Annotated in this window: 56 protein-coding genes and 3 pseudogenes (2 of these 59 cut by a window edge); 31 read left to right on the top strand and 28 right to left on the bottom strand. The window is 66.3% G+C overall.

All coding sequences use genetic code 11. The annotated features are described in order from the left end of the window. The 4 genes in view from HMUK_RS08915 to HMUK_RS08930 are tightly spaced (at most 51 nt apart) and all read left to right on the top strand, a layout consistent with a single transcriptional unit that may run on beyond the window. On the top strand, positions 1-1,694 hold the 3' portion of the coding sequence (locus HMUK_RS08915) for an ATP-binding protein (protein WP_015762816.1). It extends 466 nt beyond the left edge of the window; the window shows 1,694 of its 2,160 coding nt (coding positions 467-2,160); its start codon lies off the left edge, out of view; its stop codon occupies positions 1,692-1,694. Between the two features lie 51 nt (positions 1,695-1,745). Then, positions 1,746-1,934: a CbtB domain-containing protein gene (locus tag HMUK_RS08920; protein WP_015762817.1), complete on the top strand. Its 189-nt coding sequence runs from the start codon at positions 1,746-1,748 to the stop codon at positions 1,932-1,934. Between the two features lie 2 nt (positions 1,935-1,936). Then, positions 1,937-2,728 (top strand): CbtA family protein, encoded by a 792-nt coding sequence (locus tag HMUK_RS08925; RefSeq protein ID WP_015762818.1) that lies wholly within the window; start codon positions 1,937-1,939, stop codon positions 2,726-2,728. Continuing rightward, entirely contained in the window at positions 2,728-3,066 is a 339-nt protein-coding gene (locus tag HMUK_RS08930; protein WP_015762819.1) for a (2Fe-2S) ferredoxin domain-containing protein, read from the top strand. Before HMUK_RS08925 ends, HMUK_RS08930 begins: the two co-directional genes overlap by 1 nt. A gap of 177 nt (positions 3,067-3,243) precedes the next feature. Here HMUK_RS08930 and HMUK_RS08935 read toward each other — a convergent pair whose 3' ends face one another. The 12 genes from HMUK_RS08935 to HMUK_RS08990 form a co-directional block, all read right to left on the bottom strand. Continuing rightward, positions 3,244-4,506, bottom strand: a complete 1,263-nt coding sequence (locus tag HMUK_RS08935; RefSeq protein ID WP_015762820.1) for an outer membrane protein assembly factor BamB family protein — start codon at positions 4,504-4,506, stop codon at positions 3,244-3,246. Continuing rightward, on the bottom strand, positions 4,499-4,870 hold the full coding sequence (locus HMUK_RS08940; protein ID WP_015762821.1) for a DUF3209 family protein: 372 nt from the start codon (positions 4,868-4,870) through the stop codon (positions 4,499-4,501). Before HMUK_RS08940 ends, HMUK_RS08935 begins: the two co-directional genes overlap by 8 nt. Further along, positions 4,867-6,099, bottom strand: coding sequence for a CbiX/SirB N-terminal domain-containing protein (locus tag HMUK_RS08945; RefSeq protein ID WP_015762822.1), 1,233 nt, complete (start codon positions 6,097-6,099; stop codon positions 4,867-4,869). The genes HMUK_RS08940 and HMUK_RS08945 overlap by 4 nt, the downstream gene beginning before the upstream one ends. Beyond that, positions 6,096-6,809, bottom strand: coding sequence for a hypothetical protein (locus HMUK_RS08950; RefSeq protein WP_015762823.1), 714 nt, complete (start codon positions 6,807-6,809; stop codon positions 6,096-6,098). The genes HMUK_RS08945 and HMUK_RS08950 overlap by 4 nt, the downstream gene beginning before the upstream one ends. Further along, the gene (locus HMUK_RS08955; protein ID WP_015762824.1) at positions 6,802-7,044 is read right to left on the bottom strand and encodes a ferredoxin; all 243 of its coding nucleotides are present in this window, start codon (positions 7,042-7,044) and stop codon (positions 6,802-6,804) included. The genes HMUK_RS08950 and HMUK_RS08955 overlap by 8 nt, the downstream gene beginning before the upstream one ends. Next, positions 7,034-7,996, bottom strand: coding sequence for a precorrin-3B C(17)-methyltransferase (gene cobJ / locus HMUK_RS08960; RefSeq protein WP_015762825.1), 963 nt, complete (start codon positions 7,994-7,996; stop codon positions 7,034-7,036). Before cobJ ends, HMUK_RS08955 begins: the two co-directional genes overlap by 11 nt. A gap of 2 nt (positions 7,997-7,998) precedes the next feature. Next, the gene (locus HMUK_RS08965) at positions 7,999-8,931 is read right to left on the bottom strand and encodes a precorrin-3B C(17)-methyltransferase (protein ID WP_015762826.1); all 933 of its coding nucleotides are present in this window, start codon (positions 8,929-8,931) and stop codon (positions 7,999-8,001) included. Between the two features lies 1 nt (position 8,932). Beyond that, entirely contained in the window at positions 8,933-9,919 is a 987-nt protein-coding gene (gene cbiG, locus HMUK_RS08970) for a cobalt-precorrin 5A hydrolase (RefSeq protein WP_015762827.1), read from the bottom strand. A 3-nt stretch (positions 9,920-9,922) separates the two neighbouring features. After that, positions 9,923-10,786 carry a cobalt-precorrin-4/precorrin-4 C(11)-methyltransferase gene (locus HMUK_RS08975; RefSeq protein ID WP_015762828.1) on the bottom strand — a complete coding sequence of 288 codons (864 nt, stop codon included), beginning with the start codon at positions 10,784-10,786 and terminating at the stop codon, positions 9,923-9,925. Next, positions 10,783-11,553, bottom strand: coding sequence for a cobalt-factor II C(20)-methyltransferase (locus HMUK_RS08980; RefSeq protein WP_015762829.1), 771 nt, complete (start codon positions 11,551-11,553; stop codon positions 10,783-10,785). The genes HMUK_RS08975 and HMUK_RS08980 overlap by 4 nt, the downstream gene beginning before the upstream one ends. Continuing rightward, a complete protein-coding gene (gene cbiT, locus HMUK_RS08985; protein WP_015762830.1) occupies positions 11,550-12,110 on the bottom strand; it encodes a precorrin-6Y C5,15-methyltransferase (decarboxylating) subunit CbiT in 561 nt (186 codons plus the stop codon). Before cbiT ends, HMUK_RS08980 begins: the two co-directional genes overlap by 4 nt. Before the next feature lie 87 nt (positions 12,111-12,197). Continuing rightward, the gene (locus HMUK_RS08990; RefSeq protein WP_015762831.1) at positions 12,198-12,767 is read right to left on the bottom strand and encodes a response regulator; all 570 of its coding nucleotides are present in this window, start codon (positions 12,765-12,767) and stop codon (positions 12,198-12,200) included. 183 nt (positions 12,768-12,950) lie between these two features. Between HMUK_RS08990 and HMUK_RS08995 the strand changes: the two genes are divergently transcribed. Further along, positions 12,951-14,513, top strand: coding sequence for a TrkH family potassium uptake protein (locus HMUK_RS08995; protein WP_015762832.1), 1,563 nt, complete (start codon positions 12,951-12,953; stop codon positions 14,511-14,513). Between the two features lie 64 nt (positions 14,514-14,577). After that, a complete protein-coding gene (gene trkA, locus HMUK_RS09000) occupies positions 14,578-15,915 on the top strand; it encodes a Trk system potassium transporter TrkA (RefSeq protein WP_015762833.1) in 1,338 nt (445 codons plus the stop codon). An 80-nt stretch (positions 15,916-15,995) separates the two neighbouring features. On the opposite strand, the gene HMUK_RS09005 is transcribed toward trkA, so the two are convergent. Both HMUK_RS09005 and HMUK_RS09010 read right to left on the bottom strand, forming a co-directional pair. Continuing rightward, positions 15,996-16,841, bottom strand: a complete 846-nt coding sequence (locus HMUK_RS09005) for a TatD family hydrolase (RefSeq protein WP_015762834.1) — start codon at positions 16,839-16,841, stop codon at positions 15,996-15,998. A gap of 34 nt (positions 16,842-16,875) precedes the next feature. Next, positions 16,876-17,334: an NYN domain-containing protein gene (locus HMUK_RS09010; protein ID WP_015762835.1), complete on the bottom strand. Its 459-nt coding sequence runs from the start codon at positions 17,332-17,334 to the stop codon at positions 16,876-16,878. Positions 17,335-17,418: 84 nt separating this feature from the next. Between HMUK_RS09010 and HMUK_RS09015 the strand changes: the two genes are divergently transcribed. Next, the gene (locus HMUK_RS09015) at positions 17,419-17,706 is read left to right on the top strand and encodes a hypothetical protein (RefSeq protein WP_015762836.1); all 288 of its coding nucleotides are present in this window, start codon (positions 17,419-17,421) and stop codon (positions 17,704-17,706) included. Between the two features lie 21 nt (positions 17,707-17,727). Here HMUK_RS09015 and HMUK_RS09020 read toward each other — a convergent pair whose 3' ends face one another. Together HMUK_RS09020 and HMUK_RS09025 are read right to left on the bottom strand one after the other, a co-directional pair. Next, entirely contained in the window at positions 17,728-18,012 is a 285-nt protein-coding gene (locus HMUK_RS09020) for an amphi-Trp domain-containing protein (RefSeq protein ID WP_015762837.1), read from the bottom strand. Positions 18,013-18,135: 123 nt separating this feature from the next. Next, complete coding sequence (locus HMUK_RS09025) at positions 18,136-19,317, bottom strand: MFS transporter (protein WP_015762838.1); 1,182 nt, start codon at positions 19,315-19,317, stop codon at positions 18,136-18,138. A 120-nt stretch (positions 19,318-19,437) separates the two neighbouring features. Between HMUK_RS09025 and HMUK_RS09030 the strand changes: the two genes are divergently transcribed. Further along, on the top strand, positions 19,438-20,466 hold the full coding sequence (locus HMUK_RS09030; protein WP_015762839.1) for an LLM class flavin-dependent oxidoreductase: 1,029 nt from the start codon (positions 19,438-19,440) through the stop codon (positions 20,464-20,466). A 5-nt stretch (positions 20,467-20,471) separates the two neighbouring features. On the opposite strand, the gene HMUK_RS09035 is transcribed toward HMUK_RS09030, so the two are convergent. Next, positions 20,472-21,857, bottom strand: a complete 1,386-nt coding sequence (locus HMUK_RS09035; RefSeq protein ID WP_015762840.1) for an MFS transporter — start codon at positions 21,855-21,857, stop codon at positions 20,472-20,474. 55 nt (positions 21,858-21,912) lie between these two features. Here HMUK_RS09035 and HMUK_RS17600 point away from each other — a divergent pair, with 55 nt between their 5' ends. Further along, positions 21,913-22,050, top strand: coding sequence for a hypothetical protein (locus tag HMUK_RS17600; RefSeq protein ID WP_164731979.1), 138 nt, complete (start codon positions 21,913-21,915; stop codon positions 22,048-22,050). 9 nt (positions 22,051-22,059) lie between these two features. Here HMUK_RS17600 and HMUK_RS09040 read toward each other — a convergent pair whose 3' ends face one another. Continuing rightward, on the bottom strand, positions 22,060-22,467 hold the full coding sequence (locus tag HMUK_RS09040; RefSeq protein ID WP_015762841.1) for a disulfide bond formation protein B: 408 nt from the start codon (positions 22,465-22,467) through the stop codon (positions 22,060-22,062). A 224-nt stretch (positions 22,468-22,691) separates the two neighbouring features. Between HMUK_RS09040 and HMUK_RS09045 the strand changes: the two genes are divergently transcribed. Next, positions 22,692-24,146: a cytochrome ubiquinol oxidase subunit I gene (locus HMUK_RS09045; RefSeq protein WP_015762842.1), complete on the top strand. Its 1,455-nt coding sequence runs from the start codon at positions 22,692-22,694 to the stop codon at positions 24,144-24,146. Next, entirely contained in the window at positions 24,139-25,128 is a 990-nt protein-coding gene (locus tag HMUK_RS09050) for a cytochrome d ubiquinol oxidase subunit II (RefSeq protein ID WP_015762843.1), read from the top strand. Before HMUK_RS09045 ends, HMUK_RS09050 begins: the two co-directional genes overlap by 8 nt. 9 nt (positions 25,129-25,137) lie before the next feature. Here HMUK_RS09050 and HMUK_RS16765 read toward each other — a convergent pair. After that, positions 25,138-25,527 (bottom strand): annotated as a pseudogene (locus tag HMUK_RS16765) (IS6 family transposase); the annotation flags it as partial. A 94-nt stretch (positions 25,528-25,621) separates the two neighbouring features. On the opposite strand from HMUK_RS16765, the gene HMUK_RS17190 reads away from it, so the two are divergent. Next, positions 25,622-26,191, top strand: coding sequence for a hypothetical protein (locus HMUK_RS17190; protein WP_126967133.1), 570 nt, complete (start codon positions 25,622-25,624; stop codon positions 26,189-26,191). A gap of 231 nt (positions 26,192-26,422) precedes the next feature. Here HMUK_RS17190 and HMUK_RS09060 read toward each other — a convergent pair whose 3' ends face one another. Next, positions 26,423-27,265, bottom strand: coding sequence for a hypothetical protein (locus HMUK_RS09060; protein WP_049940795.1), 843 nt, complete (start codon positions 27,263-27,265; stop codon positions 26,423-26,425). A gap of 681 nt (positions 27,266-27,946) precedes the next feature. On the opposite strand from HMUK_RS09060, the pseudogene HMUK_RS09065 reads away from it, so the two are divergent. The 3 genes and pseudogenes from HMUK_RS09065 to gcvH all read left to right on the top strand — a co-directional run. Beyond that, a pseudogene (locus tag HMUK_RS09065) lies at positions 27,947-28,522 on the top strand (transposase); the annotation flags it as partial. 302 nt (positions 28,523-28,824) lie between these two features. Next, positions 28,825-29,916, top strand: coding sequence for a glycine cleavage system aminomethyltransferase GcvT (gene gcvT, locus HMUK_RS09070; RefSeq protein WP_015762847.1), 1,092 nt, complete (start codon positions 28,825-28,827; stop codon positions 29,914-29,916). Further along, positions 29,913-30,296, top strand: a complete 384-nt coding sequence (gene gcvH, locus HMUK_RS09075; protein WP_015762848.1) for a glycine cleavage system protein GcvH — start codon at positions 29,913-29,915, stop codon at positions 30,294-30,296. The genes gcvT and gcvH overlap by 4 nt, the downstream gene beginning before the upstream one ends. A 24-nt stretch (positions 30,297-30,320) precedes the next feature. Here gcvH and HMUK_RS09080 read toward each other — a convergent pair whose 3' ends face one another. Further along, positions 30,321-30,869, bottom strand: coding sequence for a hypothetical protein (locus tag HMUK_RS09080; RefSeq protein ID WP_015762849.1), 549 nt, complete (start codon positions 30,867-30,869; stop codon positions 30,321-30,323). Positions 30,870-30,994: 125 nt separating this feature from the next. Between HMUK_RS09080 and gcvPA the strand changes: the two genes are divergently transcribed. The 4 genes from gcvPA to HMUK_RS09100 all read left to right on the top strand — a co-directional run bounded on the left by gcvPA (position 30,995) and on the right by HMUK_RS09100 (position 37,432). Continuing rightward, positions 30,995-32,332 (top strand): aminomethyl-transferring glycine dehydrogenase subunit GcvPA, encoded by a 1,338-nt coding sequence (gene gcvPA / locus HMUK_RS09085; protein ID WP_015762850.1) that lies wholly within the window; start codon positions 30,995-30,997, stop codon positions 32,330-32,332. Next, on the top strand, positions 32,329-33,744 hold the full coding sequence (gene gcvPB, locus HMUK_RS09090) for an aminomethyl-transferring glycine dehydrogenase subunit GcvPB (protein ID WP_015762851.1): 1,416 nt from the start codon (positions 32,329-32,331) through the stop codon (positions 33,742-33,744). Before gcvPA ends, gcvPB begins: the two co-directional genes overlap by 4 nt. A gap of 50 nt (positions 33,745-33,794) precedes the next feature. Continuing rightward, entirely contained in the window at positions 33,795-34,223 is a 429-nt protein-coding gene (locus HMUK_RS09095) for a CopG family ribbon-helix-helix protein (RefSeq protein WP_015762852.1), read from the top strand. An 80-nt stretch (positions 34,224-34,303) separates the two neighbouring features. Further along, positions 34,304-37,432 (top strand): PAS domain S-box protein, encoded by a 3,129-nt coding sequence (locus HMUK_RS09100; protein ID WP_015762853.1) that lies wholly within the window; start codon positions 34,304-34,306, stop codon positions 37,430-37,432. 1 nt (position 37,433) lies between these two features. On the opposite strand, the gene HMUK_RS09105 is transcribed toward HMUK_RS09100, so the two are convergent. The 4 genes and pseudogenes from HMUK_RS09105 to HMUK_RS16770 all read right to left on the bottom strand — a co-directional run. Then, complete coding sequence (locus HMUK_RS09105; RefSeq protein WP_015762854.1) at positions 37,434-37,799, bottom strand: response regulator; 366 nt, start codon at positions 37,797-37,799, stop codon at positions 37,434-37,436. Between the two features lie 113 nt (positions 37,800-37,912). Further along, on the bottom strand, positions 37,913-38,104 hold the full coding sequence (locus tag HMUK_RS09110; RefSeq protein WP_015762855.1) for a DUF7511 domain-containing protein: 192 nt from the start codon (positions 38,102-38,104) through the stop codon (positions 37,913-37,915). 116 nt (positions 38,105-38,220) lie between these two features. Then, entirely contained in the window at positions 38,221-38,391 is a 171-nt protein-coding gene (locus HMUK_RS17605; protein WP_015762856.1) for a DUF7838 family putative zinc beta-ribbon protein, read from the bottom strand. Between the two features lie 1,121 nt (positions 38,392-39,512). Next, a pseudogene (locus tag HMUK_RS16770) lies at positions 39,513-39,781 on the bottom strand (IS6 family transposase); the annotation flags it as partial. A gap of 186 nt (positions 39,782-39,967) precedes the next feature. Between HMUK_RS16770 and HMUK_RS09120 the strand changes: the two are divergent. The 3 genes from HMUK_RS09120 (at position 39,968) to HMUK_RS09130 (ending at position 43,492) form a co-directional block, all read left to right on the top strand. Then, complete coding sequence (locus HMUK_RS09120) at positions 39,968-40,501, top strand: cob(I)yrinic acid a,c-diamide adenosyltransferase (RefSeq protein WP_015762859.1); 534 nt, start codon at positions 39,968-39,970, stop codon at positions 40,499-40,501. An 86-nt stretch (positions 40,502-40,587) separates the two neighbouring features. Further along, on the top strand, positions 40,588-41,835 hold the full coding sequence (locus tag HMUK_RS09125) for a HEAT repeat domain-containing protein (protein WP_015762860.1): 1,248 nt from the start codon (positions 40,588-40,590) through the stop codon (positions 41,833-41,835). A 46-nt stretch (positions 41,836-41,881) separates the two neighbouring features. Beyond that, positions 41,882-43,492, top strand: a complete 1,611-nt coding sequence (locus tag HMUK_RS09130; RefSeq protein ID WP_015762861.1) for a phospholipase D-like domain-containing protein — start codon at positions 41,882-41,884, stop codon at positions 43,490-43,492. Position 43,493: 1 nt separating this feature from the next. On the opposite strand, the gene HMUK_RS09135 is transcribed toward HMUK_RS09130, so the two are convergent. After that, positions 43,494-45,404: a DHH family phosphoesterase gene (locus HMUK_RS09135; protein ID WP_015762862.1), complete on the bottom strand. Its 1,911-nt coding sequence runs from the start codon at positions 45,402-45,404 to the stop codon at positions 43,494-43,496. 210 nt (positions 45,405-45,614) lie between these two features. On the opposite strand from HMUK_RS09135, the gene HMUK_RS09140 reads away from it, so the two are divergent. The 3 genes from HMUK_RS09140 (at position 45,615) to HMUK_RS16775 (ending at position 47,292) form a co-directional block, all read left to right on the top strand. After that, positions 45,615-46,106: a Mov34/MPN/PAD-1 family protein gene (locus HMUK_RS09140; protein ID WP_015762863.1), complete on the top strand. Its 492-nt coding sequence runs from the start codon at positions 45,615-45,617 to the stop codon at positions 46,104-46,106. Beyond that, the gene (locus HMUK_RS09145; protein WP_015762864.1) at positions 46,100-46,531 is read left to right on the top strand and encodes an adenylyltransferase/cytidyltransferase family protein; all 432 of its coding nucleotides are present in this window, start codon (positions 46,100-46,102) and stop codon (positions 46,529-46,531) included. The genes HMUK_RS09140 and HMUK_RS09145 overlap by 7 nt, the downstream gene beginning before the upstream one ends. Before the next feature lie 230 nt (positions 46,532-46,761). After that, entirely contained in the window at positions 46,762-47,292 is a 531-nt protein-coding gene (locus HMUK_RS16775) for a hypothetical protein (protein WP_015762865.1), read from the top strand. 285 nt (positions 47,293-47,577) lie between these two features. Here the strand turns inward: HMUK_RS16775 and HMUK_RS09150 are convergent, their stop codons facing one another. Both HMUK_RS09150 and ribH read right to left on the bottom strand, forming a co-directional pair. Further along, a complete protein-coding gene (locus tag HMUK_RS09150; RefSeq protein WP_015762866.1) occupies positions 47,578-48,738 on the bottom strand; it encodes a pyridoxal phosphate-dependent aminotransferase in 1,161 nt (386 codons plus the stop codon). Positions 48,739-48,772: 34 nt separating this feature from the next. Then, complete coding sequence (gene ribH, locus HMUK_RS09155; protein WP_015762867.1) at positions 48,773-49,186, bottom strand: 6,7-dimethyl-8-ribityllumazine synthase; 414 nt, start codon at positions 49,184-49,186, stop codon at positions 48,773-48,775. Between the two features lie 123 nt (positions 49,187-49,309). Between ribH and HMUK_RS09160 the strand changes: the two genes are divergently transcribed. The 6 genes from HMUK_RS09160 to HMUK_RS09185 all read left to right on the top strand — a co-directional run. Further along, entirely contained in the window at positions 49,310-51,271 is a 1,962-nt protein-coding gene (locus HMUK_RS09160; RefSeq protein ID WP_015762868.1) for a flippase activity-associated protein Agl23, read from the top strand. A 37-nt stretch (positions 51,272-51,308) separates the two neighbouring features. Continuing rightward, complete coding sequence (locus HMUK_RS09165) at positions 51,309-52,472, top strand: 5-(carboxyamino)imidazole ribonucleotide synthase (protein WP_015762869.1); 1,164 nt, start codon at positions 51,309-51,311, stop codon at positions 52,470-52,472. Positions 52,473-52,669: 197 nt separating this feature from the next. After that, positions 52,670-53,098 carry a hypothetical protein gene (locus HMUK_RS09170; protein WP_015762870.1) on the top strand — a complete coding sequence of 143 codons (429 nt, stop codon included), beginning with the start codon at positions 52,670-52,672 and terminating at the stop codon, positions 53,096-53,098. 50 nt (positions 53,099-53,148) lie between these two features. Next, positions 53,149-53,805 (top strand): 5-(carboxyamino)imidazole ribonucleotide mutase, encoded by a 657-nt coding sequence (purE, locus tag HMUK_RS09175; protein ID WP_015762871.1) that lies wholly within the window; start codon positions 53,149-53,151, stop codon positions 53,803-53,805. A 141-nt stretch (positions 53,806-53,946) separates the two neighbouring features. Continuing rightward, positions 53,947-54,363: an NADH-quinone oxidoreductase subunit A gene (locus tag HMUK_RS09180; protein ID WP_015762872.1), complete on the top strand. Its 417-nt coding sequence runs from the start codon at positions 53,947-53,949 to the stop codon at positions 54,361-54,363. After that, positions 54,356-54,472: the beginning of an NADH-quinone oxidoreductase subunit B gene (locus tag HMUK_RS09185; protein WP_015762873.1), read on the top strand. The gene runs 573 nt beyond the window's last position; only the first 117 of its 690 coding nucleotides appear in the window; its start codon is at positions 54,356-54,358; the stop codon falls past the right edge of the window. The genes HMUK_RS09180 and HMUK_RS09185 overlap by 8 nt, the downstream gene beginning before the upstream one ends.

Genomic DNA, 54,472 nt, shown 5'->3' on the forward strand with positions numbered 1-54,472 from the left:
ACGACCACCTCGTCGACGTGTTGCTCGACGCCGCAGCCAGCGGTACCAACCGCGTCGAGCGCGACGGCGTGAGCGTCGCCCACCCCGCCGACTTCACGCTCGTCGGGACGATGAACCCCGAAGAGGGCGAACTACGCCCGCAGCTACGGGACCGCTTCGCGCTCCAGGCGACCGTCACGGGTGCCGACGACCTCGACGACCGGGTCGCGATCATCGAGCAGGCGCTTGCAGACGGCGACGACGGCGACCGGCGGGCCGACGTTCCAGACGACGAGCGCCGGGCACAGCTCTGCGAGGCCCGAGCGGGGCTGTCGGCGGTGACCCTGTCTCCCGAGTTCACCACCGAGATCGCCGAGCTGTGCCGCGACGCGGGCGTCGACGGCCACCGCGCGGACATCGCGACGGCCCGCGCGGCCCGCACGCTCGCGGCACTCGACGGCCGCGTGAAGGTCCTCGAATCCGACGTACGGCGGGCGGCCGCCATGGCCCTGCCCCACCGACTCCGCTCGCGTCCCTTCGAAGACGAGCCAGACGCCTCGGAGCTACTGGACGACCACTTCGACGACGAGAGCGGCGGCGACGGCGAGTCCGAGCGAGACGAGACCGAAGCCGACGCGGACGGCGACGGAGACCAGAGTGAGGCCGACGGGGAGGGCGGTGACGACGCCGACGGCGACACCGCGGACGAAGAGAGCGGGGGCGACACGCCGGACGGCGACGACGGGGGACAGACACGGCAGCCGGCGGCCGACGACGGCGGAGACGACGCCCCGTCACCGCCGCCCGGCTCCGAAGCCGGCGACGCCGGGGAGGACTCCGGCGAGGCCGAGCGCGGCGAGGACGAGTCCGGCGGCGGCGAGAGCGACGAACGGACCGGGGGGACGCCGCTGGTGCCCGGCCAGTCCCCCACACCCGTCGGCGAGAGCGACGCGCCCGACCTCAGTGCGCCCGAGGCCGTCGCCGAGGGTCGGGCCGCCAGCGGACGCGGGTCGGTCGCTCCCGCCGTCGACGGGGAGGGTGCGCGGGTCAGAACCCAGCGCGCGAACTCGGACCGCCAGATCGACGCCGCGGCCTCGGTCCGGGCCGCGACCGCACGAGGCGGCTCCGGCGTCGAGTCTCGCGACCTCCGCCAGTCGGTCCGGGAACGGGACAGCGCCGTGCTCGTGGTCTTCGCCGTCGACGCGAGCGCGTCGATGCGGCCGGCGATGCGGGCCGCGAAGGGGACGGTGCTGGAACTCCTGAAAGACGCCTACCAGGAACGCGACGAGGTCGCGTTCGTGACCTTCGCCGGTGAGGGGGCCGACGTGCTCTTGCCGCCGACCGACAGCGTCACGCTCGCGGCCAGACACCTCAAAGACCTCCCGACGGGCGATCGAACGCCGCTGCCGGCGGGACTATGCGCTGCCGGCGACGTGATCCGGCGAGCCGATCCGGCCGCCAGCGTCGTCGTCCTCGTGACCGACGGGCGCGCCAACGTCGCCGACGGGAGTCCGACCGAGGAGACGCGCGACGCGGCCCGCGAGATCGCCGCGCGCGGAAGTTCCGTCGTCGTCGTCGACGCCGGAGACGACGGCGACACGGGTCTCACGGGGCTGATCGCCGACGAGACCGACGGCCGGCGTGTGCCCCTGGACGCGCTCTCGGCCGAACGGATCGACGCCGCCGCCGGAGCCGCCAGAACAAACGAGATTTAACAGAGACGAAAGCTTTACAATCTAGTTTGTACTTAGTCACTCGTGGTTTCAATGACGACTGCTACCGACACCGTCTCGGGTCGCGTCGCACAGGCACAGACGGAACTGACTCCGACACAGTTACTCGCCGGCATCGCGCTCGTGGCCGCGCTGGGCTTCGCGCTGGTCTTCCTCCAGGCACCGATGGCCCACGACTCGATGCACAACTTCCGACACGCCGCCGGGGTCGTCTGTCACTGATCATGCTCGCCGACTACATTCTTCGCGGCGCGAAAGCGGGACTGGTCGCCGGCCTGCTGTTCGGGCTACTCGTGGCTCTGGTCGCCAATCCGCTCGTCGCTGCGGCCGACACGCACGGCCACGCCGAGGAGGGCCACGCTGAGGAAGGCCACGCCGAGGAGGGCCACGCTGACGAAGACCACGCCGAGGCCGGTGGTCACCACGAGAGCGCCGTCTCGGCGACGGTGACGAACGTCGTGAGCGTCGGTGCCAGCGTGCTGTGGGGCCTGCTGCTCGGGACGGTCGTCTTCGGCGTCGCCGGCTACGTCCTCGAACCGATCGTCCCCGGCGAGGGTGCCGTCCAGAGCGCGCTGCTCGCGGTCGGTGGCTTCGTCACCGTCTCCGGCGCGCCGTGGCTCCTCCTCCCGCCGTCGCTTCCGGGCGTCGAACGCGCCATCCCGACGGACACCGGCATGGTGCTCTACGCCGGCATGATGGTCGCTGGCGCGGTCGTCTGCCTGCTGTCTGCGGTGTGCTACGATCGACTCCGCGACCGGTACGGTCGCCCCGCGGCGGCGGTCGCCGCGCTGGTTCCCTTCGGGCTGCTCGTGGCCCCGGCCACGCTTACCCCTCTCGGACCGGCGACCGGCTCCCTGTCGCCAGCGCTGGCCGACGGGCTGCTCGGAACGGTCGTCTTCGGCCAGCTCCTCCTGTGGACGGCTCTCGCAGCGACACACGCGCGACTGGGCCGTGACGATGGGTCTCGACCGGCGACGCCGTCCGCACGGACAGACGCCGCCCTCAGTGCGGACTGATGGAGGAACGCACGGTCGAGGTCCACGAGCGGGGCTTCTCCGATCACGTCCTCGTCTGTACGAACGGCCGAGAGAGCGAGCACGCCTGCTGTAGCGAGGCCGGCGGCGAGGCGGTCTTCGACGCCGTCGTCGAGTGGCTCCGCGAGCGCGACCTGCTGTGGTCGCGCGTCTACGTCGCCGAGACGGGCTGTCTCGGACTCTGTAGCGCCGACGGCGCGGCGATCGCGGTCCACCCCCGGAGCAGCTGGTACTCGGACGTGCGACCCGACGACGTGGCCCCGCTGCTGGCCGAGGAGTTCGGTCCCGACGGGTCCCGACTCGGTGTCACTGCCGACTGACAGTCCGTGACGATTTTGCCATCGCGAATAGCTTCACCCGACCGGTGTGACGAGACTTCTCATACTACCGGCTGTAAATCTGTACATCATTTCGCGACCCCAGGCTGGCGAATATCTGCACGAAGTTACAGCCGGCAGTATCACCGACCGCGTGTCGCGGAGACACTGCCGAGCGGGCTACCGGCCCTGTGAACTTCTCGCCGACTGGCTTCTCGGCGCACGATCGACGAGAAGACGATACGCACCGCGCTCGGTGCCGTCGTCGTGGTAGACGACCGGCTCCTCGACGGCGACGACGCGGTCTCCGTCGACCGCGACTGCCGTGACGATGCCGTCGGTCTCGCGGCTCGCTACCGGGCCGTCCCGGGCCGACAGCACCCGCAGGCCGTGACAGTCGGCATCGCGCGTCCGGAAGTGCTGTGCGCCCGGCACGACTACGTGGTGGTCCGCGACGGCGATCTCGCCGGCAAACCCGCCCACGTCGGCCGACCACCGACGTTGGCCGTCCGGTCCGTAGCCGAAGGCGGTGTGTTCCGCGGGGTGGAGGGCGTCGGTCTCGCGACGGTCGACGGCGTAGGTGTTGCCGGTGACGAAGACGGACGCTCCGTTGCCGGCGGCGACGTGGTTCGGGTACGCGTACAGCGTCTCGTCGCCGACCGTCGTCCGTGTCGCCAGCTCGGCGCGCCACCGGACGGTGCCGCCGTCGTCGAGGCGGTAGCCACAGTAGTCGCCGTGACTCGCGACGAGGGCACCGTCCTCGACGAGCGCGACGTCACCGACCCGGCGCTGTCCGTCGCTGTCGGGATCCCACTGCCAGTGGCTCGTCCCATGTTCGGCGTCGAGCACGACGAGGCCCCGCTGGTGGCTGCCGGGACAGCGGTTGTACGCGACCGCGAGGCGGTCGTCTCGCCGATCGAGGCTGATCGGCGACGCGTCGGCCTCGAACTGCCAGCGTCGCGTCCCGTCGTCGGCGAACGCGGAGACGACGCTTCGAAACGAGCGGCGGTCGCCGTCGCGCTCGTAGCGGCGGGCGGCGACGTACGCGCGGTCCTCGTCGGTCACGATGTCTGCGACGAACGGCAGGAAGAACCGCGTCTCTCTCTGTGGCTCGCCGATCTCTGCCGCCGTCGCGTGCTGCCAGCGCCGTCGACCCGTCGCCGCCTCGTAGCACCGCACCCGCCCGTCCGGGCCTCGCTCACCGGCGAGGACCGCGTCGCCGAACGCCGCGAGCGCGACCACGGCGGCGTCCGCTCCCTCGCGGTCCGCGCGCCACTGCTCTGTCAGGGTGGCGTGATCGAACGCGATCACGTCGCCCGTCGCCGTCCCGACGACGACCAGTTCACCCGTCAGCGCGACTGCCGAGCGCCGGCCCGCGTGGCGCGACCGCGCCGGAGACGGTTCGCCGAGGCCGACCGACCGTGGCTTCGGCCGCTCACTCATCGACCGGGAAGGCTTCGTGGAGCACGTCGTGGGCCTCGCCCAGCCCGTCGAGGACGCTCTCGCCCTGGCTCGTCAGCCGGTGGACCGCTCGCTCGGCGTCCCGGACCGCGACGAGTCGCCCCCGCATGTAGTCGTACTCCTGACTGTCCGAATCGGCCTCGGCGATCTCGGCTTCGAGATCCACCAGCGCCGCGTCGAGGTGGCGTTCGATGGCCGAGAGGGACTCGGCCTCTGCCAGGGCCTCGATCGGGCCGTCGAGTTCGCCTTCGAGTTCTTTTTCCGCGTGCTCGCGCGCGTGTTCGTCTTCGCTTCCCAGTACGTTCATCAGTCCGAGTCGGAGTGCTTCGATTTCGTAGCAGCTCATTGTGAGAGTGTTTGATCGACGAGTTCTGAGACGATGCGGTCACGGTCGAGGTGCGAGGAGACGATCCGCTCGGCGTCGTCCTCGCCGACGCCGCCGTACCAGACGCCGTCGGGGTAGACGGCGACCATCGGCCCCTCGCCACAGCGACCGAGACACGAGGAGCGGGTCACGCGGGCGTCACAGGCCTCCGAGTCGCGTTCGGCCTGCCGGAGCCGCTCCAGGACGGCGGCCGAGCCGTCGGCCGCGCAGGTCTGGTTCGTACAGACGGCGACGTGTTTCTCCGGGGCGTCGTGTGCGTGGGGTTCGTCGTCGACGTTCTCGCGGTCGGCGTGGGTCTCCTGGTGGGTCAGCGCCCGGAGCATCGCCCGCGCGCCGCCCACGTCTTCCTCGTAGCCGTCCAGTTCGACCTTGTACTTGCAGGTGTCACAGGACATCTCGACGCTGTCGGTGCGGGCCTCCTGCCAGCGGTCGCCCAGCACGTCCAGCAGCCGCGAGTCCGTCCCGAGGGGGTCGCCGGCCGCGGCGTCGACGTAGGGGTACTCCTCGTCGAACGCGTCGGCGCGGTCTCGAATCCGCTGGGTGAGGACCCCGTCGCCGAGCATGTACGGGAGGACGACGACGCCGTCCGGTCGCCGCTTGGCGACCGTGTGCAGCGTGTCCTCCAGGAGCGGTTCGGTCACGCCGATGAAGCTCGTCTCGACGTGGTCGAACGCGCGCCCCTCGTACAGCAGGCGCGCCAGTTTGTGCGCGTCGCTGTTGGCGTCGGGGTCGCTAGAGCCCCGGGCACAGAGGACGACCGTCAGATCGTCCGCCGTGCGGTCGAGTCCGAGTTCCGCCTCGACCGCCGCCGCGCGGTCGTCCAGCAGATCCACGATCGCCGGGTGGACGCCGAGGTGTGCCCCGTTGTGGATCGTCAGATCGGGGTGAGCCGAGCGGGCCTGCTCGACCGCCAGCGGCACGTCGTTCTTGACGTGGCTCGCGGCAAAGAGCGAGAGCTGGACGACGGTGACCCGCGAGACCGACGCCGCCAGTCCCGCGATGGCCGCCTCGATCGAGGGCTCGGCGAGTTCGAGAAAGCCCGCGTCGGTCGGCACGCCGAGGCGCTCCTCGACGGCCGCGGCCAGCTCCCGGACCTGTTCGTTCGACTTCTCGCGTCGAGAGCCGTGTCCGACTAGCAGGACGGCCTCGTCGTCGAGCGAGACCGGCGTCGCGGCGGCGTCGGCGGTCATTCTAACGCCCCCACGTCGTTCCCGGTCGCGCGTTCGACGCTGCGCCGGAGCTTCTGGCGGCGCTGGGCCGAGTAGAGCCCCGTCTCGTCGCTGCCGGCGTACACCCACTCGGCGAACGCCGCCACGTCGGCGTCGTCGGCGAGTCCGAACCAGTAGCCCCCCGAGGACGTCTCCGAGCGGTCGTCCGTCGGCAGCGTCGGCGCTGCCTCGGCGAGCAGCGACCGGATCGTCGCCAGCAGCCGCTCGTCGTCGTGGACGAACGAGACCCCGACCGACCCGGAGGACTCGCGGAAACAGACCGTCCCGCAGGCCTCCAGCAGGCCACGCACCAGCGCCGCTCGCTCCTCGCTGAAGGCGTCGAAGCGGTAGCCACCGGGCTGGCCGTCCAGCGGGAGACCGAGGGCCGCGCTCGCTCGGTCCGCGGGCGGGCCGAACACCTGTAGCTCGTAGGCGTCCTCGTACCGGACGATCGAGGCGTCGTGGGCCGACTCGCGCTCGGCGACGCGGTGGTCGCGGTCGGTGCGGTCGGCACCCGCGACTGCCGCCAGCGCGTTCGCGGCCGTCTCGTCGCCCGCCCGGACGGTCACGCAGTCCGCGGTGAGATCGCCGTCTCCGGCGACCCGGCCCCAGAAGTACGCCGTTCCGGGCGTGACCGCCAGCAGGTCCTCGGCGGCTCTCGGCGTCGCCCTCGCGCTGTCGGCGTCACTCATCGCTCCCCTCCGACACCGAGATCGCGTCGACCGGACAGGCGGCCGCGGCCTGTCGAGCCGCCTCGATCCGGTCGTCGTCGAACGTCGCGACGACGGTCTCCTCGCCGTCCGTGTCGGTCGCGCCGATCGTCGCCAGCCCGTCGCTGGCCTCCACGAACCGATCGTCACGGACGAGACAGGCGAAGACCCCGTCGCAGGCCGCCCGGTCGAGTGCCACGCGGTACTCAGTAGTCATACTTGGACTCGTACCCCCGCGGCGTCACCATCCGGTCGTCCCAGACGTAGGTGTCCTCGTTGCCCACGAGGATGGTCGTCGTCATGTCGATCAGATCGGTCTCGCCGAGGTCTTCGAGCTCGCCCAGCGTGACGATCTCGACGCTTTCGTCCTCGCGGCCCGCGCCGTGGACGATCCCCACGGGCGTGTCCGGGTCGCGGTGGTCCAGCAGGATCTCACAGCACCGCTGGAAGTTCTCCCGTCGCTTGCGGCTCCAGGGGTTGTAGATGGCGATGGTGAAGCCCTCGTCGGCGACGGCGTGCAGGCGCGACTCGATGGTCTCCATGGGCGTCAGGTGGTCGGACAGCGAGACGCTGACGGTGTCGTTGACCAGCGGCGCGCCCAGCCGCGCGCCACAGGACTGGGCCGCGGGCACGCCGGGGACGACCTCGAAGTCGACGGCACTGGCCGTCCCGCCCTTCGATTCGAGGATCTCCAGTGCGAGTCCGGCGAGCGCGTAGACGTTGGGGTCGCCGCTGCCGATGATCGCCACGTCGTTGCCCGCCAGCGCGCGGTCGATAGCCTCCTCCGTCCGAGAGACCTCGCCACACATCGGCGTGTCGTACAGTTCCTCGGCCGACTCGGTGATCTCCGCTGGCAGCAGGTCGACGTAGGTCGTGTAGCCGACGATGTGCTCCGCGTCGAGCAGCGCGCCCCGCGCTCGCTGGGTCATCCCCTCGGGCTGGCCGGGACCGAGACCGACCGCTACGAGGCGGCCGGGGTCGGCGTCGAAGTCGTCGACGGTCGCGCCGACCTTCTCGTCGGTCGTCGAATCCGAGCCACCACAGCCGGAACCGGACGACGAACTGTCGCTGCCGGCTCCGCACGTGGCGGCGCTGTCGTCGTCGGTACTGCTCGCGCCACAGTTCGATTCGGTGTCGGTACTCGCGTCGGTGGTGTCGTCAGTGCTCATTGTTAGAAGTCGTCGACGTCACGCCCGCCGCGCGGGGTGACGAGGTGTTTGCCGTAGTCGTTCTCCCAGACCTCCGTCTCGTGGTTGCCCACGAGGATCGAGGTGCCCATGCCGCCGACCTCGTCGTCGTGGTCGGTCGCCGCGCCCAGCGTCGTGATCGTGTGGGTCTCGTCCTCCAGATTGCGACCGGCCTCGCCCCGGCCGGCGTCGTTGAAGATGCCCACCGGCACGTCGTCGGCCCGCTCCTCGCGGAGCACGTCGATGGCGCGCTCGTAGTCGCGCCAGCAGTTGTAGAGGACGACGACGAAGCCGCTGATCGCCGCGGCCCGGAGCTTCTCCTCGATCTCGTCCCAGCCGCGCCACTTGTCGGACAGCGAGATCGTACAGAAGTCGTTCGACAGCGGCGCGCCGAGGTTGGCCGCGCCGCCAAGCGCCGCCGTCACGCCGGGGACGACCTCGATGGGCACGTCGGTCGCTCCCTCGGCCTCGGCCATCGTGTACAGCAGGTCGCTCTTGCCGTAGACGTTCGGGTCGCCGCCCGAGACGTGGGCCACATCCTCTCCCGCTCGAACCCGCTCGAAGGCCTCTCTGGCGAGTTCGATCTGGCGGCCCATCGAGGAGCGCACCAGCTCCTGGCGGGTCCCGTTTGGCCGTTCGAGGACGGTCCCCGACTCGCTGTCGGCCCCTCCGTCCGCGGCCGCCTCGATCGCCGCGCTCTCGGGTGGCAGCGTGCCGTCCTTGCGGAGGAACTCCTGGTAGAGGTTGGAGGCGATGACGCAGTCCGCGGTGCGGATCACGTCTTTCGCCTCCTGTGTCATCGCGTGGGGGAGGCCGGGACCGATCCCGACGACGGAGAGCGTGCCGTGGTCTCGGGATTCGCTCGCGGGTCGTTTCTCGCCGCTCGCGTCCGAGTCGTCGGGCGACTCCGCTGCCATCCTACCGCCCCACCGCCACGGTGACGGCGTCGTCGAAGCGCTCCTTCTCGCGGGCGAGGTCGTGCTCGCGGCCGCCAGCGATGGCCGAGGCCTCCGCGATGCCCGGCCAGCCGATCAGCTCCTTCGACCGGGAGGGCGAGGGGCCCTCGAACGTTTCCAGGGTCTCTTTCTCGAAGAGGACGACGCCGGCCCCGATCTCCTGGGCGGCCTCGTAGAGCCCGTCTTCGCCCTCCTTTCGGGTCCCCGTGGCGACGAAGTCCACGTCCGAGCGGTCGAGGTCCAGGTCGTCGAGCGCGGCGTCCCAGGCGTCGAGCACCTGCTGGGTGTCGACGCCGGAGACCGTCCCCGTCCCCAGCACCACGCCGTCGTCTTCGTTGCGCTTGAGCACGGTCACGTCGTCGCCCACGAGGACGGCCTTCGGGCCGTCGAGTCGCGCCACGGGAGCCAGTTCCTCGTTCAGCACCGCGAGGTTCGTCGCCACCGTCGAGTCGCCGTTGACGACGTGGGTGTCCAGCGCTTTCGCCTTGCTCTCGACGCCCTGCTTGCCCGCGGCCTCGCTCGCGGTCGTCATCGCCGGCACCGCGCCGAGGCGGGCGAGGTCGTTGGCGACCTGATTGGCACCGTGGTGGCCCCCGGTGATCGGGATGGCCCAGGTCAGGGCCTCGTCGATCACGACGATCGCGGGGTCGTCCCACTTGTCGTCGAGCAGCGGCGCGGTCTTTCGCATCGCGATGCCCGAGGCCATCAGGCCGACGAAGCAGTCGTACTCCCCCCAGTACTCCTCGAACACGTCGCCGTGGTACTCGACGATGTCGACGCTCTCGTAGTCGTCTCCGATCTCGGCCTCGATCTCGCGCGCCGTGTCGAGCTTGCGCTCGAAACTGATGATCGCGATCTCTTCGGCCACTTCCCCGTCCGAGTCGGGCGTCGAACAGTGGCCGCTCGATTCCTCGTTGCCTGTGTCGTTGTCGTCTGTTTCGGTACTCATGTATCAGTCGTCCGCCTCGCTCTCGCTTCCGTCACGATTCGCCCAGCCGTCGTACAGATACGAGCGTTCGTAGCCCGCCTTCCGGGCCGCGTCGCCGATCACCACCAGCGCCGAGGCGCGGTAGCCGGCGGCCTCGACGCGGTCGCCGATCGTCTCGATCGTTCCCTCGATCACGTCCTCGTCCGGCCAGGAGGCGTGATAGACGACGGCGACCGGCGTGTCCGGGTCGTGACCGTCGTCGAGCAGGCGGTCCATCGTCTCGGCGACGGCGTGGGTGCCGAGGTAGAGACAGGTCGTCACGTCGCCCATCTCGACGAACTCGGAGATGTGGTCGTCCTCGGCGTCGAGGGTCTTGCCCTGCGGGCGGGTGAAGGCGACGTGGTTCGCCACGCCGTTCAGGGTCAGCTGGGTCCGCAGCGTCGCACTCGCCGCGAACGCCGAGGTCACGCCGGGGACGATGTAGGTCGGAACGCCCTCGTGTTCCAGCGCGTCCATCTGTTCCAGCGCCGCGCCGTAGATCGCCGGATCGCCGCTGTGGAGTCGCACCACGTCACGTCCGTCCTCGTAGGCGTCTCGCATCAGCGGCACCAGCTCTTCGAGGTCCTTGCCGATGCTCGAAACCTGTTCGGCGTCCGCACAGTAGGCGTCGAGCAGCTCGCTGTTGACCAGCGAGCCGGCGTGGACGACCAGATCCGCGTCCTCGACCAGTTCCCTGCCGGTGACCGTCAGCAGTCCCGGATCGCCGGGGCCGGCACCGACGAAGGGGATCCCGTCCTGTACGTCGCCAGCGGCGTGGGCCTGTATCCGTTCGTCGCGGTCCGCGCGGTCGTCTGTGGCCGCGTCGATCGCGTCCTGTGGGTCCGTCATCGCTGTCCCCCCGCGGACGCGTCGGCGCTGGCATCGCCGTCGGTCGCCTCGACGGCCGTCCCGGCCTCTCCTCGCTCGTCTGCCGTCTCGAAGGTCGCCGTCGCCGGCTCGGCTTCGAGCCCTCGCTTCTCGGCGTAGGCCAGCGTGTAGTAGTCCCGTTCCGTGAGTTCCTCTGGGTCGTCGGTGACGACCGTCTCTCCCTGTTCCATGTAGAGCCGGCGGCCGTAGACGACCTCGTAGCCGGCGTCGACGAGCCGTTCGTGGGTCGCCGGCACGTCCGTCACCTTGAACAGCACCATTCGGTCTGGCCCGGTCGGGGCCGCCCCGCGGGCCGCCTCGTGGAGCGTGAGGCTCGCGCCGGCCGCCACTTCGACGCCAAGCGCCGTCGTGAACGCGCTGACGGCGCTGACGCCGGGGACCGTCTCGACGGTCACGCCGGGGTGAAACGCGTCCAGCGTCCGGCGCAGGTGGCCGAACGTCGAGTAGACGTTCGGGTCCCCGAGCGTCACGAACGCCGCCGTTCCGTCGCGGGCTCGCGGTGCGATCTCGGCGGCGGCCGCCTTCCAGGCCCGGCGGAGTTCGTCCTCGTCGCGGGTCATCGGGAAGTCGAGGTCTCCGATCCGTTCCTCGTCGACGTACGCCGTCGCGACCGACCGCGAGAGCCTGCCGGGCGTGTACACCACGTCGGCGGTTTCGAGGACCTCGCGCCCGCGCACGGTCACGAGGTCGGCGTCCCCGGGGCCGAGCCCGACGCCGTAGAGGGTCACTGCTCTCCCTCCCGGTTCCCCGCACCGCCGACGAGCATGTACACCGGGTTCTCGGCGTCGAAGCTCGTCGCCCCGGCGAGTTCGTAGCCGTGGCTCACCTGGAACTGGACGACCTCGTCGAGGATCTCTCGCTCGCGGAACGCCTCGGTCGCGCTACCCGCCACTTCGAGCCGCGAGACGTTCATTACGATCCGATCGACCTCGGTCTCGACGGCGTGGTCGAGGATCGCCTCGTAGTTCCGACTCCCGCCCAGAAAGAGCGCGTCGGCGTCGTCGGGGAGTCCGTCGGGGGCCTCGGCCTCGCGGACGGTCACGTCGGCGGCCGCGTCGTTGGCCGCGAGGTTCTTGCGCGTCGTTGCAACCTTACTTGCCTTGCGCTCCAGTGCGGTGACCCGTCCGGCGCGGCGACTCGCCTGGATCGTCACGGCACCGGTACAGGAGCCGACTTCCGCGAAGTGGTCGTCCGGGCCGAGAGCGAGCTTGTCGAGCAGGACGGCCCTGACTTCCGGCTTCGTCGGGCCTGCCTTGGCGTCGTGAGGAAGCGATACGTGCGCCATCGGCAAACACAAGGCTCGTTGCGCGTAAAACAATTTTGGTTGTTTTACTCCAAGGAGTTTTTCCTTGGTTCGCTTCCCGCGGCGGCCCTAGCTTCCCCGCTCGATCTGTTCGTGGGTCTCGACGACGCTCTCGAAGTCGTCGATCTCGGCTTCGAGTTGCCCGCGGAGCTCGCTCGCCCGCCGCTTTAGCTCCTGGTACTCCTCGCTGTCGGCCAGCTCGTACTGTGGCTGCTCGGATTCGAGCACGTCGAGTTTCGACCGGAGCTCGAAGAACTCGTCGAGCCGCTCGTCGGGCTCTCGGTCGACGTGCTGGGCGACCGTCTCGCGCAGCGTCTCTCCGTCGATCGGTTTCGTCAGGTAGTCGTCGAAGTCCATCTCCAGAATGTTGAGGTCCGGACCGACGGCGGTCGCCATGATCACGGGACAGTCGTACCCTCGCTCGCGCAACTCGGCGAGCACGTCGTCCCCGTGCATCTCCGGCATTCGCCGGTCGAGCAACACGGCGTCGACGTCGTCGTCGATGGCGTCGAGACCGGCGGCTCCACCGATCGCGACGCGTGTCTCGAACCCCTCCTCGAGGGCGAGCGCGTATGTCTCGGCCACGCTCTCCTCGTCTTCGACGACGAGGACGAGCGGCCGGTGATCCGTTCGTGCCACGTCTGTGGTCGTAGGGTCCCTGACGCAAAGAAGCTGACTGCAGTCGGGACAGCCCCTCGGGACGGCCTCGGTTGCCGTCGATTCGTATCTCCTCTCTCGTCACGAAACCACCACGAGCGTTCCGGTGATTTGATAGTGTCCGACAGTCGGATACCCTATAGTGATGCACGGGCGTGGTCGGCCGTGAGCTGGGGCGTCGACTGGCGGGCCAGCACGAGCCTCGTCGGTACCGTCGTGAAGTACCTCTCTCTGACGATGCTGGTGCCCCTCGTCGTCGCGGTCGTCTACGGCGAGGATATCGCCGTCTTCGTCGTGTCGATCGCCGCCACCGCCGTGCTCGGGCTGGCACTCGAACAGCTCGATCCGGAGCCAGATGTCGGCCCCCGCGAGGCGCTCGTGCTGGTCTCGTTCGCGTGGCTGGCCGCGGCCGCCGTCGGGACGATCCCCTATCTGATCGCCGGGAACGGCATCCCGTTCGTGATGGCTCCGAGCGCGCCCGCGTCGACGCTCGCCAATCCGGTCAACGCACTCTTCGAGTCGACGAGCGGCTTTACGACGACGGGAGCCACGGTGCTGGGCGAGATCAGCACGGATCGTCACTCCCACGCAGTGATGATGTGGCGACAGCTCACCCAGTGGCTGGGTGGCATGGGGATCATCGTCCTGATGATCGCGATTCTGCCGGAGCTGGCGGTCAACGGCGCACAGCTGATGCAGTCCGAGGCCCCCGGTCCGGAACTCCAGAAGCTCACCCCCAAGATCGTCGAGACGGCCCGCGCGCTGTGGCTGATCTACTTCGGCTTCACCGTGCTGTACGTCGCCGTGATGTACGGCCTCCAGTTCGTCGGGCTGGCCGAGAACATGACGCTGTACAACGCGGTCGCCCACGGTTTCTCGACGATGCCGACTGGCGGCTTCTCGCCCGAGGCCGCCAGTATCGCCGCGTTCAAGCCGATCGTCCAGTGGGTCGCGATCCCGTTCATGGTCGCGGCTGGTATCAACTTCGCCCTGTTCTGGCACGTCGTCCGCGGCGAGTTCCGATCGCTTCTCGAAGACACGGAGTTCCGGGCCTACGCCGGTGCGACGGCAGTACTGATCGCCGTGCTGTCGGCGCTACTGTTCCGCGGGGCTGCACCGCCGCTCGAACTCGGCGGGACGACGGCCGGCGCGACCGAGAACGCGCTGCGTCAGGCGGCCTTCCAGATCGCTTCCCTGCTGAACTCGACGGGATTCGCGACCAGTGACTTCGCCCAGTGGGACGACCACACGAAGATCTTCCTGCTGTTTACGATGTTTATCGGCGGCTCTGCCGGATCGACCGGCGGGGGTGTGAAGGTCGTCCGGTGGCTCGTCGTGTTCAAAGCGGTCCGTCGGGAACTGTTCACGACGGCGAATCCAAACACGGTTCGTCCGGTCCGGCTCGCCGGACAGGTCGTCGACGAGGACGCGATCCGCGGAATCATGGGCTTTACGCTGCTGTACCTGGTGCTGTTCGGCATTAGCGCGGTCTTTCTCGGTCTCGATTCTGCGCGAGTGGGCTACGACCTGACCGTCCTTGAGTCGGTCAGTGCCTCACTGGCAGCACTGGGGAACATCGGCCCGGGATTCGGCCGCCTGGGGCCGTTCGGGAGCTACCTCGATCTCCCGGACACCTCGAAGCTGTTGATGGTGTTCCTGATGTGGATCGGTCGCCTCGAGATCGTCCCCGTACTCGCGCTGTTCGTCGACCGACTGGACCGATCGTAGCGGGTCCGTAACGTACTTGCCGACACCTCCGGAAGGGTGTGGAAATGACACGGGAGTGGACCGTATGCGCGTGATCATCGTCGGGGCCGGTGAGGTCGGCCGCTCGATCGCCGCGAACCTCGCCGACGGACACGACGTCGTGGTCGTCGAACGCGACGCCGAACTCGTCGAAGAACTCACCTACTCGCTGGACGTGCTCGCGATCGAGGGCGACGGTACCAAACTCGACGTTCTCCGAGAGGCCGGCGTCGAGGAGGCCGACATGCTGATCGCCAGTACCGACATCGACGAGATCAACATCGTCGCTTGCGGTGCGGCAAAGGCGATCTCTGACGCGTTCACCATCGCGCGGGTGAAGCGCCGGGACCTCCTGGAGACGTGGCAGAACACGAACCGGGCGTTCGATGTCGACTTCATGGTCAGTTCCGACCTGTTGACCGCAGAAGCCATTTTCCGTATCTCCGGCGTGCCCGGTGCCCAGGACGTCGATACGTTCGCGGGCGGAATCGTCCGGATGGCGGAGTTCGAGATCGACGAGGACAGTCCGGTCACTGGCCAGTCAGTCAGAGAAGCGGACCGCTACGCGTCGCTGACGTTCGCTGCCCTGTTCCGAGACGAGGAAGTCATCATTCCGACCGGCGACACCGTCATCGAGATCGGCGACCGGGTGGTCGTCATCGGGAGCCCGGATTCGATCGGCGACTTCGCGACCGATACGGTGTGTGCGGGCGACGAGAGCGGGGCCGACTCGGTCGTCATCGTCGGCGGCAGCAAGATCGGGTTCGAGGTCGCGCGCCTGTTCGAAGAACACGGGTACTATCCACAACTGATCGAGCGCGACGAGGACCGGGCCCGCGAACTGGCCGAACAGCTCCCGAACACGACCGTCCTCCAGAGCGACGCGACCGATTCGGAGTTTCTCCTCGAAGAGCGCGTCGACGAGGCTGACGTCGTCGTCGCCGCTCTGGAAAGCGACGAGAAGAACCTGCTCGTCTCGCTGCTGGCAGAGCGCATCGGCGTCGACCGGACGATCGCCGTCGTCAACCAGGTCGAGTACGCCGATCTGTTCGAGACCGTCGGCGTCGACATCGCGGTCAACCCCCGCGAGGAGACGGCCGAGGAGATCGTTCGCTTCACGCGGGACAACCGAACCGAGAAGATCGCCATGCTCGAACACGATCTGGCGGAAGTCATCGAGATCGAGATCGAATCCGACAGCGTGTTGGCGGGTCGCCCGATCGCCGACGCCGTTCAGGACCTCCCGCCGGGCGTCGTCGTCGGGGCGGTCTCCCGTAGCGGCACACTCGTGACGCCACGCGGCGATACGACGATCGAGGTCGGTGACCACGCCATCGTGTTCGTCGAATCAGCAATCGTCGACGAGGTCAGCGCGATTATCTGAGCCGCCGCCCCGGTGGGTCACGGTCGGCGTCTCCCAGTCTCGCCGTCCTCACCAGCCCTGCGGGACCTCGACGGCGTCGCTCACCCGTCCAGCGTCGCTTCGGTGTCGATGCCGTACACGCGGGCGGGCGTCTCGACGTGGGCCCGGTGGACGGCCTCGTCGTGACCCTCCTCCAGGAGCCACCGGACCCGCCGCGGGACTGTCTTCGGTCCGAGCACCGCGCCGGGTCGGTCGGGGTCGTCGATGTAGTCGGTCTCCATCAGGAACGGCTCGTCGGTCTCGATAGCGTCCTCGATGTCGTCTTTGTTGGCGATGACGCTCTTGACCGGGCCGCGGACGCGGCCGTTCGAGTAGTGTTTGACGACCTGCTCGCGGGGCAGCCCCTCGCTCTCGGCCCACTCGGCGATCTCGGTGAACTCCTCGCCGCCCTCCGTGTGGAGCTGGACGACACAGCCCACCTCGCCGGCCAGATCGAAGGCGTGGCGCATCACCGCGTTCGACGCCTCCCAGACGGCGTCGTCGACCTCGTAGTGGGGCCGCCCGGACTTGATCGCCAGCGCCGGACCGTCGGCGACGTACTCGGCGGCCACGTCCAGCCCGGCCTGCATGATGTCCCGGGCTTGCGCGGGCGTGTAGCCGTCGTCGACGAGCTGGCTGATCAGCGCCGGGTGGACGCCAAGCACCGGCCAGGCCCTCCCGGGCAGGACCTCGTCGGCCGCCGCCGTGATCTCGACCGTCAGATCGAAACACTCCCGGAAGATCGACTCGTCGGTGGCCGCCTCGACGAGGTTCCAGGAGGGCTTGTTCAGCACGTTCAGGTGGGTGCCGCCGTGGTCGGCGAACTCCGCGACGGCTTCGACCCCGCGACCGTTGACCGGATCGAGGTGGAGGTGGTTGTCCAGCACCGGCGTGTCGAGTTCGTCCATACGCGGTCGTGGGGCGGCCGAGACAAAAGGAGTGCTACTCTTCGAGCGTCGTCGCGTTCTGAGCGGCGTTGCGAAGTGCATCCGAGCGGCCGTGTTCGCCCGGCGCGATCGCCAGCGTCTCGATGCCCCGCTCGCCGACACTCTCCAGGACGGGCTTGAAGTCGGTGTCTCGCGAGACGATCGCCAGCAGATCGATCGCGTCGTCGGCTCCGGCGGCGGTGGCGTCGACGGCCAGCTTCACGTCCACGTCGCCGCTGGTGACGACGACCTCGAAGCCACGCGCCTCCGCGGCCTGAATCAGGCCCGGCGTGGCGTGTTCGTCCACGTAGAGCCGCGTTATCGCCAGCCGCCCCCAGTTTTCGGCTTCCTCGCGCACGTCGTCGAGGTCCACGTCGAACTCGCTGCGCAGCACGTTCGGCCCGTCGACGAACACTCCCACCCGCGGCTCGCTCGCGTCGTCGCCGCCCCCGAGGAGCCGGCTCACCAGTTTCATACCTGCCGGTCCGACCGGACGAGTAAAGGGGTTACTGCTCGCGGATCCACTACAGTTAACCGGCCGATCTCACAACGACCTCGCATGGAGCGACTGCGAAACTGGCTCACCGACATCTTCTACACCTACCTGTACGGCGACTGGGAGTCGGCCACGCACGGCGTCTGGCTCTACGGACACACTGCGATCCTGCTCGCGACGGCGCTGGTCGGCTACACGTTCGCACGCGGACGGTACCTCCTCACAGCTCTCCTCCTCCCCTTCCCGATCGTCTACTTCTACAAGCGTCACGAGAAAGCCCAGACGTACACGGTCCACTCGGACACGCCGATCGAGCCCGGCGAGGAGTACGACCCGGACGAACATCGATAGACGGTCGCACTCGCTGGGGTGTCACTCGATCTCCAGGGAGCTACCGCTGGCACCGCCGTCGGCGTTCTCCGGCCACTCCAGTTCGAACTCGACGCTGAGTTCGCCGTCGCCGTCGGTCGGTCCTTCGCGTTCGGCTTTCACCTCGAACTCGACGGTCTCCGGGAGCTCCATCGTCACGGACTGGTCGCCCGCACGCAGCGTGAGCGGTCCGTCCGCGTCGAGGCTGTCGGCGACCTGCCGGAGGTACGCGGCGACATCGGTACGGCGCTGGTCGGATTCGGACTCGAAGAGGACTTCTTCGGGCATACTTCCCCGTTGGAGCCCCGTACTGATATACTGTCCCGACAGTCGAATCAGTTGACACGGTGACCGAACCGCCCTCGGTGTGAATCGAGCGCGTCGATCCTCGGCGGCGACGAGAGCGGCCGGCTACGCGCTCGGGGCCGCGCCGCGGCGACGCCAGTGGAGGAACACGGGCAGGGTCAGGGCCGCGATCCCGATCTCGATCCCGCCGGTGACGAGGAAGGCGGTGACGTAGCCGGCCCGCTCTGCGACGGTGCCGCCGATCAACACCCCCGCGAGGAAGCCGACGCTCCCGAAGACGTTGAACCCCGCCATGGCCGCCCCGCGTTCTTCGGGGGCCGCCAGGTCCGTCACGAGTGCCATCGTCGCCGGAGCCATCAGCGCGCCGATGATCCCCACTACGACCATCCCGAGCCCGACCAGCTCGATTCGGGGCGCGAGCCCCACGCCGACGACCGCGACGCCGTAGCACGCAGAGCCGGCGACGATCGGACCCGTTCGCCCGATCCGGTCCGAGAGGACGCCGAAGGGGTACTGCAGGAGCGCGAAGGGCGCGAAAAAGAGCGCGAGCACGATCCCGGTCGCGCCCGGCGAGAGGTCGAAGGCCGTCCGGAAGTAAAGCGTCCCGACCAGCGCGAAGAAACCGGCGGTAAAGCGGTCGATGAAGCCGTAGGCGTAGGGGACGACCAGCCGCGGACGTGCGGTGACGCTCTCGACGGCCGCACCGAGGCCGCGCCGGTCCGTCGGTGCCCGGTCGGTCACCGTCACGGCCAGTACCGCGCTACAGGTCAGGAGGACGCTCGCGCCCGCGACCGGGACCAGCGGCCCGATCTCGTACAGCTGCCCGCCGAGTGGCGCACCCAGTGCCGTCCCCGAGCCGATGGCGATCCCAGCCGCTCCCATGTTGCGGCCGTGGCCCCCGTCCAGGTCCATCAGCATCGTCATCGCCAGCGAGAAGGCACCGATCGTCATCGCTCCCTGAGCGATCCGCAGTCCGAGGACGGTCGGGAAGGCGGGTCCGAGCCGGGGCGCGACCAGCAACGCGGCGTAGCCCGCCGCGCCCCCGAGCGCACCGGCGACGATGTAGGGCGTGCGGCGTCCGGTCGCGTCGCTGACGATTCCCCAGACGCCGGCACAGAGCACGAACGCTCCGAACTCGGCAGCGAGAAACCACATGCTGGCCTGGAGGTCAGTCGTCGCCCCCAGCGCAGCCACGAGCGTGTCGATGCCGGGGTAGAGCAACACCTGTGCCAGCAGGACCAGGAACACGACGCCGGCCAGCGCTCCCCGCGCTCGTCGCTCGCTCACGGTCGCCGCTTGGGTCGCGAGGATAATACGAATGTCGGGTTCGGACCGCCCGCGGGCGAACTACCGGCCGGGACGGGCGCGAGCCAAACCGTTATCCGTGGCACTCTCCGGGCTGTGGCTATGGACCTCTCGATCGTCGACCTCTCCCCGGTACCGGCTGGTGGCACCGCGACCGACGCCTACGAAAACACCGTCGCGGCCGCACAGCAGGCAGAACGCCTCGGCTACGAGCGGTTCTGGGTGGCCGAACACCACGGGATGGCCGACAAGCTCGCGGGAACGACGCCGGAAGTGTTGCTCGGCCACCTGGCCGCCGAGACGACGGCGATCCGCCTCGGGTCGGGCGCGGTGTTGCTCAACCACTACAGCCCGTTCAAGGTCGCCGAGCAGTTCGGCGCGCTGGACGGGCTCGCGCCCGGCCGGATCGACGCCGGGCTGGGCCGAGCCAACGGCTCGCCGGCCGTCGACCGCGCGCTGGGGACCGACCGCCGCGTCCAGAACCCGGACGAGGACCACGCCGAGAAGATCGAGGCGGTCGTCAGCCACCTCTACGACGACTATCCGCCGGAACACGCCTACAGCGACGTGGAGATTCCGCGATCCGACGCGGCCCCGCCCGCCCCGTGGGTGCTCGGATCGAGTCCGTCGAGTGCGACGATCGCCGGCGAGCTCGGTCTGCCGTTTTGCTTCGCGGCGTTCATCCGGCCGCAGTTCGCTACCCACGCCTTCGAGGCGTACCGCGAGGCCTTCCAGCCCAGCCAGCTCGCTGGTGGTCTCGACGAACCCGACGGCATGGTCGCGGTCAACGCGGTCGCCGCCGAAAGCGACGCCGAAGCGGCGCGGCTCCGCGCGGTGGCCGAGGCGTCGTACAAACGGATGGAGCGTGGCGTCGTCGGCACGACCCCGTCCGTCGAGGAGGCCATCGACGAACTCGGGGGCGTTCCCGAACCGACACCGGCCACGCTCGACGACGACGAGTGGCCCCGCGCCATCTCGGGTAGTCCAGAGACGCTGGCCGGCCTGCTCGAACAGCTCTCGGACCGCGTCGGCGTCGACGAGGTGATGATCCAGCACGTCGTCGCGGACCACGACGACGCGATGCGCTCCCACGAGCTGCTGGCCGAGGGCGTCGGGCTCACACCCCGGTAGCGGCCCTACGCGTACGCCTCGAACTCGCGGCCGAACGCGAGAAAGGCGGCGACGCCGACGATCCCGATCGCGGAGGCGACGGCGAACGCCAGCTCCGGGCCGGCCGTGATCGCTCCGAGGCCGGTCGACGCCGTCCAGTCGCTGCCGTAGAGCCACCCGCCCAGCGCGGCGCTCGGGATCACGAGCGTGTTTCGCAGGAGGTAGTAGGTCCCGGTGACGCGTCCGCCGGTGTCCTGTTCGGCCGGACCGACGATCAGCGCCTTGTGTGCCGGCAGGCCCGCGAACCGCAGCCCGGAGAAGGCAAACAGCAGGACCAGCACCCACTGATCGGCCGGCGCGAAGATCAACAGGAGCGGGAAGACGGCGTAGACGGCGAAGCCGATGGCGACGACCGGCTTCAGCCCGACCCGCTCGGCGAGCTTCGAGACGGGGATCATCGACAGCAACGCGACGACCATCTCGACACCGAGCAGGACGCCGAAGAACGCGTCGGGACGCAGCGAGACGCCGGCGACGTCGAAGCCGACGGCGAGGAAGTCCGTGACGACGATGACGAAGAAGACGTACACCATTCCGTTGGCGAAGCGCACGAGCGTGTCGGCGACGAGCAGCGGTCGCAACGTCGCGGGCATCGCTCTGAGGTCGTCGAGGACGCCGGAAACGCCCTCGAAGGACTTGCCGACCGTATCGTCGCTGGCGTCGTAGAGGACGTGCTGTGCGACGGTCGCGACCGCGCCGAAGGCGACGGCGACGAGCAGGATCCACTGGAAGCCGGTGACGAAGCCGGCCGCGACGGCGAGCAGACCGGCCGCGAGCAACGGTCCCAGCAGGAAGCCGATCCGGCGGAACACCTCGGTGCTGGCGAATCCCACCGCCAGATGTTCCCGGGCGACGCTCTGCTTGACGACCGCAAACGTCGCCCCCAGCCCGAACGACTTCCAGGCCTGCGTGAGAAAGAGGCCGACGAACAGCCAGAGCCACGGTTCGAGACGGCCGCCCAGCGTCACCGTGCCCGCGACCGGCAGGGCGAACTCGACGACCGGCACCGAGACCGTCGGGACGAACGGCGCGACGTACCACAGCAGGAAGCCGACGGTCGCGATCGTCCCGAACAGCGTCAGCGCGAGCCGCGAGCCGATCCGGTCGGAGACGGCTCCGCCGGGATAGGGGTAGACCGCGCTGATGAGGTTGCCGACGCTCCCGTAGAGGCCGATCACGCCGGCACTCGCGCCCAGGACGTTCAGGTACTCGGGGACGTACCGACTCGTCATCTGGAAGGCGAGGCTGAAGGCGAGCATCGCGAGCGAGAGCACGAGCACGTCCCGTTCGAGCGCGAAGAACCGCCGGAACGGTGCCAGTACGCTCGCGTCGTCGCCGGTTTCCGCCGTCATGGCTCCGCGTTCGCACTCTCGGCCCTAAACCTGCGGGAACCGGCAACGGCCAGCCGTGATCTGTGCGACGTTCGCGTACGAGACCGTCGAGATCGGCGCGGGCGAGACGGTGACAGTCGATCGGACCCTCGACGACCGCGCGCTCGGGCGTTCCTCGCGTGACCTGCGACTGTCGGCCGACATCGAGCGATAGGGTCGCCGTTCACCGCGTGGCGGCGACGACGGCCAGGGTCACGAGCACGAACCCCACCAGCGCGAGGTTCGGAATCGTCAGTCCGAGCAGCGGCGACTGCCACTGGACCGCCGCACACGGGCCGTTCAGCGTGCAACTGTCCACTGTCGCCTGCAGGTACGAGTGGTACGCCGCGACGCCGCCGCCGAGCACCGACAGCGGCAGTGCGGTCCGCCACACCCCCGGTCGGTCCTCGATCGCGGCGACGCCGAGGACGACCACCAGCGGATACATGAGAATGCGCTGGTACCAGCACAGCTCGCAGGGCACCAGCCCGAGCCCGAGGCTGAACCAGAGGCTCCCGGCCGTCGCGACGGCTGCGACGATCGCTCCGCCCGCCAGCCAGTGACGTGACCGTCCGTCGGTCAGTGCGTCCATTGCCCGTTCGTTTCACCAGTCAGTGCTTAGTTTACACGGTTCGAGTTGCTGTGCCCTCGTCTCCAGTGTACCGCGGGGTCGTCGCGCGATCGACGAATAAACCGCACCGGGAATTTCGACGGTTGTACCACAACTATCCACGGAGACGATTTCCACTTCCTGAAAACCGATGAAACCGCTATGTGTGGGACTGGAGTAGTACAGAGCGGAGCGAGGAGATCACAGTGTCCGCCACAGGAGTCCTGATCGACGGCACGGTATTGCTCGCCGAAAACAATATTCTGTTGTCTCCGGAGTTCGCCAGCCGGGTCCAGTTCGGGTGGACGATCACCGTCCACATCCTCTTTGCTGCGCTCTCGATCGGGCTCGCCCCGTACATCGTCTATTTCACCTGGAAGGACGTTCGAAGCGACGATCCGGCGTACGCGCGGCTTCGAGAGTTCTGGATCAACGTGTTCGCCGTCGGCTTCGTGATGGGCACCGTGACGGGGATTCCGATGAGCTTCCAGTTCGGGACGAACTTCCCGCGCTTCGCAGAGGTCAGTGGCGAACTGATCGGCGGCCCGCTGGCGTTCGAAGCGAAGATGGCGTTCTTCCTCGAAGCCGTCTTCCTCGGGATTCTCCTGTTCGGCCGCGACCGGGTCTCCGACCGGACGTACGTCCTCTCGTCGATACTGACCGGTGTGGGCGCGTGGCTCTCTGGATTCTGGATTCTCGTCGTCAACGCCTGGATGCAGACACCGCGGGGGTTCGAACTCGTCCGGCGAAACGGTATGGAGATCGCCAGACTCACCGATCCCGTTGCCGCGTTTTTCACGCCGCGGATGCCCTGGATGTACGTTCACATGATGAACGCGTCGGTGATCGCCGTGACACTGGTCGTCGCCGGAATCGCCGCGTACTTCGTCTGGCGCAAGCGTGACTCCGAGGCCTGGAACACGGCCCTCCGTATGGCCGTCGTCGTCCTGTTGATCACTGCTCCGCTGCAGGCGCTTCACGGGGACGCGTACGGGCGACACGTGGCCGACACCCAGCCCCAGAAGTTCGCGGCGATGGAGGCCCACTACGAGACCGGACAGGCGGATCTCCACCTGATCGCGATCCCGCGGAGTCTCGACGCGCTGACCGACCCCCGAACGGACAACCTCTTTACGATCAGTCTGCCGGGACTCGGCTCGTTCCTCGCAAGCGGGGGTGACTTCTCGGCCGAAGTCGTCGGGTTACACGAGTACGACGAGAACCCTCCAGTCGCGCTCGTGTTCTGGTCGTTCCGACTGATGGTCGGACTCGGCTTCCTGTTCGTCGGGCTGGCGCTGTGGGGCGGCACCCGACTCCGCAAGGGCTGCCTCTCCGACTCCGGACGGTACTTACGTGCGATGATGCTGTCGAGCCCACTGGGCTACGTGGCGCTGCTGACTGGGTGGTACGTCACCGAGATCGGTCGTCAGCCCTGGGTCGTTCAGGACGTCCTCAAGACGAGCGACGCGGTCTCACGGAGCCTCACTGCCACGGAGGCAACCGGGACGCTCGCGGCCTTCGTCCTGCTGTATCTCGCCTTGCTCGCCGCCTTCGGAGCCGTCCTCAAGTGGCTGATCGAGGGCGAACTCGAACGCATGGGCGTCAGGACGGTCGACGACACCAGCCGGCCACGCCTTCCGTGGGTGAGCGGCGATGACTGAGCTGCTTCCGGTCGACCGGTATCTCGTCGACTCCTTGCCGACGATCTGGTTCGGCGTCGTCGTGTTCTCGCTGGCGATGTACGTCGCGCTCGACGGCCTGGACTTCGGCATCGGGATGCTGTACGCCACTCGCGACGAGCACGAGCGAGAGACGCTCCTCTCCGCGTTCGGTCCGATCTGGGACGCCAACGAGGTGTGGCTAGTCGCCTTCGGGACGACGCTGCTCGCGGCCTTCCCGCCGATCTACGCGCGACTGCTGAGCGGGCACTACCTGCTCTCGATCGCGATCGTGATGGGCCTGCTCGTCCGCGGCGTCGCGCCGGAACTCCGCGAGCAGCATGACGATCCCGACTGGCGACGGCGCTGTGACTGGCTGTTCGTGTTCGGCAGCACGGTGACGCCGCTGCTGCTCGGCGTCCTCGTCGGGAGCTGGGCGTTCGGGACGCCGACGCTGAGCGCTCCGGGCCTGCTGACGGGCGTCGGGCTGGTCGCGCTCTGTGTCACCAGCGGCGCGGCCTTCGTCGCTGCGAAGACGAGCGGCTCGCTGGCCGACGCGATGGTTCGCTACGGAACCACGGCGACGCTCGTCTATCTCGTCGGCGTCGTCGCCCTGCTGGCGGTCGCCGCTCTCGCGAACCCGTCGAACGTCCGGGCGCTGTTGCTCTCGGCCCCGGCGCTCGGCGCTGTCCTCGCCACCGTCTCGTTCGCCGGGGCCGGTCTCGCCGCCGCCCGACTCGGCAGGCATCGCCTCTGGTTCGGGACGGCGTTCGGACTATCCTTTGCACTCGTCGGGCTCGTCGCGGCGTTGCTCTATCCGAGGGTGCATCCCGCGAGCGGGCTGACAGTCGACGCCGCCGTGGTCTCGCCCCTCGCGCTCAACCTCACGACCGTTCTCGGGCTACCGGCGTTGGCGCTCGTGCTGTGGTACTTCAAGTTCCTCTACGGGACGTTCGCCGGACCGGTCGACGGCGCGAACGCGTAGTGTGGAACGGCGTCGCTCGGCAAAGAACGCGTGAGCGATAGCGTTGGTTCTGGTCGGTTCAAGCTTTGTGTGGAGCAATCCGTTCGAATCTGGATCGACAGCAGCGTACAGCCAATACTGCTCACCGTCAATTCGGATCACAGTCTCGTCGACTGCAATGTGATCCGGAGAGTGACCGGATTCTGGCTGTAGATCCGCCTTGTGAACCCAATTGTGTACAGTCGAGCGAGCAAGTTCGACACCAAATATCTCAAGAACCGAAACAGTATTCGAAAGCGACAATCCAGCATGGTGCAGCTGAATACTGAGCTTTATCAGAAATCGTGGTGTCGCTTCTCATTCAACAAACTCTCAGTCGATCCGGTCGATATTACCGCTAAGGCGTGTGTTTTCGGGCATGAATCACTCAGAAAACACACCGCCTCACTATTCAGTCTTATCTGAACGCCACCTATCGAGAAGGGTTAAGAACAATGTTCTGTGGGATCAGCAAGTGAACTTCTTGACCTGTATCGGTGATTCGTCGGCCGAAAACCCGAAAGTGTTTATTGATGTGACCCATCAGCCGAAAATGACAATGAAACGTCGAAAATGTATTGCCCTCGTCGGTTCGGGAATGATAGGGATTTCGGGGTGCTCGGGACCGATTGGAGGACCATCTGCAGGCGTAGAAATCGGGAAGATTCGGTATCTTGGATCTGTCGGTGTAAGGAAGGTACGGGTTACGATGAATGCAGAGTATCCCTCACCGTTGCGACAAGGAAGCCCGATTTCGTTTCCGTTCGAAACGACGGTTTATGCTCACAACGATGCGGCCCAACAGTACAGCCTTGAAGCCGTAGAAGTTAGGATGATATTGTCAGAGGAAGAACAAGACCGCAGAACGTTTGAAGATGTGGACTGGGGTGAAACACTCTCTACGGAGTTTTCTTTCGTCTATCCGCAGTCACGCGAGGCAAACATCCAATACATGGTCATCCCCCAGTTTACCAACGGTACTGAGGCGGCAGCCGCAACTCGCTACGACGAAGTAATGGCCGAATCCGAAGGTCTGTTTTCGTAGCCTGCTATCGAACTATAGTAACAATTGAAACGATTTACACACCGATCGCACTGCTGTCGTGCGATCGGGTGTGCATTGATTTTCAATGGCTACTATCGTGTTCGTTGTATCAGGCTCACTTCCTCTCAAAACCGATGGAAATGACAGACACTGTGGATCGTTACGTTCCAAAAATGCTGGATGGTGGTTCGTCTCTAGTGGCTCACGGATTCGCTCGCCTGCCCGATCCCGTCAGTACTCTTCGCTGTATTCGAGGATGGCGCCGAGATACTGCGTTTTCACTGAGCTACTGAATTCGGCACCCATGTTCGCCTGGCCAACTTGAGGACTGTCGGGATCGACATCGCTCGGATCGAACCAACAGGTGCTGCCCGTCGAGACGATGAAGTCATCTCCAGCTTCGTACTTAGAGGTATCGTACTCCCAAATGGCGGCATCGTCGTACGAGCGTGCCTGGAGAGGTACTTTTGGAATGTCGTAGGTCCACTGGATGCTCCCCTCGGCGTTAACTTCGAAACCGTCTTTGCTGCTGAAGCTGCCCCCGACCGAGAGCCCGTACGTGACTTGATCTTTAGTTTTCTCCCGGTCTTCGTTGGGTTCATAGACTCCAAGTCCACCGTTACCAGTGTCAGATGAGGCAACGCCCCAATCCTGCACTAATCGGGCACGGTCTAGCGAGTGAGAGAGCCAACAGCCACCACAGTATTCGTGCTCTGCCTTATACTGGTGGATCGAGCCGTACAGGTTCGCATCTACGTTCTCCTCGTTAGGATCGTACCGGTACAGGTTCCCGGTTATACTCAACTCGCCGAAGTTGCTGTCTTGACCGCCGACCGCACTGACGAGATTGTACTTTTCCCACTCTTCGCCCGTCATCAAATTCGGGCTCTGGGTGGTGACACTACTCGTTAGGCTTTCGTATTCTTGTATTGTCGACGCGCGATCGAATGCATCTGCGACCTCTTGCGCTGAGGTGGGTTCGCTAGAGCTTTGGGTTGAAGCCTGGCTGGTTCCTGCGTCGCGGCCCCTGCGCTGCGGTGCGTCCACATCGAACCCGTACTCGATGTGGGACATCGGTTTTCCGTTCTTGGTGCTTTTATAAACGAACGATTTGACATATCGTGAGTCACTCCCCTCGAAATCCGGCAATGAGACGACCTTTCCGCTGGGATCGTCCGAGGACTGCGTCTTCAATGACGGGGAGTTAGCCTTGGCGACCGCGTCTTCAATATGCTCTCGCGTAACTGGATCGTCTCGACTACCAGTGATGACGATTGGGGTTGTGCCATTCCGTTTTGCGGCGCTCGCACCACTGATGGTACTACTGAGAATCCCTGTACCGAGTACTGTGCCAGTTGTTTTGAGGAATGCCCTCCGACTGTTTCCAGGCATGCACACGCCCGATTAGTATTATCTAATATTAATCTTTTTGATTTCATTTCTTAGTTACATATAGTCTATCGTTAAAGTCTCGTAGCATAGTGGGGCGATATTACTTCTGATCGCCACTTCTCGGTCCTCCTCGAACGATGAGATCTATACGCTTCCTTGGTCATGTAGGAGTAAGCAGAGGCCTACTAGCTTTCAAGGAGAACCCAACTGTTGAGACCACACGCTGTCACATGACAAAATCTACTCGAAATCCCGGGGTTCCATTCGGTGGTGAAATCGAACAACTACGTCTCCCGAATCGCCGTATTTCACTACTATCGGTCGCGTCCATGGCATACACGTTCCTGTCGCGACCCCTGACGAAGACGAGCCCATCGACGAGCAAAGCAACTCGTGACCGTCGTACGGTGGTCTGCGATCGGGAATTCGATTCGGAGGACATCTTCCAGACGCTGTCGAATCTGAACGTGAACTACCTGATTCCAAAGCGGAGGCGACCGTCATTGAGCAGATGGAAGCGCCGGCGAAGATATGGCAGTCGAATCTGCCCGGATTGACGTTGAACACGGCAGTCACGAGATGGAGTTCTGCTACGTGCCGACTCGCTCTGAAGAGAGTGGTAGCAATTCGATATTTACGACCAATGTCGCAGTCTCCGCGGACGACGCAGAAGGGTTCTGCCGCCGGTACAGCGATCGTTGGCAGATTGAGAAAGAGTACAAGACGATCAAGTACGATTTCCTCGCGACGACGAGCTCGAAGGATTACCGCGTTCGGCCGTCCTACTTCGTGTTCGCGGCACTCCTCTACAATCTTTGGCGGCTGACAGATGTCTTGCTCAAAGCCGGTGTTTCCACGGAAATCGTGGACTTCTCGCCGTACCTCACGGCCGGTGAGTTCGTTGACTACGTCGCGAAGTACCTCCGCCCAGCGGACTGAGGACACTGGCTGAGCTCGATCAGTCCGCCCGGTCGTGAGCGATAGCTCTGTCCAGAATTCTCACTAAACTCGACATTTTCTGCCTCACATTGTGAGCGTTGACCGACGATCCGATCTGTTGACTCTTCGACCGTCGTTCCCCTGTAGAAGGCGTCCGTGCCAGTTCTGGCCTTCAGTGTACCAACCTCCGAACTTCTGCTCGGAGTCGGCGGCCATTCTATATCGCGGATTGTGGTTTACCTACTCGTGATCGAACGCACGAAAGACCAAACGATAAGCCTGCGCCGGGCGAGAGCAGCGACATGGGTCTACGAGCACCCCCTCTCGACGACGTTCACGCCGCGGCCGAGGCGAGCTTCACCGACTTCGGCGGCTGGGAGATGCCCGTCGAGTTCGACTCGATCCGGACCGAACACGCCGCCGTCCGCGAGGCGGCCGGCAAGTTCGACGTGTCTCACATGGGCGAGATCGTCGTTTCGGGGACCGAAGCGACGGGTCTGATGCAGCGGCTCACGACGAACGACGTGACCGACCTCCGGCCCGGCCAGGCACACTACGCGGCGATCACCCGCGAGGACGGGGTGATGCTCGACGACACCGTCGTCTACCGGCTGCCAGAGGCCGTCGAGGGCGAGTACCTGTTCATCCCCAACGCCGGTCACGACGAGCAGATGGCGACGCGGTGGCGCGAGTACGCGGACGAACGCGACCTCGACGCCATCGTCGAGAATCGGACGACCGAGTACGGCCTGATCGCGCTCCAGGGGCCCGATGCACCGTCGCTGCTCGCAGACGAGACGACGCTGTCGCTGGACGAGCTTGGCCGCTTCGAGATCGCCACGGCCACCGTCGCGGGCGTCGAGACGCTCGTCGCGACGACCGGATACACCGGCGAGGCGGGCTACGAACTCGTCGTGCCGTGGGACGAGACCGAGACCGTCTGGGGTGCGCTCGACTGCCAGCCCTGCGGACTGGGTGCGCGAGACACGCTCAGACTGGAGATGGGCTTTCTCCTCTCCGGGCAGGACTTCGATCCCGAGGACGATCCCCGCAACCCCTACGAGGCAGGGATCGGCTTCGTCGTCGACCTCGACACCGAGTTCGTGGGTCGTGACGCGCTGGAAGGCGTCGACGTGGAGGGTCCCGCGGAGAAGCTGACCGGCCTGTCGCTGATCGACCGCGGCGTTCCGCGTGCGGGCTACGACGTGACGACGCCGAACGGCGACCGCGTCGGCACGGTCACCAGCGGGACGATGAGCCCGACGCTGGGCGAACCGATCGCGCTGGCGTATATCGACACTGACTATATCGAACCCGGACGGACGGTCCGGGTCGTCGTTCGGGGCGAACCGAAGAAGGCACGTATCAGGACCACGCCATTCCTCGATAGATGAGCTTCGACGTTCCCGACGACTGTCGGTACCTCGACTCCCACGAGTGGGTGCGACAGGCAGACGACGCGGCGACGATCGGCATCTCAGACTTCGCGCAGGACGAACTCGGCGACGTGGTCTTCGTCGAACTGCCCGACGAGGGCGCGGAACTGACTGCCGGCGAGGAGTTCGGCGTCGTCGAATCGATCAAGGCGGTCTCGGACATCTACGCGCCCGTTTCGGGAACCGTCACCGCGGTCAACGACGCCCTGTTCGACGAGCCGGAACTGGTCAACGACGATCCCTTCGGCGACGGCTGGCTGCTGGAGATCGAACTGGCCGAGGGCTCGGAACTGGACGACCTGCTCTCGCCCGACGAGTACCGCGAGCAGATCGCCTGACCGGCTCGAACTGCTGGCCGTCTCTCACTTTCCGGTCGTCGTCTCGGCGGGGGCTCTCGGTGGCTCGGCGATGGCCAACTCGAACTCGACTTCGATCGGATCGTCGGTCGCCGGTGTCTGCTGGTCGGTGTTGTCCAGCGTCAGGAGCAACTCTCGGTCGTCCAGTCGTTCGACCAGCGCCGTCTCACTGACGTTCTGACGGGTGTACTCGTCGACGACCGACACGTCTCGGGCCCCGCTCTGGTAGGCGTCGTAGGCCGCGCGCTCGAACACCAGCACGTCGACGGTCGCGTCGTCGACGACCGACACCTCGTAGCTGAGATAGGAGCCACCGGTCGCGTCGTCAGTCTGTAACTGGTGGGCGCTGAACTCGCCCGGTGGGAGTTCGAAGGTGCCGCCGCTACTGCTCGACTTGAACGCCCGGCGAGGGTCCTCGGGGTAGTCGTCAGCGCGGTCGGGAACACCGTCGTCGTCGCCGTCCGTCGGTGTAGGCGTCGGATCGCCGCCCAGCGCCGAGCAGCCGCCGAGCAACGTTGCGCCGCTCAGGAGGAGTTCGCGACGGGGGACACGCATGCTGATTCGTTCCGGCAGAACGGTGGTAGACGTTTCGGTCGCCGCGACTGCTCTGGAACGCGCACACTAATGTAGGCCCAGCCGTAAGCCTCGCCTATCACGTCCCTACGGGGACGACCTACATCATGAGCGAAGACGATGCTCGCGGGACGCCCTATGCACCGCACACGGCGGCGACGACGGCGGCGATGCTCGACGCCGTCGGCGTCGACAGCGAGGCCGCACTGTTCGACATCCCCGAGTCCGTTGCCTTCGACTCGGACTTCGACATCCCGGAACGCTCCGAGCGGGAGACGCGCTCGCACGTCGAGGGGATCCTCGGGCGCAACGACGACCTGACGGCGTTCCTGGGCCGGGGGCACTACGACCACTACGTCCCCTCGATCGTCGACGACCTGGCGGGGCGCTCGGAGTTTCTGACCTCCTACACCCAGTACCAGCCCGAGATCGCACAGGGGTTCTTGCAGGCGCTGTTCGAGTACCAGTCGATGCTGGTCGAGCTGACGGGACTGGGCGTCGCGAACTGCTCGATGTACGACGCCGCGACCGCGCTGGGCGAGGCCGCGACGCTCTCTCAGCGGCTCCGGAGCGTCTCCGGCGACCGGATACTCGTGCCGGACCTGCTGCGAGCGGGCAAGCGCGCCGTCCTGGACAACTACGCCGCGGGGCCGGGACTGACCGTCGAGACGTATCCGACGACGGACGGCAACGTCGATCTCGACGCCCTGCGCGGGGCACTCGGCGACGACGTGGCGATGGTCTACGCCGAGAACCCGACGGTCCGGGGCACCATCGAGGAAGGGCTGGCCGCCGTCGGCGACGCCGCCGACGCCCACGACGCGCTGTTCTGTCTCGGGACGGATCCGGTTGCGATGGCGCTGCTCGAAACGCCGGCCAGCGTCGGCGCGGACGTGGTCGTCGGCGACGCGAGCTCGCTGGGGACCGGCACGGCCTACGGGTTCGGACTCGGGCTGTTCGTCACGCGTGAGGCGTACCTCCGGCAGGTCCCGGGACGCCTCGTCGGCGCGGCCGAGGACGACAGCGGTCGGCGGGCCTACACGCTCACGCTCCAGACGCGCGAACAGCACATTCGCCGCGAGCGGGCCACCTCGAACATCTGTACGAACCAGGCCTGGGTCGCGCTGCGAGCGGCGATGCACGCCGCCTGGCTCGGCCCCGACGGGCTGGTCGATCTCGCCGAGTCCTGTGTCACCCGCGCTCGCGACCTCGCGGCGCGGATCGACGAGATCAGCGGCGTGCGAGCGCCGGTCCACGACCGCCACCACTTCCGCGAGTTCGTGGCTCACACCGACCAGCCCGCCGAGGCGATCCGCGCCGACCTCGCCGAGGAGGGGTACGCGGTCCACGCGGTCGGCGACCACGAGATACAGATCTGCGCGACCGAGACGACCGAACGCGCCGTCGACGACTTCGTCGACACCCTCGCGGAGGTGGCCCGATGAACTATTCACAGGCCCGCTGGACGGACGACGACGACCGGTATGAACCGCTGCTCTCCGAGAAGTCCAGCGAAACGGTCTCGACCGAGGACGGCCCCCTGCCCGACGATCTGACCCGCGACTCGCTGACGCTGCCCGACGTGAGCGAACCCGAACTGGCCCGCCACTACACGCGCCTCTCACAGACGAACTACGGCGTCGAGAGCGGCCCCTTCCCGCTCGGTTCGTGTACGATGAAGTACAACCCCTCGTTCACCGAGGATCTGGCCGCCAGCCCCGACGCGGCGGTCCACCCCGATCAGCCGACGGAGACGACACAGGGGACCCTGGAGTTGCTGTACCGGCTCCAGGACTATCTCGGGCGCATCGGGGGGATGGACGCCGTCTCGCTCCAGCCCCCCGCCGGTGCGGCCGGCGAGTTTGCGGGGATCCTCGTCGCGAAGGCCTACCACGAGCACAACGGCGAGGACCGCAGTGAGGTCCTGATCCCCGAGTCGGCTCACGGCACCAACTTCGCCAGCGCGGCGATGGCGGGCTACGACGTGGTCTCGCTGGCCGGCGACGACGACGGCCGCGTCGACCTCGACGCGCTGGAAGCGGCCGTCGGCGAGGAGACCGCGGCGCTGATGCTGACGAATCCGAACACGCTGGGCCTGTTCGAGCGCGACATCGAGGCGATCGCCGAGATCGTCCACGACGCTGGCGGCCTGCTGTACTACGACGGCGCGAACCTCAACGCGCTCCTTGGCCGCGCTCGGCCCGGCGACATGGGCTTCGACGTGATGCACTACAACGTCCACAAGACGTTCGCGACGCCCCACGGCGGGGGCGGTCCGGGCGCGGGTCCGATCGGCGTCACCGACGAGCTCGCGCCGTTCCTCCCCGCGCCGCGGGTCGCAGAGTCCGGCGGCGGCTACGAGTACGTCGATCCCGACCGCTCGATGGGCAAGGTCCACGGCTTCTACGGCAACTGGCCGGTGCTGTTGAAGGCCTACGCGTACATCGCTCGGCTGGGCGACGCGGGGCTCGCCGACGCCAGCGCCAAGGCCGTCCTCAACGCGAACTACCTCGCCGAGCAGATCGACTACGAGATCCCGTTCGGTCCCTTCCACCACGAGTTCGTCGCCAGCGCGGGCGAGCAGGACGCCGCGGACGTGGCAAAGCGGATGCTCGACTACGGGGTCCATCCGCCGACGACGAAGTGGCCCGAGATCGTGCCCGAGGCGCTGATGACCGAACCGACCGAGGCCGAGTCTCGACGGACGCTCGACCAGCTGGCCGCGGCGTTCGACGCCGTCGCCGGGGAGAGCGACGAGACGCTCGCGAGCGCCCCGGAGTCGACCGCGGCCCGCCGGATCGATCAGGTCCGTGCCGCTCGCGAGCCGCGCCTCAGTTGGCAATCGCTGGACGAATAGCCGCCGGAAGTACGCAATCCTTATTATTTTACCAGTCCTGAGTTAACAATATGGCCGTCGTTAGCGTCTCGATGCCGGACGAACTGCTCGAACGGATCGACGAGTTCTCCGAAGATCACGGGTACACCGGCCGGAGCGAGGTGTTTCGCGAGGCCGCCCGGAACCTCCTCGGCGAGTTCGAGGACCGCAAGCTCGAAGATCGCGAACTGCTCGGCGTCGTCACCGTCCTGTTCAACTACGAGACCACGAGCGTCGAAGAACGGATGATGCACCTGCGCCACGAACACGAGGGGCTGGTCGCCTCGAACTTCCACAGCCACGTCGGCGACGCCTTCTGTATGGAACTGTTCGTTCTGGAGGGGCAACTCGACGAGATCTCCGCGTTCGTGGGCAAGATCCGCGCGACCAAGGACACGCTGACCATCGACTACTCGGTGACGCCGGTCGACGGCTTCGAACCGACCTTCGAGGGCGCGTGAACGCCCCGATCCCCGCTTCGCTCCCGTCTGCCGTTGACCGGTTGATATATTTCCCTCCACGCGTTATCTGACGCCGTTCGATGTCCGCTCTTCGCGTCCTCCACGTCAGACCCGCCGACTGGTCCGGTCCCGAGCTCGGTGACGACTTTGCGGTCACCGTCGTCCACGGGACCGACGGTGCTGACTTCGAGACGGCGAATCTGGACTGTGCCGTCGTCGAGGCGGCCCTCGGCGACGACGATGGGATCGACGCGCTGAGGGCACTGCGCGAGCGGGCTCCATCGCTGCCGGTCGTCCTCTGTACTGCGGTCGCCGACGGGACCGTTGGGGCTGCCGCCACGCGCCACGGCGTGACCGAGTACGTACCCCGAGACGGCGCGGTTCGCGTCGCCGATCGGGTGCGAGCCGTTGTCGCCGACCACACGTCCGACGATGCGTCCGCGCCCGAGTCGACGGGGAGGTCGGCGGCCGCCAGCGCCGGCATCTCGGAACGCGAGCAGCGCCGGCACGCGCTGACGGCGACCAACGAGGCACTGGAGTCACTCGCCACGCTTGCGTCGCGAAACGACCTCGAGCAGACGGAACGGATCCGCCAAGCCTTGGAGATCGGCCGCCAGCGTCTCGGACTCCCGCTCGGATACTTCACCCGGATCGACGGCTCGACCCAGCGGATCGAGGTGACGGCCGGTCGCTCTGATCTGGTCAGTGCGGGAATGTCGGCTCCCCTGTCGAAGACGTACTGTCGGCGGACGATCCAGCAGGACGGCCTGCTGACGATCGCAGACGCCGAGCAGGAAGGGTGGAGCGACGACTCGGCCTTCGAGAGCTTCGGCGTCTCCTGTTATCTCGGCGGGACCGTCGTCGTCGACGGCGAGACCTACGGTACGCTGTGTTTCGGCGCGACGGATCCCAGAGACCGGTCGTTTACCGACGCCGAGAAGCGCCTCGTCAACCTGCTCGTCGAGTGGGTCGGCAACGAGATCGAGCGCAACCAGCGAGAGACGGATCTCCGGCGATACGCCGACATCATCGAAGCCGTCGACGACGGCGTTTACGCGCTCGACGACGAGGGCCGCTTTACCCTGGTCAACGAGGCGATGACGGATCTCACGGGCTACGATCGCGAGACGCTGCTGGGTTCGCACACGGCCCGCATCAAGGACGACGGGACCGTCGACCGCGCCCAGTCGATCCTCGTGGAGATGCTCCGCGGGGTCCGATCCGACGAGGAGACGTTCGAGCTGTCGATCCAGCGCGCAGACGGGAGCGCCTTTCCCGCACAGGATCACATGACGATTCTGCGCGACGACGGCTCGTTCGCCGGGACTGCCGGCGTGATCCGCGACGTGACCGCACAGCGAGCCCGCGACGAGGCACTGGAGGGGCTATTAGAGACGACCCGATCGCTGATGGCCGCCCAGACACCGACGGAGGTCGCAGAGATCGTCGCCGGTGCCGCCAGCGAGACGCTGGGGTTCGAACTCAATCTGGTTCGACTGTACGATTCCGACGACGACACGCTCGTCCCGATCGCCAGAGCCGGCGACAGCGCCGACGAGATCGATCGGCCGATCCGGGACAGCGACGAGGGGTATCCCGGCGAGGCCTTCTCCACCGGGGAGACGCTCGTCGTCGACGACCTGAACGACCGGGCCGGCTACGACAGCGGGCCAGCGGCGTCGGCGATCTACCTCCCACTCGGCGAGTACGGGGTCTGTACGGTCGCCAGCACCGAGCCACGCGCCTTCGACGACAGCGACCGATCGATCGCCGAGATCCTCGCCTCGAACGCCGCCGCGGCGTTCGAGCGCGTCGATCGCGAACAGGAGCTGTTGCGCTACGAGACGGCCGTCGAGAACGTCAACGACATGCTCTACGTCCTCGACGAGGAAGGCCGATTCCAGCTGGTCACACAGCCGCTGGCGACGTACCTCGGCTTCGACCGGTCCGAACTTCTCGGGGCGCGCCCGGAGATCGTCCTCGACGACGCGACCATCGACCGGTTCGAAGCCGAGATCGGCTCGCTCCGCCGTGGAGACGCCGACCACGCCGACGTACAGACCGAGCTGTCGACGGCAGACGGCAACGATCGACCGGTCGAGATCGAGATCTCGCTCATCTCCGGCGAGGGGGCGTTCCAGGGAACCGTCGGCGTCGTTCGCGACCGGACGGAACTCCAGCAGACCCGCGAACGGCTCCATCAGGAACAGACTCGCTTTTCCTACCTCTTCGACGCGCTGCCGGATCCGGTCGTGGAGACGGAGCTGGTCGACGGCGAGCCGGTCGTTCGATCGGCCAACCCCGCGTTCGCCGAGACGTTCGATCTCGGCGACTCGTCGCTGTCGGGTCGGACGATCGATTCCCTGCTGCGGGGGCCGGACGACTCGGAGTCGACCGATCCCTCGCTGTCTGCGGTCGCCGACGACGAGTCCGTCCAGGGCGAACTCAGGCGCTGGACGGCCGACGGGTTCCGGGACTTTCTCTTCCGGGCGGTCCCCTATCAGCGGGGCGACGGCCGGCAGTTCGCCTTCGGTATCTACACCGACATCACAGAGCAGCGCGAGCGCCAGCGGCGACTCGAAGTCCTCAATCGCGTCTTGCGCCACAACCTCCGCAACGACATGACCGTCATTCTGGGGACGGCCGAAGAACTGGTCGGCCGGGCCGACGACGAGGAGAACCGAACGCTCCTCAGGCGACTCCTTCGAAAGGCCGAGGGCGTCGTCTCGCTGTCGGACCGGGCCCGCGAGATCGAGGCAGCCGTCCGCCGGGACCCCGCGACGACGGACTCCGTCTCGGTACCGGAGATCGTCGAGAGCGTCGTCGACGAACTCGCGACCGAGCACCCCGAGGCGACGCTCCGGACCGACTGCGATCCCGTTCCGCCCATTGCGGACCCGCGACTCCGAACGGCGCTGTACGAGACCGTCGAGAACGCCCTGGAACACAACGAGGTACCGACCGTCTCCGTCGACGTGACGGCCGACGCCGAGAGCGTCCGTATCCGGATCGAGGACGACGGCAGCGGCATTCCGGCGGACGAACTCGCCGTCGTCACCGGGGACGCAGAGATCACGCAACTGACGCACGGCACTGGCCTGGGCCTGTGGCTCATCACGTGGCTGATCGAGTCCTACGGCGGCACCGTGACCTTCGAGAACACCGCCGGGACGACCGTGACGCTCCGCGTGCCCCACACGGACCGCTGAACTACAGGGCCTCTCGGATCTCTCGGGCCAGGGTCGCGTACTGTTCGGTCCCCGTGCTCTTCTTGACGAACGCGGTCGGACAAGCGGCCGCCCCATCGTCGATGTCGTCCTCGTCGCGGCCGGTAAACACCAGAAACGGGATCTCCGGTCGGCTCGCGCGGATCTCCTGACAGAGTTCGAGTCCGTCGAGTTTGGGCATCGTCAGGTCGCTCACGACGGCATCGAAGGAACCGGCACGCACCCGCTCCAGGGCCGCTTCCGGATCGCTCTCGGTCGCGACCGTCAGTCCCTCCTGTCTCCCCAGAAATGCCTCGGTGATCTCGAGTACGTCTTCGTCTTCGTCTACGATCAAGACCTCGATTGCCATCGTCACATGTGAATGGCACACACTGGGTTAAACCCCCGGGTCACGGGACCTCTCGCCGCCATCTGTCGCTTCCGAGGCGACTCGCCACCTCGCGGTGACGAGAGGTCACCCCCTCACCGCATCGCGGCCAGGTCCTCGAACACGTCCTGGTCGGCACTCAGCCAGGTGGTCGTTCGCTCACCCTCCTCGACTGTCCGGGGCGACACCGTACAGCGATCCGGCCCGTCGTCGTACTCGACGACCGTCGCTTGCAACGCCAGTGATCGACCAGCGCACGCCGTCGCGCGGGTGCCGTGCAGGCTCATTCGGTTCGATGCTCACAGACGAGGGTAAAAACGGCTACTAAGAGTGCTATCGAGAGCTATAGTCGCTATTGACCGCGCCGCGCGTCGTCGGTGTCTCCGCTCGGCCTCGCCGCCGATCAGGCCGTCGCGCCGGTGTCGACTTCGCCGTCGATGCGGACGAATCCGTAGTCGCACTCCTCGCAGTGCCACTTCGTCTTCGTGCCCAGGTGCATCGTCGTACTCGCGACTTTCCAGAACGTCCGGTACTCCTCGCAGTCGGGACAGTAGTGCTCAAGGTCCATCGCCATACGACCGGCTTTTTCGTGGGGACAATTGAAGCTCCCGGTTTCACAGCCATAAATCGGTGAGCGCTATATTGAATCGGCGTGGGGGAACTTCTGAATTTCAGAGGAGATACCTCGAGTGCACGAAAACAGCCCAAAATTGATCCCTTTCAGAGTGTCGTTACTGGCAACAGACAGTCCAAGTTGATGTAGAGCGCTAGTCAGGCGGGGTTAGTGCCAAGCAAACCAATTCGACGTGGCCAGGTAGCATAGCCGTTGCAGATGTGAGAGCTAACGGTACCTATCCGATCACTCATCTGATGTAAATCCTGCGAGCAAGTACCAGTAAAGGTAAGATGAAAAATGCGAGTCCAATGGTCGGGCCGAGAAGTACAATCTTCGAGAACTCGTGTGCGACAAAGGGACTTAACCCTAGTTCGTACCTGTAAGGAATCGTTGACCAATTAAGATAGAAGCCGAACAGCGGTACTGCGAGAAGGAAAGAGAAAGTCAGGAGCATGAACTGCCGCCGAATCTGTTTCTGTGGAGTGTTCCAAGCGGTCATACTCATTAGTAGTGTAGACCCCATACTCGCCATCACAAAGCAACCTACACCAATTGCACTCCCACCGACAGTAACGACAACTGCTGGGAGGTCAAACTGTACTATTGTTCCCCAGACCGCCAGAATTGAGAAAAATACTGGCCAAATAAGCACCCCCAATATATACCCATATGGTGGCTCAAGTAGCCGACTGTCCAGTAGAAATTCTGAATGGAGGATGTCTGCCCAATTACCACGTGTTCTTGAAACCACATTTATTATATATTGTTAGAAATATATAATATTTGTCCTTTATGCAGACTTCGGTTCTATAGTAGAATTTAAAAGGACAATATATAAACAAGATTTAATGAAATCGATATCGAAAAGTCTATGTTTATTATAATTTGCCTGCGTTTTTATATTCAACCCCAGCGGAGAGTCCTCTGACTTTGAATCTGATTTCAATATATGGCCTATCGGAGAGGGTATATCCTGTGAACTTCCCTTCAGCCCTATGGTGACCTTCTTCAGTACCTCGCCCCGATCTGTTACTCGCTGACCGCGACCCGTGACGGCTCCGCCGTTCTCAAAAACCGGAGATTTCTGATGGGCTGCACGAGAACTCCGTTCTCGTGAACGTCGGCGGGTCGCTCTGCATTTCAGACAGTGTATGACTCAATTCCAGACTGAACCGTGAGAGTGGTCGACACCCAACAATTCTGAGATTGTGACCGTCTCCTTGATCGACAGCCCCGCCGTGTGGAGACGCACCCAAAACCGCCGGATGGGTGTCAGTGTGTGCTCATTCTCCCAAGCGCCTTGGCTGTCCGTTTCCAACCTTTCTCTGAGCGGGTCTGCGAGTGACATGAACATCTCTCGCTACGGCCTGCTCGTTCCTCACTCCCTCAACTAGACAGTGCCTGTTATTAATCCATGACATTTATTCGATATCCACTAAGCTCTCTTTGCACAGATTCTGCCGTTCGGATCTACTGTCAGTTGTCGTCCCGCCCCGACTAACGTTATAAGTCACTGGCCGCCCCAGCGTCGATCATGACGATCTACACGGGTCGTGGCGACCAGGGCCAGACCGACCTCCGAAACATGGAACGGGTTTCGAAGGACAGCAAACGGATCGAAGCCTACGGCACCGTCGACGAGGTCAACGCGCTCGTCGGCGTCGTGCGGCCGACTGGCCACGACGACATCGACGAGAAGCTCCGGGAGATCCAGAACCACCTCCACGTCGTCCAGGCCGACTTCGCGAACCCCGCGCCGGAGGACGACGATCCACAGATCGGCGACCGTCACGTCGAGACCCTGGAGTCGTTCATCGACGAGGCCGACGCCGAACTGGAGCAGCTCACGCAGTTCATCCTCCCGTCGGGCTCCGAACCGGGCGCGAAACTCCACCACGCCCGGGCGGTCTGTCGGCGCGCCGAACGGCGGGCGGTCTCGTTCTCGGCCGAAGAGCCGGTCAACGAGACTGCGATCGTCTACCTGAACCGACTGTCGGACGCGCTCTTTACGCTCGCGCGGCTGGTCAACAAACGCGAGGGCGTCCGAGAGGAGAATCCCGACTACTGACCGCCGCGTGGTGGCCCGCTCGTCGGCGGCCGCCCTCTCGACTGCGGATGGAAACGCCTTTGATCCGGACAGACACACATCCGAGCATGAGCAACGGGGACGACGACGGCGAGGACGCTGCACTCGACGTGACTCTCGACAGTCGCCTCGACGACGCAGCCGAGGCCCTGGAGGCCGCAACGACCGAGTCGGCACTGGACGACGTCGAGGCGACCCTCGACGAGATCGAATCGGACCTCGAAGACGCCGAGCTACCGGAGCCCGACGAGGACGACGAGGACGCGGACGACCCCCGCGAGCAACTGGAGTCGCGCCTCTCGGAGCTGCGTGACGACCTCGAAGACCAGCGCGGCCCCTACGTCGAGGACGTCGCCGAGACCGTCGATTCGGCGTCCGCGACCGTCGCGGACAGCGAGTGGACCGACGACGGGGAACGGGAGGCCGTCGCCGCCGTCGAGTCGTTCCTCGACGCCGCTGGCGAGCACTACGACCTCGACGCCGATGCGGGCGACACGCTCGGAAGCGCGTCCGACGCGCTGGCCGACGCCGCGACGGCACTCGATGCGTCCGGCCTCGATCCCGACGAAGACGCCGACGCCATCGCCGGACTGGTCGAAGCCGCGGATGCGCTCGAAGACGACCTCGACGCCGCGGAGACGTGGGACGATCTCACCGTCCAGGAGCAACTCGACGCTCGGGGCTTCTACGACGTGCTGGACAACGAGAACCGCAAGGACTTCCCGCCGGAGTGGTCCGCTCTGAAGATCTACGCCAAGCAGGGCGAGGTCGAGCCGATGCTGTTCGCGCTGGGAAAGCTGGACGACTCGGAGTTCATGGAGGAGTACGTCCTCGACCAGTTCCTCCACATGGGCAGCGAGGCGGCCGACGCTTTCGACGAGCTCCACCAGCGCGCACAGAAGCGCGACAAGCTCCCGATCCGGATCCTCGGAAAGATGGGCGACGAACGTGCCGCCGACACTCTCCACGACTTCATCGAGGGCGACGGCGATCCGGCGCTCCAGAAGGTGACGCTGCGCGCACTGGGTGAGATCGGCAGCGCAGACTCCGTCCAGCCCGTCGCCAACCGACTCGTGGCCGAGGACGACGAGGTCCGCTCGGTCGCGGCTCGCGCGCTGGGCCTGCTCGGCGACACCCGCGCGATCGAGCCGCTGGCCGACGTACTCGACGAGGACGACGTGGACTCCGTTCGAGCCTCTGCCGCGTGGGCACTGCGCCAGATCGGCACGGCCCGCGCGCTGGACGTGGCCGGCGAGTACACCGACGACGAGGCCTACCTCGTCCAGGCCGAGGCCGAGAAAGCCGCGAGCGTCTGAGCGTCTCACCCGTAGTTTATCAGGGAAGACGGCCCATCCCGTCTCGATGGTCCGTTTCGCCCCGCTCCTCTGTGTCTGCTGTCTGTTCCTCGCAGCGAGTGCTCTCCCGGCCGTCGCACAGGACGAGACGACACCGTCTGCTCCGCACCCGGAGATTGTCGCCGCGTATCCGGACCCGATCGCCGACGGCGACGCGGGCGAGTTCGTCGTCCTCCGGCTCCCCGCCGAGGCGGAGCTCGCCGGCTACGTTTTCACCGACGGCGACACGACCGTCTCGCTGTCGAACGTCTCTCGGCGGGGGCGAGTCGCTCTCTCTGCCGGACCCGACCGCGCTCGCAATCACACGGCCGCGCCGGTCGTCGCGGTCGACCGACTCGGACTCGCCAACGGCGGCGAACACCTCCAGGTGCGTCGGAACGGGACCGTCGTCGACCGAGCCGTCTATCGCGACACGGAGGAGGGCGAACGCGTCACCTGGAACGGGACTGAGCCCGTCTGGCGACCGATCGGTGCGACGGACCGGCCGGTGGTGTCGGCAGAGGGAGGCCACGTCCGTGCGTTCGTGCTCCCGGACGGCCCCGCCGTGCCGATCCAGACGGTGCGTGACGCCGACGACCGCGTCCTCCTGGCGGGATACACCCTCACCTCCGGCCGGGTCACCGACGCGCTCGTCGCGGCACACGAACGGGGCGTCACGGTGCGCGTCCTGCTGGAAGGCGCGCCGGTCGGCGGGCGCACGCGCCAGGGCGCACGACGACTCGACCGTCTGACCGAGGCCGGGATCGAGGTTCGCCTGATCGGCGGCGAGTACGCACGCTACGACTACCACCACGCGAAGTACGCGGTCGCCGACGACCGCGCGCTCGTCCTCACCGAGAACTGGAAGCCGAGCGGGACCGGCGGCCACAGCAGCCGCGGCTGGGGTGTCCGAACGAACCAGTCCCGCGTCGTCGACGGTCTCGCGGCGACGTACCTGGCCGACGCCAGCGGTCGCGACGCGCGCCCCTGGTCGCAGTTTCGCCGCGGCCGCTCCTTCGAACGGGGCGCGGTCTCGAACGCGAGCTACGAGACGACCGTCGCTCCCGAGACCGTCCCCGTCGAGGAGACGACGCTGCTGGTGACTCCGGACAACGCCGAGCCGCGACTGGTCGATCGGCTGGACGGAGCCCAGACCTCGATCGACGTGATACAGGTGTCGCTGGGATGGGACGGCACGCTCGCCGACGCGCTCCGACGCGCCGCCGACCGCGGCGTCCGCGTTCGCCTCCTGCTGTCCAGCGCGTGGTACGTCCGCGAGGACAACGAGCGTCTCGCCGAGCGCTTCGAGGAGTGGGCCAGCGCCAACGACGCACCCCTGTCGGTTCGCCTCGCCGACCCTGCGGGACGCTACGAGAAGATCCACGCGAAGGGCGCGATCGTCGACGACCGCCGCGTCGTTCTGGGGAGCCTCAACTGGAACGACCGGGCGGCCGCGAACAACCGCGAGACGGTCCTCTTACTGCGTGGCTCTGCGGTGGCCGACTACTACGGAACGGTGTTCGACGCCGACTGGCGGGGCGGTCGCTCGCCGCTGCCCTACGGACTGCTCGCGGCGGTCGCTGGCTGTCTCGGACTGGCCCTGATCGTCGGCGGGAAAATCAGGTTCGAACGACGGTAGGTCAGTCCTGGCTCAGCACGCCCGTGCTCTGTAGTTCCTCGTCGATCTCGGCGTCGGCCATCTTCTCGACCAGCGCGTCGATCACCTGTTCGCGCATCCCCTTGACGAACTTGATGGAGCCGACGACGAGGTGGCCCCCGCCGCTGACGCCGCCGCCGTCGATCTCGTCGCTCAGCTCGGTGACGTACTCCGGAATGTCGAGGCGGACGCCGTCAGAGCGGAGGACGGCGAAGTCCGGACCGTAGCCGATCGTGATGACGGGATCGCCGGTCTCCTCGACCTTGCGGTCGTGGATCTTGCCCGTGGTCTTGCCCGGCGCAGGGTAGGTAAAGCGATGGGCGTGGTGTTCCACGTCGATCTGGTAGAGGTGTGCGCCGTTGTCCAGGCGCTCGTGTTCGAGGTGGTCCATCGCGGCGTCGAGCTGGGTGTCGACGTCTCGCTCGGCCCGCGTCGAGAGGAACTCGACGATCTCCTCGTGGCGGTCCCGGTCGTCGCAGTTGACGTTCAGCGCGTCGTCGATCAGTTCGCGACCGTCGTCGTACTTGAGCCAGAAGGTCGCGTAGTCGAGTGCTTCGCCGACGTCTCGGAGGTCCGCCTCGTCGTAGCCCTCCTGTCGGGCCAGCTCGACGTACTCGGGCATGGCCTCGCCCTCGGAGCGGTCCGAGACTCCGGCGACCGCCGGGACGTGGCGCAGCTCGTCGGTCAGCGACGGGTCGATCATGCGGGCGAGTTCGACGCACATCATCCCGGTCGTGATCCGGTAGTCCTCGTCGTGGAGGTAGGGGTTGACGTGGGCGTCGATCAGCGGCTCGACGGCCTCGGGATCGGGGTGGTGGTGGTCGACGACGACCACGGGGATGTCGTAGTGTCGGAGGTTCCGGTAGGCCGGCGTGTCCTCCTCGGTCGAGCCGTTGTCGAGCATCAGGACCAGCGGAAGCTTCTGGCCGTGACGCTCGCGGTTCTCCAGCGCGAAGTTGAGGTCGCGGGTCACGTCCTCCAGCTCGTAGTAGGGTGCCTTGCTCGGCAGCCGCTTGAGCATGTGTCGGCCCGCCTCGTCGTCCTGGTAGTGCCGTGCGACGAACCGCTCTAGCGCGAGCTGTAGCGGGACGCTGGCACAGAGGCCGTCGCCGTCGGCGTGGTGTCGCATCCGGATCGGCCGCCCTTCGAGGACGGTCCGACGGAGCTGCCGGGCCACGTCTCTGAGGTCGTCCCACAGCTTCTCGAAGGCCGGCCACTCGACCAGCGGGTCGATGTCGGCCGGCTCGGCGGCTTCGTCCAGCGCCTCGTCGATGTCGTCACGGACCGCCCGCTCGCGGTCGCCCCCGAGGACGGTCAGCTCATCGACCTCGACCTGGACGCCGCCGTTGCGGCTCTCGACGCGGCCGGTCACCTCGGCCACGTCGCCGAGGTCGACGGCTGGGAACGCCCGGACGCCGGCCTCGTCGAAGGCCGCGCAGGGAACGACGCCGCTCTCGTCTCGGAGCTGGAAGATCGTCGGCCCGCCGGTCTGTTTGATCTGGAGGACCTCGCCCCGGACCGTGACGGTCTCGCCGGTCACGTCCGCGAGGTCGTCGACGACGGCGTCGGTCCCGCGGCCGACCGCTTCGGTCGTGTAGTCGGCGAACTGGACCTCTTCGAAGCTCACGTCGCCGTTCTCTCGCACCTCGGCGAGCTCGACGACGAGCTCGTCGCCCACGTCGTAGTCGCCGACGAGGTTCGAGTCGTGAACGAGTCCGGACAGTTCTTCCGAGAGATCGACGAAGACGCCGTACTCGACGACGCCGTTGACTGTACCAACGTAGCAGCTGCCCTCCTCGACGTCGTCGAGGGTGCAGCCGTCAGCGAGTTCGTAAACGACGGTTCCCCCGTCGGGAACCGGGGCACCCGTGTCGGTGCCGGCTGGCGGAGACATTTGACCTGTCTTGGTCGCTACCGCGTTTTTATGCTTCGGTATCGTCGCGCCGGCAACTGCCCGTCACGCCGACCGGACAACGGCGACGCACGCCGTCGTCTCGACCTCCGCCCGGGCGGGCGTTCGTACGGAACGTCGCCTCTTCTCCGTGGTCGCTCCCACCGCACGCTCCTCGGAAAGTTTAGAAGGCGCGATACCACACGTTCAGACATGGGCCTGTTTCGCTCGGGCGGGATCCTCGGCATCGCCGACTCCGCGCTCGAGTTCGCCCTCGCGGCGTCGGAGGAGAGCCACCCCAACGAGTACATGGGGATCCTGCGCGGCGAGGACGCACGCACACTCGGACTGGACGAGGACGGCACGGTACTGTCCGACGTGCTCGTGATCCCCGGAACGGAATCGAACCCGGTGAGCGCGACGCTCAAGACGAGCATGGTACCCAACGACCTGCGGGCCGCGGGATCGATCCACTCCCACCCCAACGGCGTGCTCAAGCCGAGCGACGCCGACCTGCAGACGTTCGGCCGCGGCGACGTACACATCATCGTCGGCGCACCCTACGGGAAAGACGACTGGCAGGCGTTCGACAACGAGGGCCAGCCGATCGAACTCGACGTGCTGGACGTGGACCCGCCAGAGGAGGAGTTCTTCGATTTCACCCAGGCGGACATCGACGCCGAGTTGCGGGAGGACGAATGGTGACCCGCGACGTCGTCGCCCAGGGGACCTTCGACATCCTCCACCCCGGCCACGTCCACTATCTTCGGGAAGCGAAGGCGATGGGCGACCGACTCCACGTCATCGTCGCCCGCAGCGAGAACGTCACGCACAAAGCGCCGCCGGTCGTCCCCGACCGCCAGCGCGTCGAGATGGTCGAAGCCCTCGATCCCGTCGACTACGCTCGACTGGGCCACGCCGAGGACATCTTCGTCCCCATCGAGCAGATCGAACCCGACGTGATCGCGCTGGGCTACGACCAGCACCACGAGGTCGAGGGGATCGAGACGGCACTCGACGAGCGTGGCCTCGACTGCGAAGTGCGTCGGGCCGGACCGCGAAAAGCCAGCGAGGACGAGATCCTCTCGACGGGATCGATCATCGAGAAGATTCTGGACGAACGGAGCTGACTGGATCGATGTCGTCGTTCTGGTGATCGTTTCCCCCTCGAGATCGGTCTCATCTCCTTTGGACGGAATGAGAGTATCAGAGACTGCCCGTCTGCATCCGGTTTCGACGAGAACGCAACGAAATTGCCGCTCTGTAGAACGTGCAAACTTTTCAGTACTGTTCGTGTGGTAGACAGCCAAAATACAGATACCTCCCAACTCTTATCATGAATTAACTGCAATATTTCAGTATGCAGTCCTCGCAAATCCGCACCCTCCACACTGTCTGTAAGCGGTATGGTCCCGGGCGTCTCCCCCACGCAGAGAAGAACGATATCGGTGCGGGATATGCAGCCGCAGCCGCTGCAGTCATTGCAACGCTCCTCTACGGAGCAGTAATCAGTGCCATGGAAATATTCACAGCCGGTATCGAAGGAGCATTTGGGATGGTATTTTTCTCTCTCGCGCTTCCCTTTGTCGTCCCAGCTGCATTCCTTGTCGGCGTCATTAGTTGGCGATTGCTACCATCGTATTCTACACCAATCGGCATCGTTGGCGGCGGGTTAGGGAGCATAGCAACATATCTTGTTGCAACTGTACTCTTCGGGGCATTACTGACGGCCATGTCCGCGCTTTCATTGACCGGTGCTGATCCAATTAGCGCCATTACATTCTCCTACGGCCTCCTTGCTACCGCGTTCGTTCTCACATGGTGGGTGACTATTCCGATTGGTTGTCTCGCAGGTTATGTGTATGTAAACGTCGTCAACACGTCCAACTGAACTGAACGGCACTACGTGTGCGAACTTTTTCCACGTCGGGTTCGCCTGGGGCGAACCGCTCGCGCAAAACTTTGATAAAAAAAGGCTGCTCTCTCTCATTGGTCGCTCGCGGATGCCACGCTTGTGACTCACCCTCAGCGGCAACTCCTCGCCCTGTACTGACTGCGTGCGATTCACCGTCAGAGCAAGCTCTCTCGAGCCCTCCTTCACACCGCTCAGGAGGACCACGTTTTTGCACGAGTGGTTGCGAACGGAGCGAGCAACCCGAAGTGTAAACAGGTGGTACTACAGTAGACCGACGTCGTCGAGGCGTTCGACGGCTTCTTCGAGCCGTTCCTTGCTGTTGGCGTAGGAGATGCGCGCGTAGCCCGGCGTGCCGAAGGCGTGGCCCGGCACGGTCGCGACGTGGGCCTCCTCGATCGCTTCCTCGCACCAGGCGTCGTCGTCGCCGTCGGGCGCGACCTCGGGCATCATGTAGAAGGCTCCCTGGGGATCGGGGACGTGGACGCCCCGCTCCTCGAAGAGGTCCTTGAGGAAGGTGCGCCGTTCGTCGAAGGCTTCGACCATCTCCTCGACCTCGCTCTCGGTGTTGCGGATCGCCTCGACGCCCGCGTGCTGGACGAAGTTGACGGCACAGGAGACCGAGTGGCCGTGGACCTTCCCGGCCTCGTCGATCAGCTCCTCGGGGCCGGCGAAGTAGCCCAGCCGCCAGCCGGTCATCGAGTAGGCCTTCGAGAAGCCGTTGAGCGTGATGGTCCGGTCTTCCATGCCGTCCAGCGTCCCCAGCGAGGTCGCCTCGCGGCCGTCGTAGGTGATCTCCTTGTAGATCTCGTCGGAGATGACCTGGAAGTCGTGCTCGACGGCCAGGTCGCGAACGCCTTCGAGGGCCTCGTCGGTGTAGACCGCGCCGTGGGGGTTGCCCGGCGAGTTCACCACGAGCAGTTCCGTGTCGTCGCTGACCGTCTCGGCGAGATCGTCGAGCGCGCCCGCGAGCTGGAAGTCGTGGGCAGCGGTGTCGACGCGTTTCAGCGAGCCGTCGGCGAGTTTCACCATCGCCTCGTAGGAGACCCACGCCGGGTCCAGCAGGACGACCTCGTCGCCGTCGTCGATCAGCGTCTGGAAGATCTCATAGAGGGCCTGCTTGCCGCCGGGCGTGACCATGAGGTTGTCTTCGTCGTACTGGGTCAGCCCGTCGTCGTGGAGCTTCTCGGCGATCGCCGACTTGAGTTCCGGGATGCCACTGGTGGGCGTATAGCCCGTGTGGCCGGCGTCGAGGGCCTCCTTGGCGGCGTCTTTGATGTTCTCGGGCGTGTCGAAGTCCGGTTCGCCGACGCTCAGGTCGACCACGTCGACTCCCTGGGCCTCCAGCTCGGCGGCCTTGTTGCTGATCGCGAGCGTCGCGCTCGGTTCGACTCGTCCTACACGTGCGGCGAAGTCCTGTGTCATTGTGGTACTCTCAGTCGTTGTCGTCGGTCCGCGCTCACTGTCGCAGTTCCGTCGCGAGCGAGACGGCACTGTCGACGGCGTCGCCGCCTTTGTCGGTTCGTGCCGTCGCCTCGTCCTGGCTCATGCCCGGGCCGATGACGCCCATCGTCACTGGAGTGTCGCGGTCGAGGCTGACCCGCGTCAGTCCCTGGGCGGCGGCGTCGGCGATCACCTGATCGTGGTCGGTGTCGCCGGTGACGATCGCGCCCAGCACCGCGACGGCGTCGACGTCCTCGCGCCGCGCCAGCCGGTCTGCGGCCAGCGGCGTGTCGTAGGACCCCGGCACCTCGCGGGTCGCGACGATCGTCGCGTCGTGATCGCTGGCGGCCTCGCGAGCCGACGCTTCCATCGCTTCGATAACCTGCCCGTGTTTGTCGTACTGGGCGACGACGAGCCCGAGCTGCACCATACCCGAGTGGCGGGTGGGAGAGCTAAAAGAAGTACCGCTTACGGCCGAGTCCGCGCCGATCGGACGGCGTCGGTCTACCGCGAACCAGAAGTGTTCTAAGCGGGCCTCGTTTCAGTGGCCGGTATGCATTCGTCGGGCCCCGACACCGACTCCGAGCGCCCTCCACAGGAGACGGACGGTGAGGCTGGCGACCCGGGCGACGACGGCAGATCGCTTCGGACGTTGGCGACGACGACCGTCGGTCTGGTCCTCGCGGTGGCGGCCGTCGGTCTCGTCCTCCGACTGGCCTTCCTGGGTGACCGCATCGCCCACTGGGACGAAGCGCGCGTCGGCTACTGGATCACCTACTACGTCGAGACGGGGTCGTTCGCCTACCGCCGGATCATCCACGGTCCCTTCATCCAGCACGTCAACGGCTGGCTGTTTCCGCTGGTGGGTGCCAACGACTTCACGATGCGGCTCCCGGTCGCGCTGATCAGCGCGACGCTCCCGCTGTCGGCGCTGCTGTTTCGCGAGCACCTCCGCAGGGTCGAACTGCTCGCGATGGCGCTCTTCCTGGCCGTCAACCCCGTCGTCCTCTACTACTCCCGGTTCATGCGCAGCGACCTGCTGGTCGCGACGTTCATGTTCTTCGCGCTGGGTGCCCTCGTGCGGTTCTACGACACCCGGCGCTGGCGCTACGTCTACGCCGCCGGGGTGCTGATGGCGTGTGGCTTCGCCTCGAAGGAGAACGCGATTCTCTACGTGCTGACGTGGCTCGGCGCGGTCGGTCTGCTCGCCGACCAGGCGCTGTATCGTCCCCGGAACGACGCGAGTGGCTCGGCGCTCCTCCTGGCGAAACTGCGGGCGCTGGCCGGTCGCGTCCGCGGTGGCGCGCCGACGGCTGCCAACGGCGGGTCCTCGTCGGGGCGGTCTCCGGGCTGGTGCTCCCGAGGCGGGCGGATACTGCTACATCTCGTCGGCGTCGCCGCGGTCTTTCTCGCGCTCAGCCTGTTCTTCTACGCACCGCGAGGTGCGGGCGAGGCGGGGCTGTACCACCCGCCGGGGACGACAGAGCAGGTGATGCTCTGGCAGGCGGTCGGGGACCCGGCGCAGTTGCCGACGCTGCTCGAAGAGACCTGGGCCCACGTTCGGTTCGAGTACGGCGAGTGGTTCGGGCAGGCCGGCGAGAGCGGCGAGGAGAGCATCGCCAGCACGTACGTCGAGTATCTCGGCCGGTTCGTCCGTGTCATGGGGCTGAAGGCAGCGCCCCTGACGGTGCTCTCGGTCGTCGGGTTCGCCGCCGAGCGATACGGGCGCGCCGAGAGCCGGAACCTCGTGATGCTCGCCGGCTACTGCGGGTTCGTCTCGGTGCTTGGCTACCCGCTTGGGACGGACGTCTTCGGGGCCTGGCTCGTCGTCCACGCGCTCGTCCCGCTCTCGATTCCGGCCGCCGTGGGGCTCGCTCGGATCGTCGACTGGGCGCGGGGCGCGTTCGTCGCGGACGACGCGGTCGGGCTCACGACCGCCGCGGCCGTCCTGCTGCTCGTCGGCGGCGCGACCGCGGGCGTCGTCACGAACTCGGTGTACCTGAACGACCAGTCCGAGGACAACTATCTGGTCCAGTACGCCCAGCCCGGCGACAGCCCGCGGGCCGAACTCGAAGCGATCGATCGAGCGGCCGGGGACGACCGACCTGGGCCGGACGTGTTGCTGTTCTACGGCGAGGAGGGGGATCGCTGGGACGACGACGAAGCCCTCGTCGAGCGGGACCGTGCCGGCTGGAACCGCTCGAAGTTCAACTATCGGCCCCTCTGTAGCAAGTGGTTCAACGCGCTGCCGTTGCCCTGGTACTTCGCCACCAGCGACGCCGACGTGGACTGTGCGAGGACGCCCGGCAACGTCACGGACCGCCTCGACGACGGGCCGCCGGCCGTCGTCGTCACGGTCGCCTCGGACCGGACGACCCCCGAGGCGGCGCTGCGCGACGCGTACAGCTCAGAGACCTACGAGATGCGAGCGTACGGCACGCGGATGACCTTCTGGGTCCACGACAGCGTCGAGCGCGACCGGGAGGTGAGATCCGTCCGTCGCGTCGGTCCGTGAGGCAACGCTTAAGCGGGTCGGTCGGAACCCCTCGCACATGACCATCTCGACACCAGGCGTGACGCTGGGCGTCGTCGGCGGCGGTCAGCTCGGACGGATGCTGGCGGAGGCCGCCGCGCCGCTGGGCGTCGATCTCGTCGTGACCGATCCGACCGAGGACCCGCCGGCCGGCCCGGTCGCGAGCGACGCGCTCGTGGGCGATTTCGACGAGTTCTCGACGATCCGGGCAGTCGCAGAGCGCGCCGACTACCTCACCTTCGAGATCGAGCTGACCGACCCCGACGCCCTGGAGCAGGTCGCCGAGGAGACCGGCGTTCCGGTACACCCGAAGCCGGACACGCTCCGACTCATCCAGGACAAGCTCGTCCAGAAACGCCGTCTCGGCGACGCTGGCGTCCCGGTCCCGGCCTTCCGGCAGGTCGACGACGAAGACGATCTCCTGGCGGCGGGCGAGGAACTGGGCTATCCCCTGATGCTCAAGGCCCGCGAAGGCGGCTACGACGGGCGGGGCAACTACCCGGTCGAGTCGCCCGACGACGTGACCGACGCCCTCGACGCGATCCAGGGGCCGGCGATGGCCGAGGAGATGATCGACTTCGAGCGAGAGCTGGCCGTGATGGGGTGTCTGGGAGCCGACGAGCGAGACACGTTCCCGGTCACCGAGACGATCCACCGCGAGGAGATCCTCCGAGAGACGGTCTCCCCTCCGCGAGCCGACGAGGACGTTCGAGAGCGCGCCCGCTCGATCGCGCTCGACGTACTCGACGCGATGGAGGGGCGGGGCGTCTACGGGATCGAACTGTTCGAGACGAGCGACGGCGAGATCCTGCTCAACGAGATCGCGCCCCGCCCCCACAACTCGGGCCACTGGACCATCGAGGGGTGTCACACCTCGCAGTTCGAACAGCACGTTCGGGCCGTCACCGGGCGACCGCTCGGGACGACCGAGCGCCGTGGACCGACGGTTTCGGCAAACGTGCTGGGCGACGTACCGGACCGCCAGCGTGCGACACTCTCCGGCGAAGACGCGGTCTTCGAGACGCCTCGGGCGCACCTCCACTGGTACGGAAAGCGAGAGGTGTACCGGCTCCGGAAGATGGGGCACGTGACCCTCGTCGGCGACGGCGAGACGATGGACGAACTACTCGCGGACGTTCGAGCACTGCGAGAGCGACTGACCTTCCAGTCCCGCTCGCAGTGACCACTGTCCGTCTCGATTCGTGTCGGGCGTGGCGAGGCCATGTCCAGTCCCCGCCACGGGAAGAGAGTCGCGCCGCGTGCCTCTGATATGAACCGCACGCTCAGTTTCGTCCCGGTCGAAATAAATCTCAGTTACAGTTCCGTGAGAGGTTTCGCTAATAGTTAGTACTTTTCCGAACGGCTGTCGTACTGTCTGACATGTCCGAGCTGCCAGACGACTTTCCCGAGTGGCTCACGGCGGAGCGCCACGCCCACTACACCCGGCCGCCGACGCTCGCCTACCAGCTCTCGCGCGCGTACCCGAACATCGATACCGAGTCCGAGCTCTACCGCGCGGCCCACCGGGACATCGTCCGCCAGCACGAGGCCGGCACGACTCCGGAACAGATCTTCTCGAACTTCCTGTCGATGGTCCGCGACGCCGGTGGCGTGCTGCCGGTCGCGCTGGTCAACCGGCCCGGCGGCGATCGGCTCGTCGCCGACCCTGGCGGCGACACGCTGCTGGAGTTCGGTCTCGATGACGACGATTTCATGGAGTTTCGGGAGCTCTCTCGGAACGATTTCGACGACATGACTCGCGAGGAGCTGATCGATCTCCTCGTCTCGCTTCAAGACGCCGTCGAGTGACCGGCGACGGATCGCCCACACTTACGGCCCAGCGGGACGGAGAGACGATCATGACAGACTCGGAGAGCGTGCAGTCGCTGATCGACCAGCTCCGCGAGGAGGCTGAGATGGACCGCCCGAACGAGGCGACCCCCGACGTGGGAATCATCATGGGCTCGGACTCGGACCTGGCGACGATGGCCGGCGGCAAGGGAAAGCGTCCGGGTGCCTACGCTGCTCTCGCGGAGGAACTGGGCTTTGCCGAACAGACCGACTTTACCGACGCGCCCGAGGCTCGCTTTACGTTCGAGAGCTTCGTCGTCTCGGCCCACCGGACGCCGGAACTGATGTACGCCTACGCCGAGACGGCCGAGGCCCGCGGTCTCGATGTCGTCATCGCGGGCGCGGGCGGGAAGAGCGCCGACCTCCCGAACATGACCGCCTCGATCGCCTACCCGCTGCCGGTGATCGGCGTTCCGGTCCAGGAGAAGTCCGTCGACAGCGTGATCGGGATGCCACAGGGCGCGCCGATCACGGCCGTCGACGCCGGCAAGTCGTTCAACGCTGCTCTCACCGCGGTTCAGGTCCTCTCGCGGAAACACCCCGAACTTCGCGAGCGCCTGCAGGCGTACCACGACGAGCTACAGAACGAGGTCGGTACGGTGTCTCGCGATCTGCACGAACTTGGGACGCCGGAGTTCAAATCGACGTACTGGGACGGGGAGTAGCTCGGCTGAGCCGGCTCTCGACGCGCTCCGGGCACCGACGCCCGGGCGTGGCTGTCGTAGGCCACTGGAATCCCCGGAAATCACAAGAATCAACCCTTATATGCCAGCGGTCGATAGTCACGAACGATAGGAGATTCCGGAATGAGTAATCCATGGATTGCGATCGGCGCGCTCGCGCTCGTCGGCGTCCTGATTCCGTTGAGCATGATATCGGTATCGGCGCTGTTACGACCGAGCGTGCCCGAACAAGGCAAACGCGCCACCTACGAGAGCGGTGAAATTCCGACCGGCAGCAGCCAGCAGATCAGATTCAACATCCAGTACTACATGGTCGCGCTGCTGTTCGTCGTCTTCGACATCGAGACCGTCCTCATCTTCCCCTGGACGGTCATCTATCGGGACGCGGTCGGTGCCCTCGGCTACGAGCAGGTGCTGTTCCCCATGCTTCTGTTCCTCGGGGTCCTGGTCGCGGGGCTCGCCTGGGCGTGGCGCAACGGCGCTGTACAGTGGGTCAAAAGCCCGCGGGCAACTCGGCAACTGAGTACGAACAATGAGTAGTGACCAACCAACACCCGGCGACGCACAGTCTACACAGGAAGCCCGGATCGGGAGCGGTGCTGACGACCGCTTCAACTCCAAGCTTCGGGAGGCGTTCGGCTCGACGCCG

It is taken from the genome of Halomicrobium mukohataei DSM 12286, assembly GCF_000023965.1.
In the GTDB taxonomy this organism is placed as follows: domain Archaea; phylum Halobacteriota; class Halobacteria; order Halobacteriales; family Haloarculaceae; genus Halomicrobium; species Halomicrobium mukohataei.

What these genes read in the sequence shown, in the direction of transcription:
- HMUK_RS08920 (WP_015762817.1), top strand. Translation starts at nt 1,746, where the DNA reads ATGACGACTGCTACCGACACCGTCTCGGGTCGCGTCGCACAGGCACAG.
- HMUK_RS08925 (WP_015762818.1), top strand. Translation starts at nt 1,937, where the DNA reads ATGCTCGCCGACTACATTCTTCGCGGCGCGAAAGCGGGACTGGTCGCC.
- HMUK_RS08930 (WP_015762819.1), top strand. Translation starts at nt 2,728, where the DNA reads ATGGAGGAACGCACGGTCGAGGTCCACGAGCGGGGCTTCTCCGATCAC.
- HMUK_RS08935 (WP_015762820.1), bottom strand. Translation starts at nt 4,506, where the DNA reads ATGAGTGAGCGGCCGAAGCCACGGTCGGTCGGCCTCGGCGAACCGTCT.
- HMUK_RS08940 (WP_015762821.1), bottom strand. Translation starts at nt 4,870, where the DNA reads ATGAGCTGCTACGAAATCGAAGCACTCCGACTCGGACTGATGAACGTA.
- HMUK_RS08945 (WP_015762822.1), bottom strand. Translation starts at nt 6,099, where the DNA reads ATGACCGCCGACGCCGCCGCGACGCCGGTCTCGCTCGACGACGAGGCC.
- HMUK_RS08950 (WP_015762823.1), bottom strand. Translation starts at nt 6,809, where the DNA reads ATGAGTGACGCCGACAGCGCGAGGGCGACGCCGAGAGCCGCCGAGGAC.
- HMUK_RS08955 (WP_015762824.1), bottom strand. Translation starts at nt 7,044, where the DNA reads ATGACTACTGAGTACCGCGTGGCACTCGACCGGGCGGCCTGCGACGGG.
- cobJ (WP_015762825.1), bottom strand. Translation starts at nt 7,996, where the DNA reads ATGAGCACTGACGACACCACCGACGCGAGTACCGACACCGAATCGAAC.
- HMUK_RS08965 (WP_015762826.1), bottom strand. Translation starts at nt 8,931, where the DNA reads ATGGCAGCGGAGTCGCCCGACGACTCGGACGCGAGCGGCGAGAAACGA.
- cbiG (WP_015762827.1), bottom strand. Translation starts at nt 9,919, where the DNA reads ATGAGTACCGAAACAGACGACAACGACACAGGCAACGAGGAATCGAGC.
- HMUK_RS08975 (WP_015762828.1), bottom strand. Translation starts at nt 10,786, where the DNA reads ATGACGGACCCACAGGACGCGATCGACGCGGCCACAGACGACCGCGCG.
- cbiT (WP_015762830.1), bottom strand. Translation starts at nt 12,110, where the DNA reads ATGGCGCACGTATCGCTTCCTCACGACGCCAAGGCAGGCCCGACGAAG.
- trkA (WP_015762833.1), top strand. Translation starts at nt 14,578, where the DNA reads ATGCGCGTGATCATCGTCGGGGCCGGTGAGGTCGGCCGCTCGATCGCC.
- HMUK_RS09005 (WP_015762834.1), bottom strand. Translation starts at nt 16,841, where the DNA reads ATGGACGAACTCGACACGCCGGTGCTGGACAACCACCTCCACCTCGAT.
- HMUK_RS09010 (WP_015762835.1), bottom strand. Translation starts at nt 17,334, where the DNA reads ATGAAACTGGTGAGCCGGCTCCTCGGGGGCGGCGACGACGCGAGCGAG.
- HMUK_RS09015 (WP_015762836.1), top strand. Translation starts at nt 17,419, where the DNA reads ATGGAGCGACTGCGAAACTGGCTCACCGACATCTTCTACACCTACCTG.
- HMUK_RS09020 (WP_015762837.1), bottom strand. Translation starts at nt 18,012, where the DNA reads ATGCCCGAAGAAGTCCTCTTCGAGTCCGAATCCGACCAGCGCCGTACC.
- HMUK_RS09030 (WP_015762839.1), top strand. Translation starts at nt 19,438, where the DNA reads ATGGACCTCTCGATCGTCGACCTCTCCCCGGTACCGGCTGGTGGCACC.
- HMUK_RS09035 (WP_015762840.1), bottom strand. Translation starts at nt 21,857, where the DNA reads ATGACGGCGGAAACCGGCGACGACGCGAGCGTACTGGCACCGTTCCGG.
- HMUK_RS09040 (WP_015762841.1), bottom strand. Translation starts at nt 22,467, where the DNA reads ATGGACGCACTGACCGACGGACGGTCACGTCACTGGCTGGCGGGCGGA.
- HMUK_RS09050 (WP_015762843.1), top strand. Translation starts at nt 24,139, where the DNA reads ATGACTGAGCTGCTTCCGGTCGACCGGTATCTCGTCGACTCCTTGCCG.
- HMUK_RS09060 (WP_049940795.1), bottom strand. Translation starts at nt 27,265, where the DNA reads ATGTCCCACATCGAGTACGGGTTCGATGTGGACGCACCGCAGCGCAGG.
- gcvT (WP_015762847.1), top strand. Translation starts at nt 28,825, where the DNA reads ATGGGTCTACGAGCACCCCCTCTCGACGACGTTCACGCCGCGGCCGAG.
- gcvH (WP_015762848.1), top strand. Translation starts at nt 29,913, where the DNA reads ATGAGCTTCGACGTTCCCGACGACTGTCGGTACCTCGACTCCCACGAG.
- HMUK_RS09080 (WP_015762849.1), bottom strand. Translation starts at nt 30,869, where the DNA reads ATGCGTGTCCCCCGTCGCGAACTCCTCCTGAGCGGCGCAACGTTGCTC.
- gcvPA (WP_015762850.1), top strand. Translation starts at nt 30,995, where the DNA reads ATGAGCGAAGACGATGCTCGCGGGACGCCCTATGCACCGCACACGGCG.
- gcvPB (WP_015762851.1), top strand. Translation starts at nt 32,329, where the DNA reads ATGAACTATTCACAGGCCCGCTGGACGGACGACGACGACCGGTATGAA.
- HMUK_RS09095 (WP_015762852.1), top strand. Translation starts at nt 33,795, where the DNA reads ATGGCCGTCGTTAGCGTCTCGATGCCGGACGAACTGCTCGAACGGATC.
- HMUK_RS09100 (WP_015762853.1), top strand. Translation starts at nt 34,304, where the DNA reads ATGTCCGCTCTTCGCGTCCTCCACGTCAGACCCGCCGACTGGTCCGGT.
- HMUK_RS09105 (WP_015762854.1), bottom strand. Translation starts at nt 37,799, where the DNA reads ATGGCAATCGAGGTCTTGATCGTAGACGAAGACGAAGACGTACTCGAG.
- HMUK_RS09110 (WP_015762855.1), bottom strand. Translation starts at nt 38,104, where the DNA reads ATGAGCCTGCACGGCACCCGCGCGACGGCGTGCGCTGGTCGATCACTG.
- HMUK_RS17605 (WP_015762856.1), bottom strand. Translation starts at nt 38,391, where the DNA reads ATGGCGATGGACCTTGAGCACTACTGTCCCGACTGCGAGGAGTACCGG.
- HMUK_RS09120 (WP_015762859.1), top strand. Translation starts at nt 39,968, where the DNA reads ATGACGATCTACACGGGTCGTGGCGACCAGGGCCAGACCGACCTCCGA.
- HMUK_RS09125 (WP_015762860.1), top strand. Translation starts at nt 40,588, where the DNA reads ATGAGCAACGGGGACGACGACGGCGAGGACGCTGCACTCGACGTGACT.
- HMUK_RS09130 (WP_015762861.1), top strand. Translation starts at nt 41,882, where the DNA reads ATGGTCCGTTTCGCCCCGCTCCTCTGTGTCTGCTGTCTGTTCCTCGCA.
- HMUK_RS09135 (WP_015762862.1), bottom strand. Translation starts at nt 45,404, where the DNA reads ATGTCTCCGCCAGCCGGCACCGACACGGGTGCCCCGGTTCCCGACGGG.
- HMUK_RS09140 (WP_015762863.1), top strand. Translation starts at nt 45,615, where the DNA reads ATGGGCCTGTTTCGCTCGGGCGGGATCCTCGGCATCGCCGACTCCGCG.
- HMUK_RS09145 (WP_015762864.1), top strand. Translation starts at nt 46,100, where the DNA reads ATGGTGACCCGCGACGTCGTCGCCCAGGGGACCTTCGACATCCTCCAC.
- HMUK_RS16775 (WP_015762865.1), top strand. Translation starts at nt 46,762, where the DNA reads ATGCAGTCCTCGCAAATCCGCACCCTCCACACTGTCTGTAAGCGGTAT.
- HMUK_RS09150 (WP_015762866.1), bottom strand. Translation starts at nt 48,738, where the DNA reads ATGACACAGGACTTCGCCGCACGTGTAGGACGAGTCGAACCGAGCGCG.
- ribH (WP_015762867.1), bottom strand. Translation starts at nt 49,186, where the DNA reads ATGGTGCAGCTCGGGCTCGTCGTCGCCCAGTACGACAAACACGGGCAG.
- HMUK_RS09160 (WP_015762868.1), top strand. Translation starts at nt 49,310, where the DNA reads ATGCATTCGTCGGGCCCCGACACCGACTCCGAGCGCCCTCCACAGGAG.
- HMUK_RS09165 (WP_015762869.1), top strand. Translation starts at nt 51,309, where the DNA reads ATGACCATCTCGACACCAGGCGTGACGCTGGGCGTCGTCGGCGGCGGT.
- HMUK_RS09170 (WP_015762870.1), top strand. Translation starts at nt 52,670, where the DNA reads ATGTCCGAGCTGCCAGACGACTTTCCCGAGTGGCTCACGGCGGAGCGC.
- purE (WP_015762871.1), top strand. Translation starts at nt 53,149, where the DNA reads ATGACAGACTCGGAGAGCGTGCAGTCGCTGATCGACCAGCTCCGCGAG.
- HMUK_RS09180 (WP_015762872.1), top strand. Translation starts at nt 53,947, where the DNA reads ATGAGTAATCCATGGATTGCGATCGGCGCGCTCGCGCTCGTCGGCGTC.